At 69.2% G+C, this 56745-nt stretch carries 54 protein-coding genes (1 of these 54 only partly in view); 26 read left to right on the top strand and 28 right to left on the bottom strand.

The genetic code is table 11. The features are described from left to right. The 3 genes from B0I29_RS23060 to B0I29_RS23050 all read left to right on the top strand — a co-directional run. Window positions 1-84 carry the 3' portion of a helix-hairpin-helix domain-containing protein gene (locus tag B0I29_RS23060; protein WP_220091391.1) on the top strand. The gene continues 510 nt to the left of window position 1, outside the view, so the window shows 84 of its 594 coding nt (coding positions 511-594); its start codon lies off the left edge, out of view; the stop codon is at window positions 82-84. Window positions 85-223: 139 nt separating this feature from the next. Next, a complete protein-coding gene (locus B0I29_RS23055) occupies window positions 224-628 on the top strand; it encodes a VOC family protein (protein ID WP_111651135.1) in 405 nt (134 codons plus the stop codon). Further along, the gene (locus B0I29_RS23050; protein WP_111651134.1) at window positions 625-927 is read left to right on the top strand and encodes a winged helix-turn-helix transcriptional regulator; all 303 of its coding nucleotides are present in this window, start codon (window positions 625-627) and stop codon (window positions 925-927) included. Before B0I29_RS23055 ends, B0I29_RS23050 begins: the two co-directional genes overlap by 4 nt. On the opposite strand, the gene B0I29_RS45875 is transcribed toward B0I29_RS23050, so the two are convergent. From B0I29_RS45875 to B0I29_RS23035, 4 genes are read right to left on the bottom strand one after another with little or no spacing between them, the layout of a single operon-like run. Continuing rightward, entirely contained in the window at window positions 922-1068 is a 147-nt protein-coding gene (locus tag B0I29_RS45875; protein WP_181557935.1) for a hypothetical protein, read from the bottom strand. The two genes, B0I29_RS23050 and B0I29_RS45875, sit on opposite strands and share 6 nt — an antisense overlap. Continuing rightward, window positions 1065-2984 (bottom strand): hybrid sensor histidine kinase/response regulator, encoded by a 1920-nt coding sequence (locus B0I29_RS23045; protein WP_245972688.1) that lies wholly within the window; start codon window positions 2982-2984, stop codon window positions 1065-1067. The genes B0I29_RS45875 and B0I29_RS23045 overlap by 4 nt, the downstream gene beginning before the upstream one ends. A gap of 57 nt (window positions 2985-3041) precedes the next feature. Then, window positions 3042-4997, bottom strand: coding sequence for an NAD-dependent DNA ligase LigA (ligA, locus tag B0I29_RS23040; RefSeq protein WP_111651133.1), 1956 nt, complete (start codon window positions 4995-4997; stop codon window positions 3042-3044). A gap of 32 nt (window positions 4998-5029) precedes the next feature. Beyond that, window positions 5030-5464: a MarR family winged helix-turn-helix transcriptional regulator gene (locus B0I29_RS23035; protein WP_111651132.1), complete on the bottom strand. Its 435-nt coding sequence runs from the start codon at window positions 5462-5464 to the stop codon at window positions 5030-5032. Window positions 5465-5558: 94 nt separating this feature from the next. On the opposite strand from B0I29_RS23035, the gene B0I29_RS23030 reads away from it, so the two are divergent. Beyond that, window positions 5559-6749: an MFS transporter gene (locus B0I29_RS23030; RefSeq protein WP_111651131.1), complete on the top strand. Its 1191-nt coding sequence runs from the start codon at window positions 5559-5561 to the stop codon at window positions 6747-6749. Between the two features lie 85 nt (window positions 6750-6834). Here the strand turns inward: B0I29_RS23030 and B0I29_RS23025 are convergent, their stop codons facing one another. Further along, window positions 6835-7407, bottom strand: a complete 573-nt coding sequence (locus B0I29_RS23025) for an NADPH-dependent FMN reductase (RefSeq protein ID WP_111651130.1) — start codon at window positions 7405-7407, stop codon at window positions 6835-6837. A 173-nt stretch (window positions 7408-7580) separates the two neighbouring features. On the opposite strand from B0I29_RS23025, the gene B0I29_RS23020 reads away from it, so the two are divergent. Both B0I29_RS23020 and B0I29_RS23015 read left to right on the top strand, forming a co-directional pair. Then, window positions 7581-8894 carry a radical SAM protein gene (locus B0I29_RS23020; RefSeq protein ID WP_111651129.1) on the top strand — a complete coding sequence of 438 codons (1314 nt, stop codon included), beginning with the start codon at window positions 7581-7583 and terminating at the stop codon, window positions 8892-8894. Window positions 8895-8965: 71 nt separating this feature from the next. Then, complete coding sequence (locus B0I29_RS23015; RefSeq protein WP_111651128.1) at window positions 8966-11230, top strand: putative bifunctional diguanylate cyclase/phosphodiesterase; 2265 nt, start codon at window positions 8966-8968, stop codon at window positions 11228-11230. A gap of 95 nt (window positions 11231-11325) precedes the next feature. On the opposite strand, the gene B0I29_RS45870 is transcribed toward B0I29_RS23015, so the two are convergent. The 4 genes from B0I29_RS45870 to B0I29_RS22985 all read right to left on the bottom strand — a co-directional run bounded on the left by B0I29_RS45870 (window position 11326) and on the right by B0I29_RS22985 (window position 16277). After that, on the bottom strand, window positions 11326-13128 hold the full coding sequence (locus B0I29_RS45870; RefSeq protein ID WP_181557934.1) for a subtype B tannase: 1803 nt from the start codon (window positions 13126-13128) through the stop codon (window positions 11326-11328). Between the two features lie 147 nt (window positions 13129-13275). Continuing rightward, on the bottom strand, window positions 13276-13944 hold the full coding sequence (locus B0I29_RS22995) for a response regulator (protein ID WP_111651124.1): 669 nt from the start codon (window positions 13942-13944) through the stop codon (window positions 13276-13278). Between the two features lie 49 nt (window positions 13945-13993). Beyond that, window positions 13994-15190, bottom strand: a complete 1197-nt coding sequence (locus tag B0I29_RS22990; RefSeq protein WP_181557933.1) for a sensor histidine kinase — start codon at window positions 15188-15190, stop codon at window positions 13994-13996. Window positions 15191-15644: 454 nt separating this feature from the next. Continuing rightward, a complete protein-coding gene (locus tag B0I29_RS22985; RefSeq protein ID WP_111651122.1) occupies window positions 15645-16277 on the bottom strand; it encodes an MBL fold metallo-hydrolase in 633 nt (210 codons plus the stop codon). A gap of 36 nt (window positions 16278-16313) precedes the next feature. On the opposite strand from B0I29_RS22985, the gene B0I29_RS22980 reads away from it, so the two are divergent. Further along, entirely contained in the window at window positions 16314-16745 is a 432-nt protein-coding gene (locus tag B0I29_RS22980; protein WP_111651121.1) for a MarR family winged helix-turn-helix transcriptional regulator, read from the top strand. Window positions 16746-16782: 37 nt separating this feature from the next. Then, window positions 16783-17235, top strand: a complete 453-nt coding sequence (locus B0I29_RS22975; protein ID WP_111651120.1) for a GNAT family N-acetyltransferase — start codon at window positions 16783-16785, stop codon at window positions 17233-17235. Here the strand turns inward: B0I29_RS22975 and B0I29_RS22970 are convergent, their stop codons facing one another. From B0I29_RS22970 to B0I29_RS22960, 3 genes are all read right to left on the bottom strand, one after another. Beyond that, entirely contained in the window at window positions 17236-17661 is a 426-nt protein-coding gene (locus tag B0I29_RS22970; protein ID WP_111651119.1) for a hypothetical protein, read from the bottom strand. It lies immediately after the preceding gene. Window positions 17662-17757: 96 nt separating this feature from the next. Continuing rightward, window positions 17758-19158: a family 43 glycosylhydrolase gene (locus tag B0I29_RS22965; protein ID WP_245972687.1), complete on the bottom strand. Its 1401-nt coding sequence runs from the start codon at window positions 19156-19158 to the stop codon at window positions 17758-17760. Window positions 19159-19315: 157 nt separating this feature from the next. After that, complete coding sequence (locus tag B0I29_RS22960; protein ID WP_220091390.1) at window positions 19316-19891, bottom strand: TetR/AcrR family transcriptional regulator; 576 nt, start codon at window positions 19889-19891, stop codon at window positions 19316-19318. A 63-nt stretch (window positions 19892-19954) separates the two neighbouring features. On the opposite strand from B0I29_RS22960, the gene B0I29_RS22955 reads away from it, so the two are divergent. Continuing rightward, on the top strand, window positions 19955-20725 hold the full coding sequence (locus B0I29_RS22955) for an SDR family NAD(P)-dependent oxidoreductase (RefSeq protein ID WP_111651117.1): 771 nt from the start codon (window positions 19955-19957) through the stop codon (window positions 20723-20725). Between the two features lie 110 nt (window positions 20726-20835). Here B0I29_RS22955 and B0I29_RS22950 read toward each other — a convergent pair whose 3' ends face one another. The 3 genes from B0I29_RS22950 to B0I29_RS46860 are packed head-to-tail and all read right to left on the bottom strand — an operon-like array spanning window position 20836 to window position 23917. Further along, window positions 20836-21870: an isopenicillin N synthase family dioxygenase gene (locus tag B0I29_RS22950; protein ID WP_111651116.1), complete on the bottom strand. Its 1035-nt coding sequence runs from the start codon at window positions 21868-21870 to the stop codon at window positions 20836-20838. A gap of 38 nt (window positions 21871-21908) precedes the next feature. Beyond that, window positions 21909-22592 (bottom strand): response regulator, encoded by a 684-nt coding sequence (locus tag B0I29_RS22945; protein WP_111651115.1) that lies wholly within the window; start codon window positions 22590-22592, stop codon window positions 21909-21911. Continuing rightward, window positions 22589-23917: a sensor histidine kinase gene (locus B0I29_RS46860; protein WP_111651114.1), complete on the bottom strand. Its 1329-nt coding sequence runs from the start codon at window positions 23915-23917 to the stop codon at window positions 22589-22591. The genes B0I29_RS22945 and B0I29_RS46860 overlap by 4 nt, the downstream gene beginning before the upstream one ends. Before the next feature lie 132 nt (window positions 23918-24049). On the opposite strand from B0I29_RS46860, the gene B0I29_RS22935 reads away from it, so the two are divergent. From B0I29_RS22935 to B0I29_RS22915, 5 genes are all read left to right on the top strand, one after another. Further along, on the top strand, window positions 24050-24730 hold the full coding sequence (locus B0I29_RS22935) for an ABC transporter ATP-binding protein (protein ID WP_111651113.1): 681 nt from the start codon (window positions 24050-24052) through the stop codon (window positions 24728-24730). A gap of 150 nt (window positions 24731-24880) precedes the next feature. After that, window positions 24881-27205, top strand: a complete 2325-nt coding sequence (locus B0I29_RS22930; RefSeq protein WP_111651112.1) for an ABC transporter permease — start codon at window positions 24881-24883, stop codon at window positions 27203-27205. A gap of 80 nt (window positions 27206-27285) precedes the next feature. Further along, a complete protein-coding gene (locus B0I29_RS22925) occupies window positions 27286-27714 on the top strand; it encodes a hypothetical protein (RefSeq protein WP_111651111.1) in 429 nt (142 codons plus the stop codon). Further along, window positions 27708-27941, top strand: a complete 234-nt coding sequence (locus B0I29_RS22920; protein WP_111651110.1) for a helix-turn-helix transcriptional regulator — start codon at window positions 27708-27710, stop codon at window positions 27939-27941. The genes B0I29_RS22925 and B0I29_RS22920 overlap by 7 nt, the downstream gene beginning before the upstream one ends. Beyond that, window positions 27938-28915 carry an NAD(P)-dependent alcohol dehydrogenase gene (locus tag B0I29_RS22915; protein WP_111651109.1) on the top strand — a complete coding sequence of 326 codons (978 nt, stop codon included), beginning with the start codon at window positions 27938-27940 and terminating at the stop codon, window positions 28913-28915. The genes B0I29_RS22920 and B0I29_RS22915 overlap by 4 nt, the downstream gene beginning before the upstream one ends. Window positions 28916-29626: 711 nt before the next feature. Here the strand turns inward: B0I29_RS22915 and B0I29_RS22910 are convergent. The 6 genes from B0I29_RS22910 to B0I29_RS22885 all read right to left on the bottom strand — a co-directional run bounded on the left by B0I29_RS22910 (window position 29627) and on the right by B0I29_RS22885 (window position 38058). Next, complete coding sequence (locus B0I29_RS22910; protein ID WP_111651108.1) at window positions 29627-31240, bottom strand: acyl-CoA dehydrogenase family protein; 1614 nt, start codon at window positions 31238-31240, stop codon at window positions 29627-29629. Further along, a complete protein-coding gene (locus B0I29_RS45865) occupies window positions 31237-32655 on the bottom strand; it encodes a patatin-like phospholipase family protein (protein ID WP_111651107.1) in 1419 nt (472 codons plus the stop codon). Before B0I29_RS45865 ends, B0I29_RS22910 begins: the two co-directional genes overlap by 4 nt. Next, window positions 32652-33272, bottom strand: coding sequence for a TetR/AcrR family transcriptional regulator (locus B0I29_RS22900; RefSeq protein ID WP_111651106.1), 621 nt, complete (start codon window positions 33270-33272; stop codon window positions 32652-32654). The genes B0I29_RS45865 and B0I29_RS22900 overlap by 4 nt, the downstream gene beginning before the upstream one ends. A gap of 158 nt (window positions 33273-33430) precedes the next feature. After that, window positions 33431-34855, bottom strand: a complete 1425-nt coding sequence (locus tag B0I29_RS22895) for a sulfatase family protein (RefSeq protein WP_111651105.1) — start codon at window positions 34853-34855, stop codon at window positions 33431-33433. Between the two features lie 27 nt (window positions 34856-34882). Further along, window positions 34883-37129, bottom strand: coding sequence for a putative bifunctional diguanylate cyclase/phosphodiesterase (locus tag B0I29_RS22890; protein WP_146616863.1), 2247 nt, complete (start codon window positions 37127-37129; stop codon window positions 34883-34885). A gap of 23 nt (window positions 37130-37152) precedes the next feature. Beyond that, the gene (locus B0I29_RS22885; RefSeq protein WP_181557932.1) at window positions 37153-38058 is read right to left on the bottom strand and encodes a DMT family transporter; all 906 of its coding nucleotides are present in this window, start codon (window positions 38056-38058) and stop codon (window positions 37153-37155) included. A gap of 81 nt (window positions 38059-38139) precedes the next feature. Between B0I29_RS22885 and B0I29_RS22880 the strand changes: the two genes are divergently transcribed. Further along, complete coding sequence (locus B0I29_RS22880) at window positions 38140-38604, top strand: Lrp/AsnC family transcriptional regulator (protein WP_111651102.1); 465 nt, start codon at window positions 38140-38142, stop codon at window positions 38602-38604. Between the two features lie 10 nt (window positions 38605-38614). Here B0I29_RS22880 and B0I29_RS22875 read toward each other — a convergent pair whose 3' ends face one another. Together B0I29_RS22875 and B0I29_RS22870 are read right to left on the bottom strand one after the other, a co-directional pair. Beyond that, a complete protein-coding gene (locus B0I29_RS22875; RefSeq protein WP_181557931.1) occupies window positions 38615-41176 on the bottom strand; it encodes a caspase, EACC1-associated type in 2562 nt (853 codons plus the stop codon). A 21-nt stretch (window positions 41177-41197) separates the two neighbouring features. Beyond that, entirely contained in the window at window positions 41198-41830 is a 633-nt protein-coding gene (locus tag B0I29_RS22870; protein ID WP_111651100.1) for an ATP-grasp domain-containing protein, read from the bottom strand. A gap of 105 nt (window positions 41831-41935) precedes the next feature. Between B0I29_RS22870 and B0I29_RS22865 the strand changes: the two genes are divergently transcribed. From B0I29_RS22865 to B0I29_RS22845, 5 genes are all read left to right on the top strand, one after another. Beyond that, window positions 41936-42439, top strand: a complete 504-nt coding sequence (locus B0I29_RS22865; protein WP_111651099.1) for a PepSY domain-containing protein — start codon at window positions 41936-41938, stop codon at window positions 42437-42439. A 201-nt stretch (window positions 42440-42640) separates the two neighbouring features. Beyond that, complete coding sequence (locus B0I29_RS22860) at window positions 42641-43882, top strand: serine hydrolase domain-containing protein (RefSeq protein ID WP_111651098.1); 1242 nt, start codon at window positions 42641-42643, stop codon at window positions 43880-43882. Window positions 43883-43950: 68 nt separating this feature from the next. Further along, window positions 43951-44769, top strand: a complete 819-nt coding sequence (locus tag B0I29_RS22855; RefSeq protein ID WP_220091389.1) for a VanZ family protein — start codon at window positions 43951-43953, stop codon at window positions 44767-44769. 9 nt (window positions 44770-44778) lie between these two features. Further along, window positions 44779-45525, top strand: coding sequence for a response regulator transcription factor (locus B0I29_RS22850; RefSeq protein ID WP_111651097.1), 747 nt, complete (start codon window positions 44779-44781; stop codon window positions 45523-45525). Next, window positions 45518-46633, top strand: coding sequence for a sensor histidine kinase (locus tag B0I29_RS22845; protein ID WP_111651096.1), 1116 nt, complete (start codon window positions 45518-45520; stop codon window positions 46631-46633). The genes B0I29_RS22850 and B0I29_RS22845 overlap by 8 nt, the downstream gene beginning before the upstream one ends. Here B0I29_RS22845 and B0I29_RS22840 read toward each other — a convergent pair. Both B0I29_RS22840 and B0I29_RS22835 read right to left on the bottom strand, forming a co-directional pair. Beyond that, on the bottom strand, window positions 46611-47870 hold the full coding sequence (locus tag B0I29_RS22840; RefSeq protein ID WP_111651095.1) for a HAMP domain-containing sensor histidine kinase: 1260 nt from the start codon (window positions 47868-47870) through the stop codon (window positions 46611-46613). The two genes, B0I29_RS22845 and B0I29_RS22840, sit on opposite strands and share 23 nt — an antisense overlap. Window positions 47871-47883: 13 nt before the next feature. Beyond that, on the bottom strand, window positions 47884-48564 hold the full coding sequence (locus B0I29_RS22835; RefSeq protein WP_111651094.1) for a response regulator transcription factor: 681 nt from the start codon (window positions 48562-48564) through the stop codon (window positions 47884-47886). 103 nt (window positions 48565-48667) lie between these two features. On the opposite strand from B0I29_RS22835, the gene B0I29_RS45860 reads away from it, so the two are divergent. Next, on the top strand, window positions 48668-49165 hold the full coding sequence (locus B0I29_RS45860) for a hypothetical protein (RefSeq protein ID WP_181557930.1): 498 nt from the start codon (window positions 48668-48670) through the stop codon (window positions 49163-49165). On the opposite strand, the gene B0I29_RS22825 is transcribed toward B0I29_RS45860, so the two are convergent. Then, complete coding sequence (locus tag B0I29_RS22825) at window positions 49162-50094, bottom strand: DMT family transporter (RefSeq protein ID WP_111651313.1); 933 nt, start codon at window positions 50092-50094, stop codon at window positions 49162-49164. The two genes, B0I29_RS45860 and B0I29_RS22825, sit on opposite strands and share 4 nt — an antisense overlap. Before the next feature lie 81 nt (window positions 50095-50175). Here B0I29_RS22825 and B0I29_RS22820 point away from each other — a divergent pair, with 81 nt between their 5' ends. Beyond that, complete coding sequence (locus B0I29_RS22820) at window positions 50176-51063, top strand: LysR family transcriptional regulator (RefSeq protein ID WP_111651092.1); 888 nt, start codon at window positions 50176-50178, stop codon at window positions 51061-51063. Between the two features lie 61 nt (window positions 51064-51124). Here the strand turns inward: B0I29_RS22820 and B0I29_RS22815 are convergent, their stop codons facing one another. Beyond that, window positions 51125-51628 (bottom strand): LuxR C-terminal-related transcriptional regulator, encoded by a 504-nt coding sequence (locus B0I29_RS22815; protein WP_111651091.1) that lies wholly within the window; start codon window positions 51626-51628, stop codon window positions 51125-51127. 98 nt (window positions 51629-51726) lie between these two features. Between B0I29_RS22815 and B0I29_RS22810 the strand changes: the two genes are divergently transcribed. Together B0I29_RS22810 and B0I29_RS22805 are read left to right on the top strand one after the other, a co-directional pair. Continuing rightward, window positions 51727-53091: a glycoside hydrolase family 6 protein gene (locus B0I29_RS22810; protein WP_111651090.1), complete on the top strand. Its 1365-nt coding sequence runs from the start codon at window positions 51727-51729 to the stop codon at window positions 53089-53091. A 125-nt stretch (window positions 53092-53216) separates the two neighbouring features. Next, window positions 53217-54368, top strand: a complete 1152-nt coding sequence (locus tag B0I29_RS22805) for an ROK family transcriptional regulator (RefSeq protein ID WP_220091388.1) — start codon at window positions 53217-53219, stop codon at window positions 54366-54368. On the opposite strand, the gene B0I29_RS22800 is transcribed toward B0I29_RS22805, so the two are convergent. Next, the gene (locus tag B0I29_RS22800) at window positions 54344-55735 is read right to left on the bottom strand and encodes a protein adenylyltransferase SelO (RefSeq protein WP_281270908.1); all 1392 of its coding nucleotides are present in this window, start codon (window positions 55733-55735) and stop codon (window positions 54344-54346) included. The genes B0I29_RS22805 and B0I29_RS22800 overlap by 25 nt on opposite strands. A gap of 33 nt (window positions 55736-55768) precedes the next feature. On the opposite strand from B0I29_RS22800, the gene B0I29_RS22795 reads away from it, so the two are divergent. Next, window positions 55769-56527 (top strand): arginase family protein, encoded by a 759-nt coding sequence (locus tag B0I29_RS22795; RefSeq protein WP_111651089.1) that lies wholly within the window; start codon window positions 55769-55771, stop codon window positions 56525-56527. A gap of 54 nt (window positions 56528-56581) precedes the next feature. Continuing rightward, the coding region (locus B0I29_RS22790; RefSeq protein ID WP_146616861.1) for a transposase at window positions 56582-56745 on the top strand (164 nt) is incomplete at its 3' end.

The following is a 56745-nucleotide window of genomic DNA, read 5'->3' as shown; positions in this document are numbered from 1 at the left end:
CTGCGCTCGGCCTTGGACGCGGCCGGGCTGGCCTTCCGCGACGGTCCCGGCACATCGCCGCCCGCTACGCCAGAGACACCGTGAACATTTCGTTCGCAAGCCGAACGTCCGTCTTGCCGCGGAGTCGCGCTGCCGGCCGATGAGCCTGCTCGTCACCGCGGGACACGCTTGCGCAGGCCGCATGCCCCTTGACGGGCTACTTGCATTTTGCAAGCATGGCCGTATGAGCCTTTTCATCACCTGCCCGGTTGAGAACGTCGAGCGCGCAACCGCCTTCTACACGGCCCTCGGCTGGGTCCTCAACGCCGAGATGTCCGACCACAACGTGTCGTGCTTCGCGATCGCGCCCGAGCAGTACGTCATGCTCGGCAGCCGCGAGATGTACGCGAGCGTCGGCGGAGTCGAAGAGCTGATCGGCGGACCGCAGACGCCCTCGAAGGTCACCGTCTCGTTCAACCTGGGCAGCCGCGAGGCGGTCGACGAGCTCGTTGACCGCGCCGGCGCCGCCGGCGGGCGGATCGGTGACACCGACGACTACCCCTTCATGTACCAGCGCCAGTTCGACGACCCCGACGGCTACCACTACTCACCGTTCTGGATGAAGGCGGACGCCGATCCGGCCGCGTGAGCGACCTCGCGGCGGCCCTCGACATCGTCGGAGCACGGTGGGCCCTGCTCATCGTGGACCGGCTGCTCGACGGGCCACAACGCTACGGCGATCTGCAGCGCGACCTCGGCGTGCCGACGAACATGCTCGCGACACGCCTGCGCGAGCTCGAAGCGGCCGGCGTGCTGGTCCGCCTGCCCCTTCGGCACAACACCCGGGCCTATGCGCTGACCGATCGTGGGCTCGCCTTGCGCGAAGCGATCGTCGCACTCGGCAACTGGGGCAAGAACGACGCCCAGGAACCGTCTCTCGAATCATGATGTGGTCCAGAGCAGGATCCCCGCGAGGGTGAGTACGGCCTGGTAGTGCACCGCGAGGTCGTCGGTGCGCATGGCCAGGCCGCTGGGGCGGCGGACAGCGGTCCCGCAGCACCGCCCGGTTGCGCGCGGGTGGGTTCTCACGCCTCCGAGCGGACCCCGATCAGCACATCGCCGAGTTTGAGGAGCAGGTCCTGGCCGGTGAACGGCTTCTCGATGAACGCGATGTCGTCGTCCAGGATGTGCGTGGTCCCGAGCAGTCCGTTGCTGTACCCGGACATGTACAGCACCGGCAGATCAGGCCGGCGTTCGTGCAGCAGCTCGACCAGCCGGGGCCCGGATATCTCCGGCATGATGACGTCGGTCAGCAGGACGTCGCATTTCTGCGTGCCGAAGGCGTCGAGGGCTTCCGGGCCGTTGTTCACGGCCACCACCCGATAGCCTCCGCCGGCCAGGATGCGGGTGACGACGCGGGCCAGCGCCGGCTCGTCCTCCACGACCAGGACGGTACGCCCGGCGCCGTCGGCGGGGGTGATCCGGGCGGCCGGGGTGTGCGGGGCGGCGCCCTCGGGCACCAGCGGCAGGTATATCCGGAACGTGGTGCCGATGCCCTGCTCCGAGTACAGGTTGATGCCGCCGCCGGCTTCGGCCACGATGCCGTACACGGTGGCCAGGCCCAGTCCGGTGCCCTTGCCGTGCGGTTTCGTGGTGAAGAACGGTTCGAAGATGCGTTCGGCTACCTCCGGTGGGATGCCTTCGCCGGTGTCGCTGACCAGGATTCGGGCGTACACGCCGGCCGGTAGCGGCGGCTGCATGTCCATCTCGTCGCCGCCGAGCGTGGCCGTGTTGACCTCCAGGACCAGGGTGCCGCCGTCCGGCATCGCGTCCCGGGCGTTGATCGCCAGGTTGAGCAGTACCTGCTGGATCTGACCCGGGTCGGCGTGTACGAAGATCGGCCGGCCGGACGGCACCGCGATCAGCGTGATGTCCTCGCCGATCGTGCGTGCCAGCATCGCCTCCACCTCGGCGACCGCCGGGTTCAGGTCCATGTCCTGCGGCTGTACGGCGTCGCCGCGGGTGAACGTGAGCAACTGCCGGGTCAGGTTGGTGGCGCGTTCCGCTGCCGTCGTCACGTGCGCCAGGTCCGCGCGTACCTCGGGTTTGTCCTCGCACATCTCGGCCGCGAACTCGGTGTAGTTCTGGATGATCGCGAGGATGTTGTTGAAGTCGTGGGCCACGCCGCCGGCCAGTTTGCCGAGGCTCTCCATCCGCTGCGCCTGATGGCTGCGCTCGGCCATGGCACGTTGCTGCTCGGCCGCCTCCATCGCGGCGGTGATGTTGCGGGCCACCACGGAGGCGCCGATCAGTTCACCGGCGGCGTCGCAGATCGGGGCGATGTCGACGGCGATCCGGATCGTGGCGCCGTCCTCGCGTACCCAATCGGTTTCGTCGTGCAGGCCCGTCGCGCCGCTGCGGATGCGGTCGAGCAGCTCGTCCGGCCGGTTCAGCACCGTCACGGGCGCACCCAGTGTCTCGCGTGCGGGCAGGCCGAACAGCTTCTCGGCGCCGCGGTTCCAGGCGGTGACCGTGCCCCGCGGCGAGAGCCCGATGATCGCATCGTCGATGTGGTCGACCACGGTCGCCAGGATGGCCTGCTGGTGGGCGGCCTCGTTCACGGCCGCCTGTTCCCGGGCGCTCGCCTCGTCGAGGCGGTGCTGACCCCACGGGTCGACGTAGATCGCACCGGGGCCGAGCAGCACCGCATAACCGCGTCGCAGCGTCCAGTAATAGATGCCGATCATGGCGGTGACGGCGTCCCAGATCGCGGTGGCCCACAGCCAGGACGCGGAGGAGTGGCCGTGGCCGGCGCCCCGGATCGTCATGAGCGCGTGCAGGCCGTGGCCCACCGCACAGCTGAAGAAGATCATCGCGGTGGCGACGGCGAGTTTGTTGGTGCGCAGCTGACCGGCCCGGTTCACGGGCACCACGATCGCCATCATGATCGCCATGTAGGCGACCATGATGATCAGGTTACCGCCGAGGTAGAGCTGCTCCGGCACACCCTTACTGATCGGGTGCCGGGCAGCGGTACTTACCCTTCTGGGACGCCGTGAAACTCAGGCCAGCATCCGGGCGAACTCCTCCGGGTCGAGGATCGGGATCTCCAGCTGGGCCTTCTTCGCCTTGGTGGTGCCGGTCTCGGCGGTGACCAGCGCTGTCGTCTTGGCCGAGACGCTGCCGCTGGCGGTGCCGCCGAGGGCCTCGATGCGCTCGTTGACCGTGGTGCGTGTGTAACCGGGGACGCTGCCGCTGACCACGTAGACCTGGCCGGCCAGCGGTTTCGCCGAACCGTCGTCGACCACCGCCATCGACAGCCCGTGCGCGGCCAGCCGGTCGATCACGTCGCTCATCGCGACCAGGCCGTCGACGACGTGCTGTGCCTTGATCAGGCCCATCTTGTCGATCTCGGCGATCTCCTCGACGGTCGCGGCGCGCAGCGCGTCCATCGTCTTGAACCGCGATGCCAGCCACCGGCCGACCGAGCGGCCGGTCATCCGGATGCCGAGCGCCGTGATGACCCGGTTGAACGGCTGCTCCCGGGCCCGTGTCAACCCGGTCATGATGCGGCCCGCGGTCGAGGCGCCGACCTGGCGGCTGCCGTCACCGGTGCGCAGCGTGGTGAATTGATCGAGAGTCACGTCGAACAGGGAGGCCAGATCCTTGACCAGACCGGCCTCGGCCAGCGCGATCACGATCTCCTCACCGAGGCCGTCGACGTCGAGACACTCACGGCTCGCGGCATAGGTGATCGCCCCGACGACGGAACAGGAAGCGGTGTGGCAGCGCCACAGCAGGCTCGACTTGTCCCACGGCTCGCCGCACTGCGGGCACACCTCCGGCGGGGTCCACGGGGTGAGGCCGTGCGGCTGCTCGCCGATCGGGGTGGTCACCCGGGGGATGACGTCGCCGGCCCGCCACACCGCCACGGTCTGACCGATGGCGAGACCCTGGTCGAGCACCCACTGGGGGTTGTGCAGGGTCGCCCGGGTCACCGTGGTGCCGGCCACGTAGACCGGGTCGATGACGGCGCGCAGGGTGATCCGCCCGGTGCGCCCGACCCGCACCTCGATGTCGCGCAGCACGGTGGCGGCGGTGTCCGGCGGGTATTTGAAGGCCGCCGCCCAATACGGCGTGCGGCTGGCCAGCCCGAGCCGGCGGCGGGTCACCTCACGGTTTGCCTTGATCACCGCCCCGTCGATCGGGAAGACCAGGTCGGCGCGGTGCGACCCGATCTCGTCGATCGCGGCGGTCACCTCCTCGGCGGTGAACCGCTCGCCGGCCACCGACGGAATCAGGTCGCAGGCGGCGGGGAAGCCGAGCCCGGCGGCGAACGCCATCCGCTCCAGGTGGCTGTCGAAGGTGCCGCTCACGTCGTACGCCGCGAAGGTCATCGGGGTGTCGTAGGTGCGGTCGATGCTGCGGATCGACCCGGCGACCGCGCCGCGCGAGTTGACGAACGCCTTGGCACCGGCGGCGACCCGGTTGGCGCTGGCGGTCTCGAAGTCGGCGACCGTCATGTAGACCTCGCCGCGGACCTCGCCGGTCCAGTCGCCGGTGAGCGCGACCGGCAGGCCGGCGACACCCTTGCGGACCTGGGCGGTGACGTCCTCGCCGGTGCTGCCGTCACCACGAAGTGCGGCAAGCGTCAAACGGCCCTCGACGTACTCCGCGCGGATCGCCAGGCCGTCGAGTTTCACCTCGACGAGGCAGCCGTCGCCGCCGAGGGTGGCGACGAACTCGGTGACCTCGTCGGCTGTGGTGATCTTGTCGAGCGAGAGCATCGGCGTGGGGTGCCGCACGTCGCCACCGGCCGACGAGCCCGCCGCGACCTCGGTGGTGACGCCCTGGTCGTCCCAGTCCGGGTTTGCCTTCAGCGACGCCGCGATGCGGTCGGCGAGCACGTCGTAGTCGGCGTCGGTCATCACGACGTCGCCGCTGTCGTAATAGGCCTGTGCGGCCTTGCGCGCCTCGGCCACCGACTGATCGAACTCTTCACGGGTCACGAACACCATGGCGGCAGCCTAGAACAGAGGTACGACACTTTTCACGCCTGTAGGAAGCTGACCAGCCCATCCAGTTCGGGATGTTTCGTGGCTTCCCGCAACGACTCGGCGAGGGCCTGGTCGTGGGTGGGGCGGGCCTGGTGCAGCAGGGCCTGCCCGGCCGGTGTCAGCTCGGTGTAGATGCCGCGCCGGTCGTCGGCGCAGAGGATGCGGGTGAGCAGGCCCCGGTCTTCCAGGCGGGTCACCAGGCGGGTGGTGGCGCTGCTGGACAGCGCCGCGGCGCGGGCGAGCTGGCGCATCCGCATGTGCCAGCCGTCCTGGCGGCTCAGTGCGTCGAGCACCGTGTACTCCACGACGGAGAGCTTGTGCGCGGCCTGCAGGCGGCGTTCCAGCTCGGCCTCGATCAGCCCGTGCAGGGCGGCGAGGCGGCGCCAGCCCTGCGCGCGTACCTCGATTGCGTCATCGGTGATCCCCACGTGGCCGACGATACACCGCCTTGCGCCGGTATAGCGCGCGTGCAACTATCTCTAAGTCGTTGCACACGCGCTATATCGTCGTGAGAAGGAAACTATGCCCATCGCGCTCTACGCACTCGCCATCGGCGGGTTCGGGATCGGGCTGACCGAATTCGTCATCGCCGGCCTGCTGCCCGAGGTCGCCACGGACTTCGGCGTCTCCGAGTCCGTTGCCGGCTATCTGATCTCCGGTTATGCCCTGTCGGTCGCGGTCGGTGCCATCGCGCTCACCGCCGCGCTCGCCCGGGTCGGACGCAAGAAGGCCCTGCTCGGCCTGATGATTCTGTTCATCGCCGGCAACCTGCTCTCGGCCGTCGCGCCGAGTTACGAGCTGATGCTGCTCGGCCGGGTGCTCGCCGCCCTCTGCCACGGCGCGTTCTTCGGCATCGGCGCGGTTGTCGCCGCCGATCTCGTGCCGGCCAACCGTAAAGCGGCCGCGATCTCCATCATGTTCACCGGGCTGACCGTCGCCAACGTGCTCGGGGTGCCGCTCGGCACATTCCTCGGCCAGGCCGCCGGCTGGCGCGCCACGTTCTGGGCAATCTCGGTCATCGGCGTGATCTCGTTCGTCGGCATCGCGGTCCTGATCCCCAACATCACGAAAAAACCCGAAAAATCTGACTTCGCGATCTTCAAGAGCCGCCAGGTCTGGCTCTCGATGATCATCACGGTGCTCGGATTCGGCGGCATGTTCGGCGCCTTCAGCTACATCGCTTACACGTTGACCCAGGTCAGCGGCTTCAGCGCCTCGACCGTACCCTGGCTCCTCGTTCTTTTCGGTGTTGGTCTTTTCGCCGGGAACATCGCCGGCGGCAAGGCTGCCGACCTCAACCCCGGGCGCACCCTGGCTGTGCTGCTCGCCGGCCTGACCATCGTCCTGGCGATCTTCGCGGCGGTGGCGTCCAGCCAGATCGCGACCGTGGCGGCCCTGATCCTGATGGGCGGATTCGGCTTCGCGACCGTGCCCGGCCTGCAGATGCGCATCATGACGCACGCCGAAGCCTCGCCCACCCTGGCCTCCGGGGCGAACATCGCCGCGTTCAACGTCGGCAACGCGTTCGGCGCCTGGATCGGCGGGCTCACCCTCGCCGCCGGCCTCGGATACACCGCACCCCTCTGGGCCGGCGCCGCCGTCACCCTCGCCGGCCTGATCGTTTTCGGAATAGCCGCGGTCCTGCCGCACGGCGAATTCACCCGCACACCAGTGGGAGCAACCCGAGGAACAGCACCCTCGACGCAGACCTGAGCGGTCCGCTTGCGCTTCATTCCTGGGTACGCGTAAAGCGCTCGTGCTTCGTGCGTACCCAAGAATGAAGCCGGCGGCGAGTCGCTCAGGCCTTGGGCTGGCGCAACGGCAGCAGGGCGTTGCTCCAGGCGACGACCTGGTCGAGCAGCGTGGCGAGCTGGGGGAGCTGGTAATCGCCCGGCTTGAAGACGCTGTAGTTCTCGAACTCGGTGGACAGCGCGAGGGTGACCTGCTGGCGCACGTCGGCCATCATCAGCTCGCCGGCGACCAGGCGCAGGTGCTCGACCGCGCGGGCGCCGCCGACCGAGCCGTAGGAGACGAAGCCGGCCGCCTTGTTGTTCCACTCGGCGAACAGGTAATCGATGGCGTTCTTGAGCACGCCGGAGGTGCTGTGGTTGTACTCCGGGGTGACGAAGACGTAGCCGTCGAAGGACGCGATCTTCTCGGCCCACTGCTTGGTGTGGTCGTTCTGGTAGTTGCCCATCGACGGCGGGACCGGCTCGTCCAGGTGCGGGAGCGGGAAGTCCTTCAGGTCCACGAGTTCGAAGGTCGCGTCGCTGCGCTTGGCGGCGATCTCGTGCACCCAGCGGGCGACGGCCTCGCCGTTGCGGTTGGGACGGGTGCTGCCGATGATGATCCCGATACGAATGTTAGGCATGACATTTCCCTTTTATCGGACTTGGTGCGATCCACAAGGACGTTACTGGCCGCATTCCCGGCGCGCGTACGCTGTCGCGAACGTCTCCATTTGCCGACCGGCGTGTGCACGTCCCGGTGTGATGGCATGGGATGAGGTGCAGGAACGGGTCGAAGCCCCTTACAGGAGGACGCATGCAGTCGCGTACCGATCTCGTCGAAGACTTGATGGCGCGTTTTCCTCACGTCCCGCGCGAGGCGGTGATCAAGGAGGATCTGCTGCGCGGAGGTCTCGCCTTCGACGACTCGGCGCTCACCGACAACGAAAAGGGTGACGTCAAGCCGAAGTCGTACTTCATCTTCTCCTTCGACCACCGGACGCTCCCGGAGCTCGGCGAGGCCGCGCTGCGCCGCCCGCCGGAGGAGATCGTGCTCACCGGTGGCCCGTACGACCTGCGTCGTACCGTGGTGTCGGTGCGGATCAACCCCACGTCGCCGTACCGGGTGAAGCCGGACGCCGACGGCCGCCTCCAGCTCTTCCTCGACGGCAAGCCGATCGCCGACGTGGGCCTGCCGCCGATGCCGGACTACTACCGGCACACGCTGGAGAACGGCAAGCAGGTCATGGAGGTCGCGCCGACCATCCAGTGGGGTTACCTCGTCTATCTGACGGTCTTCCGCGTGTGCCAGTACTTCGGCGCCAAAGAGGAGTGCCAGTACTGCGACATCAACCACAACTGGCGTCAGCACAAGGCGGCCGGCCGGCCGTACACCGGTGTGAAGCCGATCGACGAGGTCCTCGAGGCGCTCGAGATCATCGACAAGCACGACACGCTCAAGACGTCGACCGCTTACACGCTCACCGGTGGCAGCGTCACGTCGCAGGTCGGCGGCAAGACCGAAGCCGACTTCTACGGGCAGTACGCCCAGGCGATCGAGGAGCGTTTCCCCGGCCGCTGGATCGGCAAGGTCGTCGCCCAGGCGCTGCCCAAGGCCGACGTCCAGCGGTTCAAGGACTACGGCATCCAGATCTACCACCCGAACTACGAGGTCTGGGACAAGCGGCTCTTCGAGTTCTATTGCCCCGGCAAGGAGCGGTACGTCGGCCGCGAGGAGTGGCACCGCCGCATCATCGACTCGGCGGAGATCTTCGGGGCGCGCAACGTGATCCCGAACTTCGTGGCCGGCATCGAGATGGCCGAGCCGTTCGGGTTCACCACGGTCAACGAGGCGATCGACTCGACGACCGAGGGCCTGCACTACTTCATGTCCAAGGGCATCACGCCCCGGTTCACCACCTGGTGCCCGGAGCCGACCACGCCGCTGGGCAAGACCAACCCCGACGGCGCGCCGCTGGAATATCACATCCGGCTGCTGGAGTCGTACCGCGCGACGATGGACCACTACGGTCTCTCCAGCCCGCCCGGTTACGGCCCGGCCGGCGCCGGTAACGCGGTCTTCTCGGTGAGTTCGTTCATGGACAGCCTGCCCGCCGAGCCGCAGGACTGATTCCGCCTCAGGTTCCTTCCGGTTGTGGTCGATAAGCACTCCGACTCACCACCGGAAGGAACCGCGGGTTGATGCGACTACTGGCCCGGCCTGCGCGGACGGCGGGATGGCTCGTCGTCGGCGCTTCCGGCTGGACTCTCGCGGCAGCCCTGCTCGGTGTCCTCGGCACCGAAACAGTCGTACCCGTGTGGTCGCTCTGGCCGTGCACGGTCCTGGCCGTGCTCTGCGGGGCCGCGGCCTGCGCGGTCGCTTCCGCTACCAGCGGCGGCGCCGGCTCCGTCTTCTGGCGACAATTCGGGTACGCCGTGACGCTGATCGCCGCGGGTACCGTGAGCCAGGCCGTGGACACGCAGCGCAGCCTGGGCGACGTCATGGCATTCACCCCGATCACCGGGCTGCTCTTCCTCGCGAGTGTCGCTGTCGGCGTGCACGCCCTGGTCCGGGTGCCCGGCGCCCGGCGTACCTGGCAGGGCACCGTCGCGCTGTTCCTCGACATCGCGATCGTCGCCGTCGCCGCCGGCCTGGTGCTGGCCCGGGTCCTGACCGTCATGCCGGTCCCGCTCCCGACCGGTGCTCTGGCCACCGCGGTGCAGGTCATCGTTCTCGGTGGCGCCGGCGCGGCAGTGGTCGCTGTCGTCAAGGTGGGTATGAGCGGCACCGGTGCGGTCCATGGGCCGGCCCTGTGGATTCTCAGCCCGGTCGGCACGCTCGGCCCGATCTCGCTGGTCGTCGCCCCGGCCCTGCAGCAGTGGCCGCATCTGAGCGCCACCGTCGTCGTGCTGCCGCTGTTCGCCGTGCTGCTCACGGTGTCGGCGTTCTCCCAGGTCCGTGCGAATGTGGCCGGTTCCTCCGCGGTCCGTGCTGTCGCCGGTGAGCGGCGGCGGGGGATCAGCGCCATCCCGTTGGTCTCGGTGCTGGCAACCTCGGTGATGCTGATCGTCGCCATCATGGATCTCCGATATCTGCCGGCCGGGTACGCCGCCGGTGCGATCATGCTGATCCTGCTCGTCGTGGTTCGTCAGCACGTCGCGCTCTCCGACAACGTGCTGCTGCTGGACCGGCTCGCCGACCAGGCCCGCCACGACGATCTGACCGGCCTGCCGAATCGGCGGTTCTTCACCGATCTGCTGAACTCGGGCAGGAACGCGGCCGGCGGCACGGTGGCGGTCTGCGATCTGGACAACTTCGCGGCGCTCAACGACCGGCTCGGCGATGCCTCCGGGGACGCGGTGCTGCGTCAGGCGGGGGAGCGGATCGTGCGTACCGCCGGCGAGGGCGCGCTGGTCGCGCGCCTGACCGGCGACGAGTTCGGGATTCTGTTGCCGGCCGGGCACCCGCTCGCCGCCGGCGACCTGCTGGCCGAGGCACTGTTGCGCGCGTTTCAGGAACCGCTCCCGGCCGACGGGCACGACCTGCTCGTCACGGTCACCGTGGGTCTTGCCTCCGGCAGCGGCGACACCGTCGCTGACCTGCTGCGTCGTGCCGAGCTCGCGTTGCAGGCCGCTCAGCGGGTCGGCGCCGATCGGTACCAGCGGCACACCGACGCGCTGGACACCTCCGCGCGGAACAGCGCCCAGATGGCCGCCGCGCTGCGCCGGGGGTTCGACGCCGGGGAGTTCCGGCTCGTCTACCAGCCGATCGTCGAGCTGCCGCACGGCATCATCCGCGGGGTGGAGGCGCTGGTCCGCTGGCACCCGGACGGTGGAAGCCCGGTCTCGCCGGCCGAGTTCATCCCGGTCGCCGAGCAGACCGGTCTGATCATCGACCTGGGTGCGTGGATTCTCGACACCGCCTGCGCGGACGCGGCGGCCTGGCAGGCCCGCTGGGGTGCGGACGCGCCCCGGGTCAGCATCAACGTCTCCGCCCGGCAGCTGCTCGACCCGGACCTGCCGGGCCTGGTCGCCGCCGCGCTGAGCCGGCACGGCCTGGAACCGCGCGGGATCACGTGCGAGATCACCGAGACGGCGGTGTTTGCCGGTGGACCGGCCCTGGACACCGTGCGGGCGCTGCGGGAGATCGGTGTCGGGATCGCCCTCGACGATTTCGGCACCGGGCACTCGTCGCTGACCCTGCTGCGGACCTGCCCGGTCACCACGCTGAAGGTCGACAAGTCGTTCATCGACGAGCTCAACGGCAGCCCGCAGCAGGAGGCGATCGCGGCGTCGCTGCGCGGGATCGCCGACACGCTGGGCCTGCGGGCCGTGGCCGAGGGCGTCGAGACGCAGGACCAGGCGGACCGGCTGCACGCTCTGGGATACCGGTATGCCCAGGGCTTCTACTTCGCCCGGCCCACTCCGGCGGCCGAGATCGACCTGGCGCTGGCGCTGGCGGCCTGAAGCCGGGGTTTGGGACGGGATCCCGACCGGCTGGCTCTGGGTGCTGCCCCGGCGGCACCCGAGGCAGCAGCCAGAGCCAGCCGATGGGGATCGTGTTACTTCGCGGTGTATCCGGTGACCTTGTTGGCCCAGGCGATGAACTTCTCCGGGTCGTTGTTGGCGCCGTGGCCCGCGTCCCAGTACATGCTCGAATCGACGGTGTCGCCGAGCGTGGCGAACCCGGCTGCCAGGTTCGACGAGACGGTCAGCGACGTGTCGGTGTCGCTGGTGCCGAGCCGGAAGAACCAGTTCTTCGCCCGGCCGTCGTTCTTCTCCTTGATGAAGTACATCGGGTTCATCAGGTTGAGCAGCCCGGCGATGTCCGCCTCGACCGTGACGTTCGCCTTCGTCGCGCTGTACTCGGTGAAGTGCCGCGCGTCGACGCTCTCCGTACCGAACTCGATGTTCTCCCCGGCACTGAGGTCGAACGCGTCGAACGCCGGCACCGACTTCTTCCGGCTGGCCAGGTGCGTGAGGTAATCGGCGTAGCTGAACGTCGCCTTCCCGCCGGACCACTTGATGAACGCGTTCGCTTTCAGGTACGCGCTGCGCTCGGAGCTGGACAGCCCGGCCAGATATGTGGTGGCCGCCGGCTGGAGGTAGTAGTCCAGCAGGTAGTTCTGGTACCGCGCGCCGGTCAGCTTCGTCCCGTCGAGACCGGTCAGCCCGAGCGAGTCCTGATAGTCGGCGAACATGCCGGCCAGCTCCTTCGACACGGTCGCGTCCACAGCCTTGCCGTTCGCCGGCAGGCTGCCGTAGAGGAACTCGTACGCCGGGTCGGCGTTCTCCAGGTCGGTGATCGGGCAGTACGCCGCGACCGCGAAGATCGCGTCGCTGGCATCGGCCGCGCCGATCTCGGTGAGGTAGTCGCTGTACAGGTCGCTGTCACCGGACGCGCCGAGCAGCGAGGAGACCGCGCCACCGGCGCTCGTGCCATCCGAGATGATCTTGTCGGTGTCGCCGGGGAAGCTGTCCTTGTTCGACCGCAGGTACCGCACGGCCGCCTTGAGGTCGACGATCACGGCGGGGGCCTTGCCGTAGTACTTGCCGTCGGAGCTCTTGTTGTCCCGGCCGCGAGCACCGACCGACACGACGACCCAGCCGGCCGCGATCGCTTCGCTGGCGTTCTGCCCGGTACTGCCCATGCCGGTGGCGAGCGCGCCGCCGTTACCGGTGTTCCCGCCGGTGCCGCCGCCGGGGAAGCCGCCGCCAGCCGCGCCGCTTGGCAGGGCTGCGCCGTCCGGGATGCCCGCGGCACCGCTCGGTAGGCCCGCCCCGTCTGGGATGCCCGCCCCGTCCGGGAGGCCCGCACCGTCGGGGATGCCGGCGCCGCCGGGGCCTGCGCTCGGCAGGCCCGCGCCTCCGGGGAAGCCGGCCGCGCCGCTGGGCAGCCCGGCGCCGTTCGGCATCCCGCCTCCGGGCATGCCGCCTCCGGGCATGCCGCCTCCGGGCATGCCGCCTCCGGGCATGCCGCCTCCGGTCGGGGAGAACGGGTCGTCGGTGGTCTTCGCCGAGAAGTAGCCGCCGACCGGGATCTCGAAGAGAATCGGTGCGCCCGAAGCGTCGACGTCCTTGCCGTCGATCTTCACCGGCACGGCCACGGACAGGCTCTGATAGTCGATGTCGACCGGTTTCGACACGTACGGAATCTTGGAGTAGAGCCGGTACGTGATCTCCTTGTCGCCCGCTGCCGTGGTGATCGTCGCGGTCTTCTCGGTGAAGCCGTCCTTGTCGAACTCCAGCGAGTACGTCTTCCCCGCCGGCGTCGAGTCCGTCGAATCCGAGTCCGACGTCGTGCACGCGGCCGCCATCGAAACCATGCCCGCCGCCCCGAACGCCAACACTGTCCTGCGCTTCATCCGTTGTGCCTGCCCTTTGTCGGTGAGGGGACAAGCGTGCCGATTCGGACCCCCTGTCGACGTCGTCTCTGAGTAGAAACCGCAGGTACTACTCCAGTGGTATCAAGACCGGCGCCATCAGGCGCACCGGCAGCAGCGCCGGCGGTATCAGGCCTGTTCGCCGGGGCGGACCAGGCCGCTCTGGTAACCGATGACCACGAGCTGCGCGCGGTCGCGAACACCGAGTTTCGTCATCGCCCGGTGCACGTGCGTCTTCGCGGTCAGCGGCGACAGGACGAAGTGCTCGGCGATCTGCTCGTTCGACCGCCCGAGCGCGACCAGCCGCAGAACCTCACGCTCGCGGTCGGTGAGCGCTTCGAGCGAGAGCGGCACCGCCGGGGGAGGGGAGTCCGCGCCACCGAGGAACCGGTCGATCAGCCCCCGCGTGGCCCGGGGCGTCAGCAGCGCCTCACCGGCGTGCACCACCCGGATCGCGCGCAGCAGCTCCTCCGGCTCGACGTCCTTGCTGAGGAACCCGCTGGCCCCGGCCCGCAGCGCCGCGAGAACGTTGTCGTCAGCCTCGAACGTCGTCAAAACGATCACCCGAACCGCAGCGAGCCGGTCATCAGCGGCGATCCGCCGGGTGGCTTCGAGCCCGTCCATCGCCGGCATCCGGATGTCCATCAGCACCACATCGGCGGTGCCCGCGAGCTCGACGGCTTCCCGTCCGTCGCACGCCTCCCCGACGACCTCCATCCCGTCGGCAAGGTCGATGATCAGCCGAAACCCCGCCCGAATCAGCGTCTGATCATCAGCAAGCAGAACCCGGATCGTCACAGCCACTCCCCAACCCGGATCATCACCATCGCCGCCCCACCCGGGCTTGTCACAGTCGGTCACCGTACTCTGGCGGCGCCGGCAGCGTCGCGCGCACCTGGAACCGATCGCCGGCCGTCAGACCGGCCTGGAGCATCCCGCCGGCCGCCCCCGCCCGCTCCCGCATCCCGATCAGCCCGAACCCCGGCCCGCCGATGCTGAGCCCGGCTCCAGCAGGCCCGGTCTCCTGACCGCCTCCGATCGATGCGGCCGGGACCGCGTTGGTGACCTCGATGACCAGGTCCTCGCGCTGCCAGTCGAGCGTCACGCGCACCGGTTCGTCCAGGCGGCCGTGCTTACGCGCGTTGGTCAGCGCCTCCTGCGTGATCCGGTAGGCCGCCAGATCACCACTCGCCGGCAGCACCCGTGACTCCCCGTGCTCGGCGTGCTCGATCCGCACCCCGGCCGCGGTGAAACTGTCCAGCAACTCCGTGAGCTGGCTCAGCCCCGGCTGCGGAAGGCGGGCCGAATCCGCCTCACCCGGCTGCCGCAACAACCCGACGATCGACGTCAGCTCGCGTAGCACGATGCTCGACGCGCGCCGGATGTGGTTCAGCGGCGGCCCGGCCGCTTCCGGCTGCCTGGTCAGCGCGAATGCCGCCGCGCCCGACTGCACGTTGATCACCGCGATGTGGTGCGCGACCACGTCATGCAGCTCACGCGCGATCCGCAGCCTCTCCTCGGCCACCCGCCGGTGCACCTCCTCCTCTCTGTTCTGCTCCGCCCTCCTCGCTCGGTCCTCCACCTCCGCGACGTAGTCACGCCGGCTGCGCACCGCGTCACCCGCCGCCGTCGCCATCCCGGTCAGCGTGAGCCAGACCAGCGCCAGTGGCGTCCACCAGTCGCCGCCCGGGTTGCCGAACGCCGACGCCCCCCAGAGCAGCAGCCCGCACACCGCCGACACCGTCCACGACACGCGTCTCTCGTAACGCGTCGCCATCTGATAAAGCGCCCACCCCACAGCGAAGACCAGCGGCGGAATGGTCCACCCGGCCACCAGGTAGCCCACCGAGATCGCCGCCGACACGACCACCACGACCACCGGCGCACGCCGCCCCAGCGCCACCGCCAGCCCTGCGATCGCCGCCGTGACCAGATCAGCGCTCAGCGGCACATGGTGCTGCTCGCCGGCCCCCGTCAGCGCGCCCAACGCCGACAGCACCGCGACCAGCAGCCCGGCCCCCACATCCGCCAGCCAGCCTCGCATTGCCAACACGCTACGTCCGCGCGGCCGCCGAAACATCGGACCTGGGTCGTAAACCCGCAGGCCCCAACTACAACCCCGGTTGTAGAACTCGGGGCGGCCTCGCCGCAGGCTCCCTTTTTCGTACGATCAACGCCGGCTCCCCTGACGCGCCGGCGCATCACCCTGCCTGCCCACTCCAGGCCGCACCCCGCCGCCGGCCCATGCCCTCCCACCGGCTCACGAACCGCACCGGCTCACGACCGTGCCGCCACCCGACGAGATCCTGGCCGATCAGCGGGCTAGAAGACTCCGGGCGGTCAACGCACGCACAAGCCCGAGCCGAAACCGTGTCGATTCGAGGTTCGCTGCGCGCCCAAATTCGACACGCGGGCGTGGGATCGTCCTCGCGTGTCGATGTGGGGTTCGTGGGGCGCCCGAAATCGACACGCTCCGCCGGGGGTATCCACCCTGATCGCTAGACCGCGGTTGACGAGCCCAGGGGCTGGATCTCCAGGGGCAGACCGGTCAGGCCGTTCTCGCCGAGGAGCATCCGGGCCGAGTTCTGGCCGAGCTCGCTGAGCATCAGCTCGTGCACCTGGATCACCCGCGCCGGGCGGACCGCCCGCACGAAATCCGCCGCCTCGCCGAACTTCGTCCACGGCCCGCTGGTCGGCAGCAGCAGCGTCTCGACCGCGACCTCCGGCACCTCATAGGAGTCCCCGGGGTGGAAGACCCGGCCCTCCACCAGATAGCCGACGTTGTCGATGACCGGGATGTCCGCGTGGATCACCGCGTGCCGCCCGCCGTGCACCGACGCCGTGAACCCGGCCGGCGTGATCCGGTCGCCGGCCGTGACGACAACCGCGCGCCCGCCGAGCTTCGACGCGATGGCGGCCGGTCCGAAGACCGGCAGATCGGGACGTTTCTCCAGCTCAGCGGCGAGGGCGGCCTCGTCGAGGTGGTCGAAGTGCTCGTGGGTGATCAGCACCGCGTCAGCGGCCGCGATCAGTTCGGCGGCGTTCGGGGTGAACGTGCCGGGGTCCACGAGCAGTGTCCGGCCATCGTCGGTGAAGGTTACGCAGGCGTGAGCGTGCTTGGTGAGTTCCATGGTCGAAAAGTACAGCCAGGCTGTATATTTTTCGGCATGACGGAGGCCACATCGGAAGCCGACATCGCTGAGCGTCTTCGTCAGTCGATCGGCCGCTTCGTGCGTACCGTAAGGGCTCGGGCAGCGACCCTCCCGCTGCCGCAGGCAGCAACGCTGGGTGACCTCGGCAGGGAGGGGCCGCAGACGATCGCGCAGCTCGCGGCAGGTCGCGGGGTTAAGCATCAGAGCATGAGCCGCACGGTGAGTGAGTTGGAGGCACGCGCTCTGGTGGCGCGGACGCCGGACGCGCGCGACAAGCGCGCCGTGCTGCTGACCCTGACTGCCGCTGGTGAGACGGCTCTCGAAGCCGACCGTGAGGCCCGCCGTCGCTGGATGGCCGCCGCGATCGAGGCCCGGCTGACCGAGGACGAACGCCGCATTCTGCACGCCGTGCCCGACCTGCTGGACCGCCTCGGCGAAGGGCCTTAGAACGCCGGCGCTGCTGCGGATCACTACTGTCGGGGGTATGCACATCCGGCCGATTCACCAGGGCGACGCGGCCCGGCTCGCTGTTCTGCTCGAACAGCTTGGGTACGCGTCAACCGCCCGCGACGTCCGCCACCGCCTCGATTACTGGCTGGGCGACCGGGCGAGTGCCCTGCTCGGCGCCGACGACGAGGGGACGCTGATCGGTGTGGCAGCCCTGCACATCACGCCGATCCTGGAGGTGACCGGCAAGTTCGGCCGGCTCGCGGCGCTGGTCGTCGACGAGGCGAGCCGGGGGCAGGGTGCGGGCCGGCTGCTGATCGCGGCGGTCGAGGAGCGGGCGCGCGCCGAGGGCTGCCTGTTCGTCGAGGTGACCAGCAGCAGCCATCGGGCGCCGGCGCACAAGTTCTACGAGAGCCTCGGCTTCGAGGACACCCGCGACGAGTCCCTGCGTTTCATCCGCAAGCTGCACCCGGGAAGTAAGAATCCCTGATCAGCGCAGCGACTCGGCCAGTGCCACCGCGTTCTTTTGGTCCGACCGCGGGAACGTGAGCGAGACGCCGTCGGTGCCGGAGAAGGCGAGCCGCAGGATGCTCGCGAAGCCGATCTTCGCCTCGGCGAGGGCAACCTGGGTCCGGGGCAGTTCGGCGAGGACGGTCTTGCCGGGCCCGCCCAGGATGGTCTGCGGCAGGAAGAACACCCGGTAATTGGTGACCACGACGAACTGCTTGCGGTGCGCGGCGAGGGCCGCCGAGCCGGCACCGGCGCCGGCCAGGACGACACCGTGGTGGGCGATGGTGCCGGCCCGGCTGGCGGTGAACGCGCCGACCATGGCCCGCGCCGCGGCGATGGGCTGTTCTCCCGGGTGCAGGAGCGACGCGACTCGTTCGAACGCCCGCGTCTGAAGCTTCTGTTGCATGGTGACTCCCCGTTTTTCCTGGCAAATACGCAAACGTGCCGATGCTAGGTGGGCGGGGAGCCACCGATGATCATTCTTTTGGCCAGAAAAGGCTGTTCACTCCAACACGTAGGTAGCGTCCGACCGGCCCGCCGCATCCGACACGGCCTGCACATACATCAGGTAGTTGCTGTGCCGCAGATAGCGTCCCGGATAGTTCTGCGACTCGAACGAGACGGCCGTGCTGCTGGACAGGCCGGCCCGCCGGAAGAAGCTCGCGTCACCGGCGAAGGTCGCCGTCCCGTCGTTGCGCTCGACGTACACCTCGAAGTCGCGGTGCCGCAGGAAGTATCCGGGGAAGTTGGTCGATTCCAGGGAGACCGTCCCGGAGCCGGTGAGGCCGGTGACGATCCGGAACTGCGAGTCGGCGAGGGCCGTGACGTTGGCGTCGAGCCGTGCTCGGTACTCCCAGTGCCGGACGAATCGGTCGACCACGTTGTAGGACCGCAGCCGCACCGGCGTGGCCCCGTCCGGCACCGGGATCCCGAAGTTCGGGGTGCCGTCGGCGTTCCAGTAGAACTTCTGGATCCGGGTCCGGCGGTTCGGATCATTCAGCGGATCGCCGGAGATGTCGCGGTAGTTCCGGTCGTGGTACACCAGGATGTCGCTCTGACCATCCTCGGACACCGTGAACGAGTTGTGCCCGGGACCATATTGGCCGGTGTTCACGTTGCTGGCGAAGACCGGGTTGGCCGACTTCACCCACGACGCCGGGTTGAGCAGATCACTGCCGGCCGTGGCGGTCAGCAGCCCGAGGCAGTAATTCGCGTCGGTGGCGCTGGCCGAGAACGTCATGAAGATCTTCCCGTTGCGCTGAACCACTGTCGGACCCTCGTTGACCTTGTATCCGCGCGTCTCCCAGGCGAGCGTCGGCACCGCGATCCGCGCGGTCGTCCCGGTGATCGTCCATGGGTTCGACATCCGCGCGATGTAGATGTTGGAGTTCGTGGCGATGCCCGGCTCCTGCTGCGCCCAGATCAGATATCGCACGCCGCTGGCGACGAACGTCGACGCGTCCAGGGCGAACGTGCTCCACGGCGTGGTGATCTGACCCTTTTCGGTCCAGGCGGTGGTGAGCGGGTTCGCCGCACTGGTCTCCAGGACGTACATCCGGATCGCCCACACGTCGTTCGTGGCGCCTGCGGCGAAGTAGACGTACCACTTGCCGTCGATGAAGTGGATCTCTGGCGCCCAGATGTGCGCGCCCATGATCCCGCTGGTGTGCTTGCGCCAGATGACGGTCTCCGCGGCGGTCGACAGACCCTGCAGTGTGGTGGCGCGCCGCAGCACGATCCGGTCGTACTCCGGCACCGTCGCGGTCATGTAGTAGTAGCCGTCGGTGTGCTTGTAGATGTGCGTGTCAGCGCGCTGGCCGGCGATCGGATTCGTGTAATTCACCGCGGGCGCCGCTTGCGCCGGCGCGGCGGGGGAGAGGACGGCGGTGATCAGCGCGAGCATGGCGGCGGCTATAGCCGCCAGAAAACGACGAGGGTACGGGGACATGGGGCGGCCTCCGGATGGGTGTGCGCGTTCCCTTCGGTGGTCACGGCCGGCCCGCTTGAATCGAAGGTTAGCGATAACATTCCGGTAGTCAAGATGTTTCCGCGAAGTAAACTCAGGCGGCGATCCCGCGCCACGCGAAGTCGATCGTGAGCGCTGCCGCTTCCTCCCACGGCACCCCGTCGAGCAGGTCGTCGGTGGCTAGCGTCGCGACCCCGTGAACGTTCGCGAAGACGATCAGCGCGAGCTGCTTCGCGTCGCCGGCCCGCGCCTCGCCCGCCTCCTGTGCCGCCGAGATCATCGCGATCAGCTCCTGCATCGACGTGTGGCTCAGGTCGACGAGCTCCGCACTGGCGTCCGGGTGGTGCTTCGCGTCGTACATCAGGTCGAGGATCCGCGGGTGGGCGACGGCGAACGACACGTAGGCGCGCCCGGCCGCCCGGAGCCGGTCGGCGAACGACCCGGCCTCGGCGGTGGAGATCGCCGCGTTGAGGCGGGTGAACCCGGCCCGGGCGAGCGCGTCGAGCAGTGTCTGCCGATCCTTGAAGTGCCGCGCGGAAGCCCCGTGACTGACCCCGATGTCCCGGGAGAGCCCGCGCAGCGAAAGCCCGTCGAGCCCGTCGCGGTCGACCACCTCCCAGGCGCGTTCCAGCAGCTCGGCGCGGAGGTTTCCGTGGTGGTAAGGGCTCACCCGGTGAATCCTAAACCAATGTAGGCGTTGACAACAATGCTGTCGCTGCCTACATTCGGGTTTATGAGGTCTTATCGAGGAACCCACGTCCTGATCACCGGCGCCAGCTCGGGCCTCGGCGCCGAGTTCGCCACCCAGTTCGCCGCCCGGGGCGCCGACGTCGTCCTGGTCGCCCGGCGCGAGGACCGGCTGGTCGAGCTGGCCGGCCGGCTCGAGCGTGAGCACGGCATCTCCGCTGTTCCGATCGCGCTCGACCTGGGCGCTCCGGACGCCCCGGCCAAGCTGCGCGCCCAGCTCGACGAGCGCGGCATCCGCGTCCAGTCGCTGGTCAACAACGCCGGCTTCGGGGCGAAAGGCGCGTTCGCTGAGGCCGACCCGGCCCGCATCCAGGAGATGATCACGCTCAACGTGAGCACGCTCGTGGGCCTGACCCGCGAGTTCCTGCCCGACCTGACCGGGGTGCTGGTCAACATCGCGAGCACCGCCGCTTATCAGCCCTGCCCGCAGATGGCGGTCTACGGCGCGACCAAGGCGTTTGTGCTCAGCTTCTCCGAGGCGCTGTCCTACGAGACGCGCGGCAGCGGCCTGCACGTCCTCACCGTCAGCCCCGGCCCGACCAGCACCGAGTTCTTCGACGTGGTCGGCACGACCGACGCAGCCTTCGGCCGCTTCGAGACGGCCGAGCAGGTGGTCAGCCGGACCATGCGCGAGCTCGACCGTTCCCGCCCGCGCCCCAGCTTCGTCTCCGGCACGATGAACGCCTTCACCGCCCGCATGTCAACGCTCGCCCCGCGCCGGCTCGCTTTGGCGATCAGCGGCCGCGTCCTGAAGTGACCGCAGCGTGCCAGCGGTCGCGTCCTGAAGTGGCCGCAGCGAGCCAGCGGCCGCGTCCTGAAGTGATAGCAGCGAGCCATCGGCCATATTCGGCGGTGGCCGGCGGCGTCCTAGCGGTCGTGTTCGGCAGTGGCCGCGGCCAGCACTCGGGACGCCTCGCGCACCGCGGCGACGTTCTTGACCCCGGCCCGTGACCCGCTCAGCTTTGCGACGATGTGCTCCTTCACGGTCACCGGGTCGTAGAGCGGCTCCCCGAACCCCGGCAGCGGCGCGACGACCGCGTCCGCGTTGCCGTCGTGGAAGAACGCGGCCGACCGGCGCCGCTCGATCGTCCCGTCGACAACCGGCGGCTTGACCCGATGCAGCGTCGACATCCACTGGTCGTTGGTGAGCCGGGCCGAGATGTCACCCAGGTTGATCAGCAGCGCACCCTCGGCCGGCTGCACGTCGTGCCAGACCTTGTCGGCGCCGAGCACCTGCAACCCCGCGACCCGATCAGCCCAGAGAACGGTGACGATGCCGAAATCGGTGTGCTCACCCATGCCGGTCAGATCGGCCCCGAGCTCGATCCGGCCGGGCGGCAACGCGTAGTTGTTCATCCGCAGCACATCGATCGAGTGGCTCGTGAGCTGCTCGAAGAAACTCGGATCCACCCCGAGAGCGGCAGAGAAAACCCTGGTCAGGGTACGCGCAACCCGCCGCGCCTCGCGAAAATAAGGCTCGACACAATCCTGGAAAGAAGCCGACGGCCAGGTGTTTGCCGCATAGTCCTGCTCCGACAACGCGACCGCCGGATAGTCGGCGGCCGAAGCACCCACGTTGAACGCCTCGAAGAAGTCGTTCATCCGGCTCACGGGATCGACCCCGAGGCTGTAACTGAGCGACTCGCTTTTCGGCGGGCTGTACCCCCGGTTCTCCGCGGGCGGCCGCACGAACTCCTTCTTGGCCTCCAGCTCCTGGCCGAAGAACTCGTCGATCGCCGACGCCAGCCCGTCGGTGATCACGGCCGGCACCCCGTGCCCGACGACCTGCATGAACCCCACGGTCCGGCAGGCGTGATCAAGAGCTTCGACGGTGGCGGCCCGTGCCTCAGCGGAGCCGTCCTCGACCCAGGCACTGATGTCGACGGTGGGAACAACGAACATGCCCGCAGTCTGGTCTCGTTTTGTTTCTGGTGCATGACCTATCCAGGACGGCGGGCGCTCGGCGTGACGAGACCTGTTTCGTACGCCACCACGACGGCCTGGACCCGGTCGCGCAGCTGGAGTTTCGTCAGGATGCGGGTGATGTGGGTCTTCACGGTGGCCTCGCTCAGCCTGAGCCCGGCCGCCAGCTCCGGGTTGCTCAGCCCGCCCGCGAGCAGCGTCAGCACCTCCAGTTCCCGGGGTGTCAGGGTGGCGAGGTCGCGGTGCAGGGCGACCCGCTCCGGATCGGCCTGGGCGAACCGCTCGATCAGCCGGCGGGTGATCGTCGGGGCGAGCAGCGCGTCACCGTCGCGGACCAGCCGGACCGCGTGGATGAGGTGGTCCGGCGTCACGTCCTTGAGCAGGAATCCGCTGGCACCGGCGGTGAGCGCGGCGTAAACGTACTGATCGAGGTCGAACGTGGTCAGGATGACGACCCGGACCGGATCGCCGGCGCTGGTGACCGGGGTGTCGGCGAGGATGCGGCGGGTCGCTTCGAGACCGTCGAGCTCCGGCATGCGGATGTCCATGAGCACGACGTCGGGGCGCAGGCGCCGGGTCGCGGCGATGGCCTCGTGCCCGTTCGCCGCGTGGCCGGCCACCTCGATGCCCTCCGACGCCAGAATCATCGAGAACCCGGTCCGCACCAGCGCCTGGTCGTCGGCGATCACTACCCGGGTCATGCGGCTCGCTCCTTGCCGGGGTCGGCGGAACTCGGGTCGGCGGGTCTCGCAGCGGCGGGGCTCGCGGCGGCGGGCCTGGCCTCGACGTGGCTCGAGTCGGCGGGGCTTGTCGCATCGGCCGGGGTCAGCGGGATCGTCGCGTGGACGCGGAACCCGCCGCCGACGCGTCTGCCGCTGGACAGGCTTCCTCCGTACACACGTAGTCGCTCGGAAAGACCCAGCAGCCCGCTGCCGCCGCCGGCAGAAGCGGGACCACCGATCTCGGCGCGCAGCGCCGGCTCGTCGTTGAGGACCTCGACCGCCAGCTGGCCGCCGGTCAGGCGGACGGTGACCGAGGTCCGCGCGCCCGGGGCGTAACGCAGAGCGTTCGTCAGCGCCTCCTGCACCACCCGGTAAACAGTGAGGTCCAGACCACGCGGCAGATCAACATCGGTCACCGTGAGGGTGACCGGCTGGCCTGCCTGGCGGACGCTCTCGACCAGCGACTCCAGCTGATCGAGGCCCGGCTGCGGGTGCAGCAGATCGTCGTCGGGGCCGGGCGCGAGCACGCCCAGCAGGTGCCGCAGCTCGGCCATCGTCTCCCGGCCGCTCGCCTCGACGGCGGCGAGCGCACCCCGCGCGGCCTGCGGATCCTGAGCCAGGACCTTGCCGGCCGCGCCCGCCTGGATGGTCATCACGCTGACGTGATGGCTGACGATGTCGTGCAGCTCGCGCGCGATCCGGGCCTGCTCGTGCGCGACGGCCAGCTGGGTCGCGGCCTGCTGCTCGCGTTGCAGGGCCTCGGCGCGCTGCTCGGACGCCTGGGCGCGGCTGCGCGCGGCCCGGACCGCCACACCGAGCAGGCCGATCGGCATGACCAGCACGAACACGCCGGCCCAATCCGGCAGGCTCGGCCAGGTGTCACCGTCGGCAGCGGCGGTCACCACGCACGCGGCGAGCAGCACGCCCATCGACAGCGCCGCCGACCGCCCGTGGATGGCGACCGCATAGACGCCGACCAGCAGGGCGATCAGGTTGGCCAGATTGCCGTCGATGTCGATGGTGGACAGCGCGAGGAACTGGAACGCGAAGCAGAAGAGCGGCCATCGTCGCCGGCCCAGCAGCGGCAGCGTGATCAACAGATTGGCCGCCAGGATCTTGCCGGTCGGCTGCTCCGGCTGGAACGTCTGGCCGGGGAACATCACCTCGGGCGGCAGCGGCAACGCGGGCGCGTCACCGCCCTCACTGCTCATCCACACGGCGGCGAACGTCAGCAGCACGACGAGCACGAGGTCGAACCAGACCACGTGCTCACCGGAACGCCACAGCGCGAGGATTCGGGACACGTCGACATTCTGCCGCCTGCTTCGCCGCAGGGCATCGGCCCAGGTGACTACATCCCAGGTATGACGCCTCCCCTGAAAGCCCGCCACGCGCCCGATCCGCGACCCCCATGGCCGGGCCTAGCGTCCCGGTCCATGACAGATCTGGTACGCCTTGACGCAGTCACCAAACAGTACGAAAGTGCCGGTCCGCCGGCCCTCGACCATGTCGACCTGGTCGTCGCCGAGGGTGAGGCGGTCGCCGTGATGGGCCCGTCCGGCAGCGGCAAGTCCACGCTGCTCAACCTGGTCGCGGGCCTGGACCGGCCGACCAGCGGCTCGGTGTCGGTCGGCGGCACCGTGCTGAACAAACTCTCCGAGACCGCCCTGGCGAAGCACCGCCGCACCGGCATCGGCATCATCTTCCAGTTCTTCCATCTGCTCGACGAGCTGACCGCCCGGGAGAACGTGGTGCTGCCCGCCCAGCTGGCCGGCACCGGACGCAAAGCGGCCCTGGCCCGCGCCGACGAACTCCTCGACAGTCTCGGTCTGGCGAGCCGGGCCGGCGCGTTCCCGGCGAAGCTCTCCGGCGGCGAACGCCAGCGCGTCGCCGTCGCCCGCGCTCTGATCAACCGACCCCGGCTGCTGCTCGCCGACGAACCGACCGGCGCCGTCGACGCGGCCGCCGGGCAGCAGGTCATGGAGCTGCTGCGCGACATCAACCGCAGCGGGCAGACCATCCTGCTGGTCACCCACGACCCGGAGCTGGCCCGGCGCTGCGCCACCCGGATCGTCGAGGTCCGCGACGGGCACCTGCGCGAGCGGGTGGCGGCATGAGCGAGCTTGCGAGCGAATCAGTCAGCTCAGTATTGAACTCATGTCGACGCCGGAGCGAAGCGGAGATGGCGGCATGAGCGAGCTTGCGAGCGAATCAGTCAGCTCAGTATTGAACTCGTGCCGACGCCGGAGCGAAGCGGAGGTGGCGGCATGAGCGCGGTGCTGCGCGCCGCCGGGTCGGGTGCCCGGCGGCGCAGGGTGCAGAGCCTGGTGATCGGCGCGGTGGTGCTGCTCTCGGCAGCGACCGGAGTTCTCGCGCTCGGGTTGATCATCGCGTCGAGCGCGCCGTTCGACAAGGCCTTCGCCCGGCAGAACGGCGCGCACGCGGCCGTCACCTACGCCTCGGCGCAGGTGCCCGCGAACCCGTCCGGCGTCACCGCCGAGGCCGGCCCGTTCGCCACGGTCGACGCCGAGTTGAAGGGTGGCCACACGATTCGCCCGCCCGGTCCGATCGTCGGCCGGGACACCGTCGGCGACGGCGTGGACCGCCTGGAGGTCAGCGACGGCGTGTGGCTGACCGGGCCCGGCCAGATCGTGCTGAGCCCGAAAACTGCTGGGCACGGCCAGTTTCGCACCAAGATCGGCGACACGATGACGGTGGGAGTGGACGGTTCTCCGACGCTGACCGTCGTCGGGATCGCCTCGTCGGCGACCTCGACCGCCACGGCATGGGTGTGGCCCACCGAGTCGTTCCTGGACAAGCCCGCGGGCTGGCAGATGCTGTACCGGCTGGCCGACCCGTCCGCCGACCTCGCCACCGTGACGGCTGGGCAGACGGTCGTCGGCTCGACCAGCTGGCTGGCCGTCAAAGCGCAGGCCGAAGGCGTGATCAAGGTGTTCGTGCCGTTCATTCTCGCGTTCGCGGTACTCGGCCTCGTCCTGTCCGTGATGATCGTCGTCAACGTCGTGTCCGGTGCTGTCGTCGCCGGGTTCCGGACCATCGGCGTACAGAAATCGCTGGGTTTCACGCCGGGTCAGATCACCGCGATCTATGCCGGTCAGGTGTTGATCGTCGGCATTCCGGCCGGTGTTCTGGGCGTGGTCATCGGGCACTTCGCCGCGATGCCGCTGCTGAGCCAGACCAACGACGCCTACCAGGTGAGCAGGGCTCCGTCGGTGCCGTTGTGGGCCGACGCGGCCGTGCTTCTGGGCGTGACTCTGCTGGTCGCGGCCGCGGCGGCCGGGCCGGCGCTGCGGGCCGGCCGCTTCTCGGCTGTCCAAGCGATCACCGTCGGCCGGGCGCCGCGCGGCGAACGAGGCGTCCGGATCCGCCGGATGCTCGCCGCTCTGCCCTTGCCGCGTGCGATCGGATTCGGTCTCGGTACGCCGTTCGCCCGCCCCGCCCGCAGCCTCGTGACCGTGGTGGCGGTGTTGCTCGGGGTGACGACCGTGGTGTTCGCGACCGGTCTGGCGGCGTCGCTGTCCCGGATTTCCGCGGCCGGGGACCGGATCGAGGCGGTGCCGGTACGGGTGAGTATCCGCGGACCAGGGCCGATGGGACAACAAGGAGATCCGCAACAAGGGCCTCCGCGGTCCGGGGCGCAGCCCGCCGGGGCTCCTCCGGGCTCCGAGCCGGTCGACACCGATGCCATCCGGAAGATCATCGAGGCGCAGCCAGGGACCGCGCACGTCGTGGGGGAGACCGAGGAGAGCCTCACGATGGCCGGTTACACCGAGCCGCTGACCGTCCGTGCGTACCAGGGTGATGCGTCCTGGGTCGGATACCCGCTGATCCACGGTCGGTGGTACTCCGGCGTCAACGAGGCCGTGGCCGGCTCCCGGATGCTCAAACTGACCGGTACCAGGGTCGGCGACACCATCACCCTGGGTACGGGTCGGACGGTGACGATCGTCGGCGAGGTGTTCAGCAACGGCTCCGACGGCACGATCATGATGGACATGGCCGGCTTCGACGGCTTCACCCCGCGCACGTTCGAGGTGGGGCTGACGGAGGGCACGTCCGAGCACGCGTACACCTCCGCGTTGCGTGACGCGCTCCCGGACGGCCAGGCGGCCGCGGAGGTCAGCGCGGACACGCAGGAGAACGAGGTGGTCGCCGTGATGATCGCGCTGATCGCCACGCTGACCGTGCTGCTCACGACGGTCGCCGGCCTGGGCGTCTTCAACACGGTCATGCTGAACACGCGCGAACGCGTCCATGAGATCGGCGTACTGAAGTCGGTGGGTATGACGCCCGGCCAGGTCCGGCTGCTGGTCCTCAGCTCGGTGGCGCTGATCGGCGCGCTGGGCGGTGCGCTCGCGGTGCCACTGGGGTACGCCCTGCACGGCTGGGCACTTCCGGTCATGGCCGAGTCCGCAAACCTGGTCCTGCCGGCGTCGATCCTCGATGTCTATCAGCCGTGGACGATGGTCCTGCTGGGCGCGGCGGGCGTACTGCTGGCGGCGCTGGGCGCGCTGGTCCCGGGCGGATGGGCCGCCCGAACCCGAGCGTCCTCAGCCCTGCGCGCCGAGTAGCCACTTTCCATGTAAAGAATCTTTGACACGACTGCTACGCTGGCCGTGTCAAAGATTCTTTACATGGGCGGGGTGTCAGCGTGGCGCACGAAGAGAAGCGGGCCTGGATACGGCTCGTTGTCGCCGTGCTCGGGTACGGCGTCTACCTGGCCGTCGTCCTCAGCGGATCCGGCGGGCGGCCGGTGCACGAGGTCGCGTACGCATCGGCGCTCTTGATCTCGGTTGGCGCGGCGATAGCCGCCGCAGTGGCCGCGGAGACCGCCTGGGCCGCGCTCGCGCCGGGAGCGTCGCGGGCGTCCGACGAGCGGGACCGGGAGATCGGGCGGCTCGGCGACCACGTCGGACAGGCGTTCGTGGTGATCGGCGCGGTCGCCGCGATGCTGATGGCGATGGCCGAGATCGATCACTTCTGGATCGCCAACGTCATCTATCTCGGGTTTGTCCTGTCGGCGATCCTGGGCGGCATCGCCAAGGTCGTCGTCTACCGCACCGGCGTGCCGCAGTGGTGAAGCCGACCAGTGTCACCAACCGGATCCGTGCGCTGCGATCGGCGCACGGCGAGATGACCCAGGCCGAGCTGGCCGATCGCGTCGGCGTGACCCGGCAGACGCTGATCGCCATCGAACAGAGTCGTTATTCGCCGTCGCTGGAGGTCGCCTTCAAGATCGCCCGAGTGTTCGGCGCGCCGCTCGACGACGTCTTCCAGTACCCCGTCTCCCCGGAGGAGCAGCCGTGAAAGCCATCGCCTCAGACCGATACGGATCAGCTGACCTTCTCTCCCTGCGCGACGTCGCGACGCCGTCGATCGGTGACGACGACGTCCTCGTCGAGGTGCGCGCCGCCGCCGTCGACCCCGGCGTCTGGATCTTCATGACCGGCCGGCCGCTCGCCGCGCGCCTCGCGTCCGGAGTCCGCAGCCCCCGCAACCCGGTCCTCGGCCGCGCCCTCGCCGGCGTGGTCGCGGCGGTCGGCGCCCGCGTCACCCGGCTACGGCCCGGCGACCACGTCTACGGCACCGGCGAAAGCGGCACTTTCGCCGAATTCGCCCGCGCCCGCGAACGCCGCCTCGCCCGCATGCCCGCGAACCTGACCTTCGAACAGGCCGCCGCCGTCCCCATCTCCGCGGTCACGGCCTTGCAGGCCATCAAGGACGCGAGGGTACGCGCGAACCACCGCGTGCTGGTCATCGGCGCGGGCGGTGGCGTCGGCACGTTCGCGGTGCAGCTGGCCAAACACAAGGAAGCGCTGGTCACCGGCGTGTGCGGCCCGTCGAAGGTGCAGCTCGTGCGCAGCCTCGGCGCGGTGGACGTCGTCGACTACACGCAACGCGAGATCGACGGGACCGGCGTGCAGTACGACGCGATCATCGACACCGCCGGCAACCGGCCGCTGTCGTTGCTGCGCCGGGCGAGCACACCGGACGGGACGATCGCCCTGGTCGGCGGCGGCCACGCGAAGGGTCCGGTGCTGGGCGGTTTCGGACGTCAGATGGCAGCCCCGCTGATCTCGCCGTTCGGGCGGGCCCGGCTCGTGGGCGTGACAGCCGGTGAGCGTCACACCGATCTGGACGAGCTGACAACGCTGCTGGAGTCGGGCGTGATCACCCCGGTGGTCGGCCGCACCTATCCGCTGGCGGAGACGGCCGACGCGATCCGCTACATCGAGGAGGGCCACCCCACCGGCAAGGTGGTCATCACCGTCCGCAGCTGACGGCGCCCGCCCGCGCATGTCGACTTCGGGCGCCCGTGTCGACTTCGGACGCGGAGGGCCGGCAAGGAAACCACCCGGCGTCAGAGCGACCTCACTGCCGACAGTCGCAGGAGTCGCCGCGAGTTCCCGAGGTCCGGCTGTCACTCACGGCCGCCACACGCGACAGCCGGCAGCCGTGAGTGGCAGCCCGGTCCAAGCCGGCTGCACGCCACAGCCGCCGCCGAGGTCAGCCGGCAGTCATACCCGACCGCGTGCGCGCCGTGGGCGGTCGGCTGGCGCTCGTGGTCGCGTTTGAGCCCGTGTAACGACCGTAAGCGCTGGCTGACCGTGTCCGGCTAGCGCTTACGGTCGTGTTTTCGGCTCGCGCACGACCGTAAGCACTAGCCGGACAGGGTTGGCCGGGTGACACCTGCCTGGTGGCTGTCGCGGGCGAGCCGTAGCTCAGATAGGTCATCGGACCCGAATAACAGGTCTGGACTACGGCTCGTCGGCCTGAGCCGTCGTCCAGGACTGTTCTGGGATCCTGATGACATGTCTGAGCTACGGCTCGCCACGACAACTCCAAGATCCGCGGCTTGCGGCCCGCGCTCTCCACCCGGCATTCAACGGGCCTACCGCGCCCCAAGTCGACACGCACCCCGGGAGCCGCCACCCTGTGTCGATTTCGGGTGCGGATTGAACCCGAAATCGACACGCTCTCCCCGTTGTGGCTCAGGCGCGCGCCACGATCCCCGCCAGATCAAGGCCGGCGTCCAGAGAGCCGTATTCAAAACTCCGGTCCGCCCCCAGCCTCGCCGCCACGAAACCGTCCGACACCGCCGCGGGCGCCTCCCGGATCAGCACCGCCGACTGCAATCCCAGTGCCAGCGCCTCCACCACCCGCCGCGCCTGGCCGGCCGCCGCCGCCGGATCGGCCGCGACCTGCCCGATCAGCTTCCGGGTGGCCGCCACATGAGCGTCATAAACCGGATATACCCCCAGCGCCGACGCCAGCTCCTGATCAACCGCCGCCACCGACTCCGGCTCCCGGGCCATCGCTCGCAGGACATCCAGGGCGATCACATTCCCCGACCCTTCCCACACCGCCATCACCGGCTGCTCCCGATAACGGCGAGCCAGCGGGAAACTCTCCGTGTAGCCATTCCCGCCGAGGCATTCCAGCGCCTCATAAGCGTGGTTCGGCCCGCGCTTGCACACCCAATATTTCGCCACCGCCGTCGCCAGCCGGGAGAACGCCGCCGCGGAAGGATCGTCATAGGCGGCGGCCAGCCGTAACGCCATCCACGTCGCCGCCTCCGCCTCCAGTTGCAGATCGGCGATCACCGCGGTCATCGCCGGCTGGTCGATCAGCACCGCGCCGAAAGCACTCCGATGCCGCACGTGCCATGCGGCCTCGGACACCGCCTGCCGCATTCCGGCGGCACTTCCCAGCACGCAATCCAGCCGGGTCTGGGCGACCATTTCGATGATCGTCCGTACGCCGCGCCCCTGCTCACCGAGCAGCCAGCCGACCGTCCCGTCGAGTTCGATCTCGGAGGACGCGTTCGACTTGTTGCCGAGTTTGTCCTTGAGCCGCTGAATCCGGAAGACATTCGGTGAGCCGTCCGGCAGCACCCGGGGAACCAGGAAACACGAGAGCCCGCCGGGTGCCTGGGCGAGGACCAGGAAAGCATCCGACTGCGGTGCCGAACAGAACCACTTGTGCCCGGTCAGAATCCACGAACCGTCAGAGGAGGCGACAGCACGGGTGCTGTTCGCGCGTACGTCGGACCCGCCTTGTTTCTCCGTCATGGCCATGCCAAAAATCGCGGAGGTCTTGGTCGCAGGGTCTTGAAGTTGCGGGTCGTAGACCCGCGAATAGACCTTCGGCAACCATTCCGAAGCCAATGACGGCGTGAATTTCAGCGACGGCACGACGGCGTGGGTCATGCTCACCGGGCATGCGTGGCCCGGTTCGATCTGCGCGAAGAGCATGAATGTGGCGGCGCGGGCCACATGCGCGCCGGGGCGAGGCGACGACCAGCAGCTCGTGTGCGCGCCATGGGAGATCGCCGCGCCCATGATCCGGTGGTAAGCCGGGTGGAAATCGACCGCATCGACCCGATTTCCCCAGCGGTCGTGGCTGGCGAAAACCGGCGGATTGGTGTTGGCGAGTTCGGCGTCGCGCTGGAAATCGGCCTGCCCGACCAGCGCGCCCACCTCGCTGAGCTGCGCGGTCGCCCACTGCGCGTCGTAGCGTTTGACGGCCTCGGTCATCGCCGGGTTGATCAGGTACTCGTTGAGCCCGGCCCGCGCCGGAGCCTGGTTGATCACCTCGTGGGTCACGACTTCCCCCCGGCCAGGAACGCGAGTTGCTCCCGGGCCGCTTCCGCGGCCGCAACGCGAGCGGCGCGCAAGGCGGTCTGGTCGCGCTCCAAGCGAGACGGCAACGGATCATGGGTACGCGGGGCGAGCGCGATAGTGCTGACCCCATGACACCAGCCGGCCCGGACCTGCTGCAACGTCTCCCGATAGCGATGCGGGCGACCCTGGTAGGCAGCGGCGAGCTCCGGGTTGAGCCGGCGCAGATAACGCTCCGCGACGACATCGCCGGCGCCGTAAGCGGGCTGCGTCCCCGGCGGCCGGGTGGCGAGCACGATCGCGTGGGTGGCGCCGAGCGTGGCGGCGGTGAGCACCGGTACGGCGTCCACGATCCCGCCGTCGAGCCAGCGCCGGCCGCGCAGCACCACCGGTTCACCGGCGAGCATCGGCAACAGTCCGGACGCGTGGATGCTGCCGATCAGGTCGGCCCGGTCGGTGAAACCGGTCAGCGCCTCGGCGAGCCCGGTGTCGACGTCGGTGGCGACCATGGCGAGCCGGCCGGCCCAGTCGGTGTCGGCAGCGGAACCCACGTCGAAGAGCTCGTCGACGTGGCTGACCAGACGCAATCCGTCGATCACCGGGCGGCCGCGGACGATCCGCCGCACGTCGATGAACTCGGGGGAGGCGAAGACCTCGGCGTAGGAATCGGCCATCGCCTCGGCTTTGCCGACCGCGAGGGTGGCGGCGTTGACGGCGCCGGCGGAGGTGCCGACGATCAGGTCGATCGCGGGGAGGACGCCTTCCTGCTCGATGACGGCGGCCATCGTGGCGGAGACGATGCCGCGCATGCCGCCACCTTCGATGACGAGGGCCACGGTGGCGCCGTCGTCGGTGTCGCCGGTGCGGAGGCGGTCGCGCAGGATCTGCTGAACAGTGGGGACACCGGTCCGGCCGTACCGTGGCCGGGTCGCTCCCGGCGGCCGGGACATTTCCGATTTTTCGGAAATGTCCGCCGCAGAAACCCCAGACGCCTCCGGGGCCACTATTGTCCCCTGCGCCACCGCCACCAGCACCGACGACCCGTCAGCGGCGACAGCGTGCAGCTCACACCGGCAAGCCGCCCGCCGCCCGGTAGCGTTCATCACCATCCCGTGCGCCCGCAACGTCACCCCACGAGCCTGGGCCAGATAGTCGATGCTCAAACCGGACGTCACCACGTTCGGCCCGAGCGCCGCCCCGCCGGCGAACGCGAGTGCCGTGTCGGCCGCGTACGCAAGAATCCCGCCGTGCACCGCCCCGTGATGATTTGTGATCTCCGGACGGATGTCGAGTTCGACCACCGCGCTGCCCTCACCGAACGAGACAAGGCGGGTCCCGAGCATCCGGGTGACCGACTGATCTGCGAGAACACGCTGCGCGACCGCGAGTGAAGGCCTCATCGTGTGGCTCCCAGCGCTCGGAAACAGAAAACCCGGATGCCGTCCATGACGTCGGCCTGCACCGCCGGCGAGGGTGGTGGGCTCTCCGGCCGGATCCACCCGACCAGCGCCTCGGAGACCGCGCCCATCACCGCGGACGCGGCGAGTCCGGCGTCCTGCGGCAGGAACTCGCCCCGGCGCAGCCCGTCCCCGATGATCTGTTCGCCGATCTCGGTGTAGGACCGCCGGTAGACCAGCCGCTCCTCCTCGACAACCGGGCTGACCGGCTCGAACAGCAGCGCCCACGCCATCCGCCGCCCCTGCAGCGCCCGCCCGCTGAAGATCCGGATCAGCTCGGCGAGCCGCTCGGTGGCCTGCTGCCCGGTGTCCGCGACGGCCGTGCGCACCATCTCGATCTCATGCTCGGCGGCGCTGCGGAACACTTCCGCGAGGAGGCGGTCGCGGCTGTCGAAGTACGAGTAGACGGACCCCACGCTCGCCTGACACCGAGCCGCGATGGCGGCGACGGTGGCCGCCTTGAACCCGTCGGCGGCCACCAGGGCGCGAGCCCCACGAAGCAGCCCGTCACGCTTCTCGGTCGCGTTCTTCCTGGTCAAAGCGGTCTGCCGATACGGCATCCGGATACCCCCAAGCTATGAATCCGGATTCAATCAATCGCAAGGATTGAATCACGGTTCATTCCATGCCAGCAACCGACTTGGGATTCCGGCCACAACCGCAACGATCAACGCGGAGATCGACCCCGGTCACCGTCTCCTGCCCACTGTGGACCCCGTCAGCCGCCTGCTGACCGGCACGAACTGCCCGCGCATGTGGCCAGCGCCCGCAATCGCTCGCTCAACTCGGTCACCCGCTCCGGGTCCAGCCCGCCGGCCAGGTTCAGCATCTGCGCCGGATCCGACCGCCGGTCGTAGTACTCCCGCGTCCCGTCCACGTACTCGACCCAGGTGAACTCAGCCGTCCGCAGCGCGTCATACGACGGCGGCGTGTTCTCTGACTGTTTCTGATAATCCGGATCGGCGGGATCGGTAGCCGGGTCGCTGTGCTCGATCAGCGACCCGGTCCGCCACTGCTGCGGCACCAGCCCACCGAGCAGCGCCCGGACACTGCGCCCGTCGACCATCCCCGGAACCCGCGCCCCGGCCAGATCGCCGAACGTCGGCCGCAGGTCGACGTTCTCCACCAGCGCATCACTGACCTGACCGACTTTGACACCCGCCCCGGCCACCACCAGCGGCACGTTCACATCAACGTCGAACGCGGTCTGCTTCCCGGGATTGAGCCGGTATTCGCCCATGTGATAGCCATTGTCCGAGCTGAAAACCACGACGGTGTCATCAGCAACGCCCGCTTTATCCAGCGTCACCCGCAGGTCGCCGAGCATCCGGTCGATCGCCTGCACGGACTGCACCCGTTGCCGGAAGCCACGATCCATGTGCGCGATCTGCGCGCCGGTCAGCGCCGAGTGCGGCGCGAGCCAGCCAGGCGCGTTTTTCGGGACCTTTCCGTACGCGGAACCGCGCGGCGCCGTCAGCCCCGGGAACGATTCCGCGTCCCGTGGCGCCGCCGGATACGGCAGATGCGGGGTGTACGTCGAGATCTCCACGGCGAACGGTTTCCCGGCCTGAGCCGACGACCGGATGAAACTCCGCGCCTTCACCGAGAGAACGTCGGTCAGATAGTCCTGAGGCCGCGAGCCGTACCGGACCAGCGAACCGTTCTCGTTCAGCATGTACTCGAAGTTGTCGTAAGCGTTCCCGCCCGCGACCCACAGATCCCAGCCCGGCGGCACATACCCGCTCTCCGGCAGATATTCGTTGAGATATTTGCCGAGGAACGCGGTCCGGTACCCCGCCGACTGCAGGTCCGTGGCGAACGTCGACTTCTCCTCACCACGGCTGCGGAACAACAGGAAACCGCCGTCCGACCCGTGGTTCTTCACGATCCCGGTGTTGTGCGGGTACCGCCCGGTCAGGATCGACGCCCGCGACGGGCAGCAGAGCGAGTCGGTGACCGTGTAGTTGGTGAACGTGGTCCCGTCCCGTTCCAGCCGCTGCACGTTCGGCATGTACGGGATGAGGTTCTTCGACAGGTCGTCGACCAGCACGAACACGATGTTCGGCCGGTCAGCGACCGCCGCGGGAGCAGGCGGGGCGAGGGCGGACGCCAGCAGCGCGAGCACCGGGAGCAGTGGGGTCATGATGCCGCCCAGGATACGAATTCACGCTCATACCCGCGCCGCTGCCCACTGCTCCACGATCAGCTCGGGCGCCACCGGCTTCGAGTAGAGGTATCCCTGCCCGTACTGATAGCCCAGCTTCTTGATCAGGTCGCGCTGTTCGACGGTCTCGATGCCCTCGGCGACCGACGCGAAGTCGAGCGCGCTCGCCATCTGGCTGACCGCGGTGGCGACCGCCGACTGCCGGCCGACCGTGGTGATCGACTCGACGAACGAGCGGTCCAGCTTCAGCGAGGTCACCGGGCAGGTCAGCAGCAGGCCGAGCGACGACGCGGCGGTGCCGAAGTCGTCGAGGGCCAGCTTCACGCCGAGCGCCCGCAGGCCCACCATCGCCTCGTGCGACTCCTCGTCGTCGAGGACGGCGGTCTCGGTGACCTCGATCGTCAGGTTGCCGGCGGGCAGCCCGGTGGTGGCGAGCACGGCCGCCACGTCGGCGACGAAGCCGGGAGTGCGCAGCTGGCGGCCGGCCACGTTGACGCCGACCGACATGTTCTGCGCCTCCGGGTGTTCGCGCCGCCACGCCGCACCCTGCCGGCAGGCCTCGCCGAGCGCCCAGAGACCGATGGTGACGATCTGCCCGGTACGTTCCGCCAGGGGGATGAACTCGACCGGTGACACCAGCCCGCGGGTCGGGTGGTTCCAGCGGATCAGCGATTCCACGCCGGTGAGCCGTTCGTCGGCGAGCCGCACGATCGGCTGGTAGACCAGCATGAACTCGTTGTTCTCGATGGCCTGCGACATCTCCCGGATCAGGACGGCCTCGGCGCTGACCCGCGCGCCCATGTCGTCGGTGTAGTGCACCCACATGCTCTTGCCGCGCCGCTTCGCCTCGTACATCGCGATGTCGGCCATGCTGAGCAGCGCGGACGCCTCGTCGCCGGGCAGCGCCGGCGCGATGCCGATGCTGGCCCGGGTGACGACGGTGTGCTGCCGGACATCGAGCGGCACGGCGAGCTGCCGCAGGATCTCGTCGGCGATCAGGGCGGCGTCGTCCGGGCCGGCGCCGGGCAGCAGGATCGCGAATTCGTCGCCGCCCTGCCGGGAGATTAGGTCACCGGGGCGTACCGCGGCACGCAACCGGTCGGCGACCTCGATCAGCAGGGTGTCGCCGGCGGCGTGCCCCATCGTGTCGTTGATCTCCTTGAAGTCATCGAGGTCGATGTGCAGCATCGACGACTGCCGGGTCAGCAGGCGCGGGATCTCCTCGGTGAAGTGGGTCCGGTTCGCCAGCAGGGTGAGGCCGTCGACCGCGTTGGCCTGGTCGAGCCGCTCGATCAGCTGCATGTTGTCGTGGAACGCGACCAGCTGGCGTCCGGCGACCAGGCAGGTGATCACCACGACGCCGGCGGTCGCTCCGACGAGCTGGGAGGTCGCCGTGTCCGGCAACATCATGAAGAACACCACGAACGTCACAGCGATCATTCCGTACGGAAGAAGGCTGTAAGGTCGTCGCTTTGGCTCGTCCTGGACGGCGCCGATGCGGAGAAGCACGACCTGGATCCACGGGCCGACGGCGATGCAGACCGACGGCAGCAGGCGGATCACGAAGACGTACGCATGCTCGGTGCTCTGGAAATCGCCGGGCAGGAACGTGCTGACGCCCTGGATCATCGCGGCGCTGACCATCGGCCAGGCCGCGATGCGTGCCATCGGCGGGTTCCTGATGAGCGCGACCTTGGTCGCGGAGAACGTGGCGACCAGGACCAGTGCCGCGGTGACGCTGGCGTTGGTCCGGTCGACGTGCACGCTGGAGATCGGGTTGAACGCGAAGCACCAGGCCACGACGCCGCCGCCGACGAGCACGGTGGTGGCGTCGAGCCAGAAGACGAACCGCTCGCGGCGGGTGCGCAGGCCCTGCGGGAAGATCAGGCAGGCGATGACGTTGCTGGTCATGCCGACCGCGAAGAACACGGTCTGCACCATGCCACCGCTCATCGACGGGATGCCGGGCGCGAGAACGGTGTGCAGGAACTGGTACGAATCGCCCAGGGTGAACGACGCCCCGGCGAAGCCGATCATCGACCAGAAGCGGCGGTACCGCGTGTGCGCGAGTCCCCGCAGACGCCAGCCACCGAGGGCGAGCGCGGCGTCCAGCGGGACCTGGGTCGCCCAGTAGATCTGGGTCTGCAGGCTGGAGTCGCCGGCGAACACGAAGAAGAGCCCACATCCGACCAGGGTTATCCCGATCAGGGTGAGCAGGACAGGGTCCCGCCTGAGACTCTCGAAGGGGCGCACGAAGGATAGTTCGGTCGGCCCTCCTACTTTCCGAGCGTTTGCTGCACGGCAAGGGTGGTGCAGGGTGGTTGCTTCTTGCCCGGCTCACGTTTTTTGCCCAACTCTGAAATCAGCGCGGCGGCGACGATGAGCAAGCCACCGGTGAGGCCGGCTCCGGTCAGGCGCTCGCCGGCCATCCGCCCGAAAACCGCCGCCCACACCGGCTCACCGGCGTAGATGATCGTGGCCCGGGTCGCCGAGACCGACCGCTGCGCCCAGTTGATCGTCACCTGGATGACGGCCGTGGCGACACCGAGCGCGGCAGCGGTGCCCCACAGCGTCCAGGACGACGCCGGCAGCGGCTCGCCGGCCATCGGCCGGACCGCGAAGGCGACCAGGCTGCAGACGAGCAGCTGCACGACGGTCACCCGGCGCACGTCCACGCCACCGGCGAACCGGCTGATGAACACGATCTCGGCCGCCACCGCGACACTGCTGATCACCGTGACGATCTCGCCGAAGCCGGGCCGCAGCCCGGTGATCGAGGACCCGGTGAGCAGCAACAGGCCGCCGAACGCGAGCACGATGCCACTCCAGCCGGCGGCGGTCGGCGCCGTGCGGGTGATCAGCCACTGCAGCAACGGGACGATCGGGACGTAGAGCGCGGTGAGGAACGCCGACGTCGACGTGGGGATCGTCTGGAGGCCGACGGTCTGCAGGCCGTACCCGGCGGCCAGCAGAATCCCGATCAGCGTGCCCACGGCGAGCTCGCGGCGGGTGATGCCGCGCAGCGCGGGCAGCGAGATCGCGGCGACCGCGAGAGCGGCGAGACCGAATCGGATACCGACGAACGACCACGGACCGGCCGCCGTGAGCCCGTGCTGGGCGACGAGGAAGGTGCCACCCCAGACGGCGGTGACGGCAACGAGAGCAGTTTCGCGACGAACCATGCCGCTCAGAGTGAGGACCTGGTCTGATGACGGGCAAATTCGTGCGCCAACGGGAGGGTTGAGCGCAACTATCATCACGGAATGGCCGATCTGGATGACAAAGATTGCGTGATCTTGGATTTGTTGCAACAGCAAGGAGATCTGCCGAACACCGATCTGGCCCGGCAGGTGGGCCTGTCACCCGCGGCGACGTTGCGCCGGGTGCAGCGGTTGCGCGCCGACGGCGTCATCACCGGGGTACGCGCGCTCGTCGACCCGGAGAAGACCGGCCACCGCATCGAGGCGTTCGTGCTGGTCGCGCTCGCCGAGCACGCCGAGGTCGCGGACACCCGTTTCGCCGAGGCGCTGGCCGGCATCCCCGCGGTTCTGCGCGCTGATGCGGTCACCGGTCCGGACGACATCCTGCTGCATGTGGTGGCTGCTGATACCCGGGAACTTCAGGCGGTTCTGCGTACCCTTCCCCGGATCGGCGCACGCAGGGTGACCACCCTGCTGCGCCTGGAGGGCCTCAAGCCCCCGGCCCCGATCCCGGTGAAGCCGTCCTGACGCGGTCGGATCACGGCACCTGGTGGTTCGGATCGTCCCAGAGCAGCACGAGCCCGTCGGCGGTGTGGTCCGGGTCGCCCGGCTCGGTCAGGAAAGCCCGCAGTTGGAGATCGCGAATCCGTTCCGGCAAGTCGGCGATTCTGCCATTGGAGATCAGCTGGCTCACCATGTCCCGGATTCTGTAGTGCATGCCGTTGCGACTCCAAATGATCACCGGGACCCCTGAGCGCAGTCCGGCGCCAAGTTGCTCGTCACCGCCGGCGCCTGGCGTTTTGTCGAGAATCAGAGCCGTGACGGTGGACTTCTTCTGCAGAATGTTCTCAAGCCGGGCCGGATCGATGCCGTCCTGAACGAAGTAGGCCTCCGCCGTTTCAGGTGTATCGGCAAGGGTGCGCCACCGCCTACGCCAGACGCGATGCCAACTCATGTTCCTCATCCGGTCCAGGCTGCGCACCAGAACGGGATAGTCCGCCCCGCCCTGCCGCGCCCATCGCTCGACCGGTGCGTTGAGCAGCTGGAACGGTAGAACGAACTCAACCGTGAGAGGGCCGTCCCGATCAGCGAATCTGGCCTCTGCGAAATCGATGATCTCTCGAGTGACCCGGTGCAGGTCATCGAACATGACCCGCCGATCCTCGCCGCGCATCAGCCCGGATTTGCCCCACTCGTTCCAGCTCGACACGATGTGGCTTCTGTCGTTGAGCACAGAGGGCTCGATCTGGATGACGATTCTTCCATGGCCTTCGGCGGCGGGAGGTGGCACGTCACCGGCCCGGGTCCTTTCCTGAACCGCGATCCGGACCTCGTCGAGCAGGTCGGTGAGCCGTGAATTCGAATCGGCGGGATCGATCGCCTGGAGAATGCGTTCGGCGTCTTCCGGGTCCATCCGGCGCAGCAGGGTCGCGACGCTCTTCCAGGACATTCGCCGGATCCGCCGGGCCGCGTACTCCGGTGCCATGCCGGCGAGCCGCTCGACCGCCTCGTCCGGCTGCATCCGCTCCAGCGCGAAAGCGGCCTCCTCGACGCTCATCAGGTCGAGTGTCGCCAGGTCCGGCGCATCGTTCCGGGGATGGATCGTGACCGTGACGACGCCGGCTCGCTGGCTGACCGCCGGTTCGGGAGCGCCGACCGCCCGGCAGTCGTTGATCGCTCGCGGAATGCCCGAGCCCTCGCCCTCGACGAGCCGCATCCAGGTCAGCAGGCTCGCCAGCCGGAAATTCCGGCGATGGGAGTCGCCCTCCAACTGCTCCAGCGCCAGACTTTCCCCAGCGGTGATGGTCTGAGCCGTCCAGCTGCCGGGGCTGCTCACCTCGACGCGATCGTCGAAGACCCGTACGTGCACGCAGGTCTCGCCGTGCTCGTAATCGCGGTGCACCACCGCGTTCGCGATGATCTCGCGTACGGCGATCATCGGATAGCGATAGACCGGCCGGGCGATCGGCGAGTCCTGGGTGGGTGCCTCGCCGCGCCGGGACAGCGCACCGACGAACTCGACCGCGCGGACGATCTGCTCGGGGATCGAACCGTGCAGGTCCTCCTTGTCGACGGCGACGCCCTTGGTCGCCCCGTGGAAACGGGTGCACTGCACGATCGCGGCCGGCAGCACCGCCGACGGGCTCTCGCCGAACAGCAGCGCGCCGGCCCGGGTGAGCCGCCCCGATCGCAGCAGGTTCGCGCGCTGCAGAAACTCGGCCGCGGTCAGCGCCCGGGGCATGGCGCGCACGATGTCGTCCCTCAGGTTCGCCCGGAACTCGTTGATCCGCTCGGTGCTCCAGGACGTCGCCGCCGTCGGTACGTCCAGGAACGGCAGGTCGTCCGGCAGCTCGTCGAGGCGTACCGTCGTCGGAGAAGGCGCCGGTTCGCGCCCGGCCGCGACGCGCCGGGCGATCCGGACCAGCCCTGAGCCGTCGAACCTGCGCTGCGGAGCGGTCCCACCAGGCCGGGCGCCGTCCAGGTGTTTGTAGAGATCGTCCAGGTCGACGAACCCGTCCCGGTTCTCGTCGACGGCCCCCGAGACCAGGCCGTCGATCAGCGCCCGGGTGAACGGGCTCGGCTGCCCGGCTCGCTCGGCATCTCTGGCCAGCCCGCTCGCCGGCGTCGCGGTGATCACGAACCGGCCCGAACCTCCCAGCTCCGCGGCGATCAACGCCGCCTTCGAACTTTTGAATGCGCCGCTGTGGCAGCAGTCGAAGATCAGGATCTTCTGCCGTGCGGGCGATTCCCCCACGTAGGAGCCCAGTTCCTGCCCCGAGATCGCGGTCGAGAGCAGCAGTTTCGTGTCGGTGTCCCGGCTGCACATGAAGAAGGTGTCGTTGCGGGTCAGCCCGTGCCCGCTGAAATAGAACAGCAGGACGTCATCCTCACCCGCTTCACTGAAGAACCGGTTGACGGCCCGCGCCGACTCGAACCGGGGATGCTCCGACAAGAGTTCGACCTCGTCGAACAACCCGACCGCCGGGTCGCGCAACACGTCACGCAGGGCAAGGCCATCGGTACGCGGCCCGTGCAGCTCGTGAAACGCGGCCGTGTCCGCTTCATACAGTGAGTTGCACACCAGCAGCGCCCTGTACACGCCGCCCACTGTACTGCCGTGTCAAGCACCTGAATCAATGGCTTGGGCGAAGGCGGCCGCGCGCTCCGGGTGCAGCGTGAAGAACTTGACCGGCGCCACCGCCTCGACCTCCAGCAACAGCAGGCCAGGATCGGTCTCCGGGTCGATCAGGTTTGCGGCGTGTGCCACCGCCTCTTCGAGGCGTTCGGCGGTGAATTCGCGCGTGTCCAGCGCGCCACCCGAAGAGAGCGGTTTGATCACCACAGTGCGCCTGCTTGCGCTCCTTCTTGGGTACGCGCGGAGAATCTGCTCGCGGGCATCCGGTCCGAGAATGATCGTCGGGACGGTGACCACCCCCGCCTCGGCGAGCGTCGTCAGGTACCGCTTGCTGCTGCCGATCCGGAGGACGTCCGGCGGGTTGAGCATCCGGGATCCGTCGGCCTCCCGCTCGGCGAGCCACTGGTCGAACTCGGCCAGTTTCCGCCACATGCTCCACGGCGACTGCAGCACCAGGACGTCGTAATCCGCCCAGTCGGTGCTGTTCTCCTCGTTTTCCCAGGCCGGCGTGTCGACGGTGACGCCGAGCCGTTCGAGCTCTGCGGCCAGCAACGCCGAGTCGGCGTCGTGCCAGTTGTCCTGAGGCATGCGTTCCGAGGTGACCAGAGCGACGCGCATCCCCTGACGCTAAAGCCTTATCCGCGTCTTAGCGATCACACAGCGCGCCGATATCCGAGTTCCGGCGATGGTGAACGCGTCACAACGAACCGGGAGGCAATACCGATGATCACGAAGACGCAGGCCGCAGTGGTGTTCGCCGCGGGAACGATCGCAGCCCTGGGCATCACCGGCACCGCCATGGCAATGGACACCCCGAGCCCGTCCGTAAGCACGACGACGGTAGGCCCGTCCACGTCGGGTTCAGCATCGACGTCCGGGAGCGGCTCGCCGGCCGTCCCTGGTTCCTCGGCGGGCACGGGTTCGTCGGCCGGGGCCGGCTCGTCGGCGGGCAGTGGCTCGGAGATCACTGAAGCGCGGGCGCGGGAGATCGCCCTGGCCGCGGTGAGCGGCGGCAAGATCGAGGAAATCGAGCGCGACAAGGAGAACGGCCGCGAGGTCTGGGACGTGGAGGTCCAGGCCGGCACCGCCGAACACGACCTCGACATCGACGCGACCACCGGCGAGATCCTCCGCAACGACGCCGAGCAGGACGAGGCCGACGACGCGAGCGACACCGACGACGCGGACGACGCAGACGACCGCGATGATGACGGTGACGACGACTGACCTATGAGAGTCGGCTCAAGATCGCCCGCCGAGTCGCTGGGCTCGCTCAGCGGCTCGGCTCCCGGCACCGGGAACCAGCTCATCACGAGCCGTGTATCGCGGGCGTATCGGGAAAGGCTTACGCCGTCGCAACGGCTGTCCGTCTTCAGTGGAGGCACGAACCGCGAGGCAGGGTTCGCCAACTGGGGAAAGGACTGGACGATGGACGACGCATCCGCAAGGGGGCTCGACCGGCGGCGATTGATCGGATGGGGCGGGGTCGCGGCAGCCGGTGCGGTGGCGCCGCTGGTCAGCCCCGGCATCGGCCAGGCGGGTCCAGCGTCGCCCGGGCCTTCCGCGCGTGAGCGCATTCCGCCGGACGCCCGTCCCGGCGGGGCTTACGACCGTAACGTGGCGCGCCTTGCCGCCGAGGACAAATTCGCCGGCGTGGTGCTGCTGTCGCACCGGGGCCGGACGATCCTGTCGCGAAGTTACGGCATGGCCGACGAGGAAAGGCGGACCCGGCACCACGAAGGGACCGCGTTCAGCCTCAGTTCGGCGGGCAAACCGTTCCACGCCGTGGCCGTCCTGCAGCTCGCGCAACAGGGCAGAGTGCGGCTCGCGGACCCGATCGGTGAATACCTCACCGGCTTCCCCGCGGACATCGCCGACCGGGTGACCGTTCACCACGTGCTGTCCGGCACCTCCGGGCTGAACACCCCGGAGCTGGACGTGCGACGGATCTTCCGGAGCCGGCAGGAGGTGCGAGACCACTGCGCGCGGTGGGCCCGGCAGGCGAGACTCGTGGGCATCCCCGGCACGCCGACGACCGCGCACGCCGGCGCTGAGACCGCCATCCCCGCGCTGATCGTGGAGGCGGTGACCGGCATGACGTATTGGGACTACGTCGAGGAGAACATCTTCCGGCGCTCCGGCATGACCGGGTCCGCGTTCTACACCCGGCCACGGTGGCTGACCGACCGGGACATCGCGCACCCGTACATGACCGTCGCCGGCGGCCGCCGGGTGGACGCCGTCCGCAACCTGGAGCTGGGGAGCTCACTGCCGTACATGCCGGGCTGGAACCCGGGCCGCGCCTTCATCGACGCACCGGGCGACGGCGGATTCGCCACGGCTCCGGACCTGGTCCGATTCGCGCGCGGGCTGGGTGACGGCACGCTGCTGGACCGGCCCTGGGCCGACGTGCTCACCGCCGCCAAGACCCCGGTCGGGCAGGCGTCCTTCGGGGCGTACGGAATCCCGATCGAAATCGTCGGCGGCCAGTGGGTGTACCAGCGGGCCGGCGGCAATCCCGGTGTCGGCGCGAACTGGAGCATCTACCCGGACACCGGCTGGGTCGGTGTCATCCTCAGCAACCGCGACGACATCCCGCTGATCGCGATGATGGGGCAGGAGTCGCAGGCCATCACCGGCGTCGCACCCGGCAACGGCAACGGCGGATAGTGCGTATATCGCGGGCGTATCGAAAATCGCATACGCCACGGCAACCGTCCCATCGCTTGGATGAGGACATGCGCAGGTTCCTACTTCTCGTCTTGGCGATATGTGCCCTGGCCGGCGCGGTCTACACCGTGCGTCGACCGCTCATGATGTCCGTCCCCGCCTGCCTGTCCGGGCGGTGGCACGGGTGCTACGACACTGAGAACGGCGTCGTGCTCATGACGCTGATCGGGTTGCCGCTGGCCGCCCTGGCCGTGTGGGCGCTGGCGAGTTTCCGATCCGGCTGGCGGGAGTCGCTGGCCGAGGTCGGTCTGGTCTACGGCACCGTGCCGCTGGTCTGGCTGACCCTGATGCCGGGCCCGGGCGCCGGCATCGTCACCGGCCGGGTCAGCCTGGTTCCGCTGCGGGACCTGGCCACGATGGGGCCGATCGGCATCGGCGGCAACCTGCTGATCCTCGCGGCGCTGGGCTTCTTCGCCCCGATGCGGTTCGCGGCCCTGGCGACGATGCCGCGGATCCTGGCACTCGGCGCGGGCTGCTCGATCCTGGTCGAGACCGCGCAGTACGTCTTCCAGCTCGACCGGGTCTCGTCCATCGACGACGTCCTGATCAACACGACCGGCGCGGTGCTGGCCGGCCTGGCGTCACGCCACTGGTGGGCACAGCCAACCCAGCCCGCCCCGACCCAGCCCGGCACAGCTCAGCCCGGCTCGGGGCGTCCGGGCATAGCTCGGCCTGGCTCGGAGCGGCCCGGCACAGCGTGGCCCGGCATAGTTCAGCCTGGCTCGGGGCGGCCCGGCACAGGACAGCCTGGCTCGGAGCGGCCTGGTCCGGAGCGGCCTGGTCCGGAGCAGGCCGGCCCGGTGCTGGCGCCAGCCCGCCGACCATAGGCTTCAGGCATGCGTGTGCTGATCGTGGAGGACGAGCCGTACCTGGCCGAAGCCGTCCGGGACGGCCTGCGGCTGGAGGCGATCGCGGCCGACATCGCCGGGGACGGCGACTCCGCGCTGGAACTGCTCAGCGTCAACTCGTACGATCTCGCGATCCTCGACCGTGACATCCCCGGACCTTCCGGCGACGAGGTGGCCCGGCGCATCGTCGCCTCGGGCAGTGGCATCCCGATCCTGATGCTGACCGCCGCTGACCGGATCGACGACAAGGCGTCCGGGTTCGAGCTGGGCGCCGACGACTACCTCACGAAACCGTTCGAGCTGCGGGAACTCGTGTTGCGCCTGCGCGCGCTGGACCGCAGGCGGGGGTACGCCCGCCCGCCGGTCCGGGAGATCGCCGGGCTGCGCCTCGACCCGTTCCGGCGCGAGGTCTTCCGGGACGGGCGCTATGTCGCGCTCACCCGCAAGCAGTTCGCCGTCCTGGAGGTGCTCGTCGGCGCGGAGGGCGGCATCGTCAGCGCCGAGGACCTGCTGGAACGGGCCTGGGACGAGAACGCCGACCCGCTCACCAACGCGGTCCGCATCACCGTGTCCGCGCTGCGCAAACGCCTCGGCGAACCATGGGTCATCGGCACAGTGCCAGGCGTCGGCTACCGCATCGAAACAGCCGACCCCGGCCAGGCCGACCGCGCACAGGCCGACCGCGGCCAGGCCGACCTCGGACGACGCGACCCCGGGCAACACACCCATGACTAGGGAACCCGGGCTCAGTGCCCGCCTCAAACTCACCCTCAGCTACGCCGGGTTCGTCATGCTCGCCGGCGGCCTGCTCCTCGCCACCGTGTGGGTGTTCCTGCTGCGGTACGTGCCCGAGGTCATCGACAACGCCCGGATGACCGAGCCCGGCGGCTCCGGGCTGCCCGTGATGTTCGTGCCGAACCGGTCCGACCTGCTCCGTGCCTTCGCGCCGCGAGCGGCCGTGGTGCTCACCCTGCTGCTGGTGTTCGGGCTGGTGGGCGGCTGGTTCCTGGCCGGCCGGATGCTCGCGCCGCTGACCCGGATCACCTACGCCACCCGGGTGGCGGCGGGCGGGTCGCTGTCGCACCGGATTCGGCTGGAGGGCCGGGAGGACGAGTTCCGGGAACTCTCCGACGCGTTCGACTCGATGCTCGCGAAGCTGGAGTCGCAGGTTGCCGAGCAGCAGCGATTCGCCGCGAACGCCTCTCACGAGTTGCGTACCCCGCTGGCGATCTCGCAGGCCCTGCTCGACGTCGCCCGCAAGGATCCGACCCGGATCCGCAAAGACCTGATCGAGCGCCTGCACACCGTCAACACCCGGGCGATCGACCTGACCGAGGCCCTGTTGCTGCTCAGCCGTGGTGATCGTGGCACCGACATCCGCGAGCACGTCGACCTCTCGCTGCTCGCCGAGGAGGCCGCCGAAACGCTGTTACCTCTCGCCGAAAAGCGCCAGATCACCCTTGAGGTCACCGGCGGCGCGGCCCCGGTCATCGGTTCCGCCGAGCTGCTGCTGCGGATGGTGACCAACCTCGTCCAGAACGCCATCGTTCACAACCTGCCCACCGGCGGCGTCGTCACGGTCCACACCGGGACACGCCCCGCCGGCGTCAGCGTGCTGCAGGTCGCGAACACCGGCCGCCCACTGCCACCCGAGCTGCTGCCTACGCTCACCGAACCCTTCCAACGAGGAACAGAGAGGGTACGCACGGACGAGCACGCCGGTGCCGGACTGGGCCTGGCGATCGTGCACAGCGTCGTCCGCGCTCACGACGGAATGCTCGAACTCGTCCCGGGTCCCGATGGCGGGCTCGAGGTCACGGTCATGCTTCCCGTGGCGCAGTAGGACCGGGGAGTGACAGGTGTACCGATGCCCCGCCCGTTGTGCCGGCGCCGATCTCGAACGTGGCCGCCGCCCGGCGGGCGATGTCCAGGCCCAGCCCGGTCGAGCCGCCCGCCGACACCCCGCGCTGCGCCTCCGACGACGGGAAGCCGGGCCCTTCGTCGGCGACTTCGAGGACGGCCCCGCCGCCCGGCCGGGGCGACAGCGTGACGGAGAACGACGTCCCGTCCGGCGTGTGCGCGAAGACGTTGCCGAGCAGTGCGTCCAATGCCGCACCCAGGTCGTCGGCGGCCACCGCGACCGGCAACGGCGACGATGGCAGCGATTGGCGCAGTTCACGGCCGGTGTCCTCGGCCAGTACCGCCCAGAACGCGACCCGGTCACGGACCACCGCGGACGCATCACAGGCGGCTGCCGACGGCGGCTGATCACGGCGGCGGGCCTGCTGGATCACGGCGGTGACCGCTCGCGCCACCTCGTCGGCCGCCGCCGCCACGCGTGCCGACTCGTCCGGGTCACGCAGCGATTCGGCCTCCAGGCGCAGGGCCGTCAGCGGCGTACGAACGCGGTGCGAAAGATCGGCGATCTGCTCGCGTTCCGCGGCAAGAAGCTCTTGAATGTGACCGGCGAGATGGTTCAGCGCGCCCGCCACTTCGCGCAGCTCGCGCGGACCCGAAGGGGCCGCCCGCGCGGTGAGCTCGTCGTTCGCGAGGCGGTGCGAGACCTCGGAGAGTTCGGTGATCGGCTTGGTGATCGACCGGGCCAGACGGTCGGCGACCAGCAGCCCGAGCAGCACCAGCGTGAGCCCGAGCCCGGCCAGGGTGAGCCACGCGCGGGTCACGCCCGACGTCAGCTCGGCGTCGGTGACCAGCGTGCGGACCACCGTCGTGCCGCCGGCGCCGACCACCGGAACCACGATCTCGCGACCTTCGTCGGTGGTCACGCTCAGCGCGCGCCCCCGGGCCGCGGCGAGGCGGACCGCGGGGGTGGGCGCGGCCGCGGCGCCGATTGCGCTCCCGTCCGGGAGAAAAACGGTCAGGGGTACGGCCTGAGCGGTCACCGACAATCGAAGACCGTTGACGTCTCCGACGAGCGGGACGACCGTCTGCACGGCATCGCTGGCCCGGCTCAGGGCCTTGTCCTCGGCGAACTCGCGGACCAGCACGGCGAGCGGCACCAGGAACGCCAGCAGGACCAGCATCGTGGTGCCGGCGACCAGCAGCCAGAGGCGCTTTCTCATGGGTTGCTCAGTCTCATGCCGGACTGGTCAGTTTCACGCCGACGCCGCGGACCGTGTGCAGGTACTTCGGCTCCAGCGCGGTCTCGCCCAGCTTGCGGCGCAGCCAGGACAGGTGCACGTCGACGGTCTTGTCGGCGCCGCCGTACGGCACCTGCCACACCTCGCTGAGCAGGTCCCGTTTCGTCACCACCTGGCCGGGGCGCTGCGCGAGGTGGTGCAGCAGGTCGAACTCGCGGGGGCTCAGCTCCACCGCCTCGCCGTCGAGGGTGACCGTCCGCGCGCCGACGTCGATGCTGAGGCCGCCGACGGTCAGGACCGGGTTGTCGGCCGGGCTCTCGCCGCGCCGCAGGACCGCCCGGATCCGGGCGTCGAGCTGGGCCGCGGTGAACGGCTTCACCACGTAATCGTCGGCGCCCGCGTCGAGCAGCCGGACCATTTCGGTCTCCTCGTCGCGGGCCGTCGCGATGATCACCGGGATGCGGCTGACCGCTCGCAGCATCCGTAGCAGCTCCCGGCCGTCCAGGTCGGGCAGGCCCAGGTCGAGGATGATCAGATCCGGTCGTTCGGCGAGGGCGGTCTGCAGGCCGTCCATCGCGGCCGGTGAGGCGGCCACCGCGTGTCCCCGCTCGCGCAGCGCACGCAGCAGGGTGCCCCGGATCGCCGGGTCGTCCTCGATGAGCAGCAGTCTGGCCACTGCAGAACCGTATCCGCGTTTCTCGCACTTCAGGTAAGGCCTTAACCATCTCTTATCCGTGTCGCGGGCTGGCCTTAGCGGGGCTGGGCGCATAGTTCTTCAGGTGGCGCATCGACTGTTGATAGTGGGCGGATGGCTCGTGGCGGTGGTGCTGGCCGTGGTGGTCGGCGTGGTCGGGATCAACCTGGTCGGTAGCGGCCTGACCGACCGGCAGGCCGCGCCGATGAGCGAGGACGACGTGGTCCGGGACCTGCGAGCCCTGTCCTCGAGTTCGGCCGCGCCGACTCCATCCGCTTCTGCGCCGGCTGCTTCTGTGCCAGCTGCTTCGGGGCCGGCTGCTTCTGGGCCGGCGCCTTCGTCGTCGCCCGCGCTGTCTGCGTCGGCGCCGCCGAACGGCCGTTCTTTCACGACGCAGGGCGGGCTTGTCACCGCTGACTGCGCGCGGATTCTGTCGATGGCGCCGGCGCAGGGCTGGTCGGTGGCCGAACAGGACGACGACGAGGGCGAGTTCCGCTCGGTCGACGACCCGTCGGTGGGGCTTGAGGTCGACGTCGAATGCGTGAACGGCCAGCCCGAGATCACGGTCGCCCCTGCCGATTAGGGTGCGCCGACAGTGGCTCGGGCTGACGGGCGCTTGCTGGGGCGTACCCAAGAAGGGTGTTGACCGGGTCTGAAAGTGGACACGGCCACTCCTGTCAGGCAGAGGGCGCCGCCGACCAGGGCGAGGGGGAGCGGTACCTCGTCGAGGAGCAGCCAGGACAGCAGGATCACCAGGGGTGGGATCGCGTAGGTCGAGGCGGCGAGCCGGCCCGCGCTGCTGCGGGAGAGTGCGTAACCCCAGGTCAGGAACGCTATCGCGGTCGGGAAAAGACCGAGGTACGCGACGCCGATCGTCGATGTGGCCGGTGCTGCGGCGACAGCGCGGAACAGATCCGGGGCGAACGGGAGGCAGAAGACGGTTCCGGCCAGGCAGCCGAGCCACGTCATGGTGAGCGGGTCGATTCTGATCAGCAGGCGTTTCTGCGTGACGGCACCGCCGGCGTAGAGAAGCGCGGCGGCCAGGCCGAGCAGGACTCCGGTGAGGTTGCGCCGGCCGGAACTCGTCGTGGCGATCAGCAGCACGCCGGCGAACGCGATCGCGAGGCCGATCATCAGGCGGGCCGGGAAACCCTCGCTGAGGAGCAGGCCGGCCAGGACGCCGATGAGCACCGGCGCGAGGTTGACCAGCAGGGCCGTGGTGCCGGCGTCGAGGTGACGTTCGGCGCTGTTCAGGGCCAGGTTGTAGAGGCCGAACCAGGCGACGCCCCAGGCGAGAACCGGAAGCAGGGTCCTGCGGTCGGGCATCGTGGGTTTGCCGTGGCGCAGGAGAACGAAAACGGTCAGCGCGGCGCTGCCGAACAGCTGGCGGCCGAGTGCGAGCGCACCGGGGGAGTAGTCGTGGCCGACGGCGCGGACGCCGACGAACGCGGACGCCCAGAGGACGACGGTGACGCTCGCGGCCGCGACGGGCAGCATTTTCGCGGAGGGCATGGACTCATCCTTGGCGGCCCGAGTCTTCAGCACCAGTTCGCGTTTCTTCCGGATCGTTCAGTCGGGCTTTATAGTCCGGGAATGCTGGACCTTCATCGCCTGCGCATCTTCCGGTCGGTCGTCGCGAGTGGCTCGGTCCATGCCGCGGCGACGAACCTGGGTTACACGCCGTCCGCGGTCAGCCAGCACGTGGCCGCGCTGCAACGCGAGACCGGCCTGGCCCTGCTGGAACGCGCCGGTCGGGGTGTCCGGCCCACGTCCGCGGGGCTGGCGCTGGCCGCCGAGGCCGACGAACTGCTCGCCCGGCTCGGTGCGGCCGAGGACCTGGTCGCCGGTCTGCGGTCGGGGCGGGCCGGGACGCTGTCGATCGCGTACTTCGCGTCGGCCGGCGTGATGTGGCTGCCGGCCGTGGTCTCCCGGCTGTCGAGTGAGTTCCCGGGGCTGCGGCTCGATCTGCGGCTGAACGACGAGGCGCCGGATCATCCGGACGAGCGGGCCGACGTGCACCTGGTCGTGGCGCGGGGTCCGCTGACGGTCGGTCCCGGGTCCGTCTCCCACCACCTGCGCGACGATCCGTACGTGGCCGTCGTACCGCGCGGGCATCCGGTGGCCGATCTCGCCCAGGTGACGCTGGTTGAGCTGGAGCGGGAGCGGTGGATCGACAACGACTCCGCCCGAGGCTGGTGCCGGCGGATCCTGCTCGACGCGTGCGCGGCCGTGGGGTTCCGGCCGGTGTTCCATGTGGAGGCCCATGACTACCGGGCGGCGCTCGCGTTCGTCGCGGCCGGTGTCGGGATCACGGTGCTGCCCGCGCTGACGGCCGAGCAGCCACCCGACGGTGTGGTGGTCGTCCCGGTGGCGCGGCCCGCCCCGGTCCGCTCGATCCACGCGATCGTCCGGGAGTCGGCGGCCGGCACGAAGGCGGGGCAGATGGCGGTTGAGCTGCTGCGGGCCAGTTCCAAGTCCTGATGGGTGGGCTTCACCCCGTCGCCTCCCCGGCGGGATGAAGCCCTTGATGGTCGACTCGGGGTCAGGCGGCAGCCTCGGTGGGGCTGCCGGCGGTGGAATCGGCTGATTCAGCCAGGCGGGCTATCTGTTGCAGGGTGGCGGCCGGGTCGGCAGCCGGGTCGGTGGCCAGGTCGGCCACCTCGCGGAGCAGGTTCTGGTAGTCGGGATGATTGGGGATCTTCTCGGCGATGCGGAGCAGCGCGGTCAGATCGTTGATGGTGGTGCGCAATCGGTCGGGATTGATGCCTCCGATCACGACCGGTTGCAGGTGTGGCTCGTCGGTGGTGCGCAGGATGCCCAGGCGGAACGCGATGGCTACCGCGTGCGCCTGATCCCGTGCGCCAAGTTGCTGGTAGAGGGTCTTCAGGCGGGATTTGACGGTGTTCGGCGAGATGAACAATCGCGCCGCCGCTTCCCGGGCGGTCTCGCCGGTCGCCAGGGACTCGACGATCTCTTGCAGATGCGGCGCCAACACTGGCCTGATCGCAACGGGCCCAGCGTGGCTTCGATGCGTTTGCAGTGACATAGGCGCAATGTAGATCTTCAAAAACGTAATCGACGGTTGCCTATCGTGCCAGGTCGGGATACGTTTGGGAGCGCTCCCAATTCCCCAGGAGAGTCCCCATGACCCGTGTACCCCTCGCAGTTGCCGCAGGACTACTGATTGCTACGGCCGCTGTCGGATTCGCCAGAAATGCGGCGGCCGGCACGATCAGTGGCACGCTCTATCGTGAGGCGGACACCGCCGCCGCACGATGGGTGGCGGCGAATCCGTCCGACTCCAGGATGCCGGTGATCCGCGATCGGATCGCCAGCCAACCGTCCTCGCACTGGTTGGCGTCGTTCAACCAGTCCACCGTCAAAGCCGAAATATCGGCGTATGTGGGTGGTGCCAACTCTGCCGGGCAGATCCCGGTGCTGACCGTTTACGGCATCACGAACCGGGACTGCGGCGGCGCCAGCTCGGGCGGCGCACCGGATCTGGCCCAGTACCAGACGTGGATCTCCAACGTGGCGTCAGTGCTCGGCGACCGTACCGTAGTGATCGTTTTGGAACCTGATTCGATCGCCTTGCAGACCTGTCTGAGCAGCTCGGACCTGGCCGCGCGCAACCAGGCCCTGCGCACCGCGGTGCAGACGCTGAAGTCCGGCAACCCGAACGCCAAGGTTTATCTCGACGCCGGGCACTCGGCGTGGAACAGCGCGGCCGATCAGGCATCGCGCCTGGTCGCGGCCGGGATCGGGAGCGCGGACGGGTTCTACTCGAACGTCTCCAACTTCAACTCGACCAGCGCCGAGGCGGCGTACGGAAGGTCGATCATCTCGGCGCTGTCCGGACAGGGAGTGACGGGCAAGCGGCAGGTGATCGACACGAGCCGTAACGGTGGGGCCAGTGGCGACTGGTGCGGTGACGACAACACCGATCGGCGGATCGGGCAGTATCCGACGGTTGACACCGGTGACGCCAACATCGACGGATATTTGTGGGTGAAGCCGCCGGGTGAGGCCGACGGCTGCCAGTACGCGGCGGGGTCGTTCCAGCCGGGGCTGGCATACAGCCTGGCGAGCAGTGCGCAGAACCCGCCGTCGCCGAGCCCGTCGACGCCGTCGTCGCCGTCATCCTCGCCGTCCACGTCTCCGTCGGCTTCGCCGTCGAGCTCGCCGTCGTCCTCGCCCAGCTCGCCGCCGGTTGGGGGTGCCTGTGCCGCCGCGCTGCGGATCACGGGTTCCTGGCAGGGCGGGTTCCAGGGTGAGGTGACGGTGACCGCCGGGGCGAACGCCATCAACGGGTGGACCGTCACCTGGACACTCGCTTCGGGACAGTCGATCAGTCAGGCCTGGAACGGGACCCTCACCACGTCCGGTTCGGCGGCCACCGTTCGCAACGTGTCGTGGAACGGCGCGCTGACCGCGGGCAAGACCGCGCAGTTCGGCTTCCTCGCGAACGGTACGGCGTCGACACCGGCGCTGACCTGCACGGCTTCGTGATCTGAGCGTGTGCCGGCCGGGTCGTCCTCCGGTCGGCACACGCTGGCGTGCGGTTACGCGTACCCAAGAAAGAGCCCTCGGCGGGCTTCTTCCGTTCATCGGAGGAAGTCGATTAGGGTGGCTTTGTGGTCAGCGAGCGGATCAACGGTCTTGCCACGGTGCTGGGCGCGGTGCGGGCGGATTCCGGCGTCACACAGCCGATGCTCGTCGAGCGTGTCGGACTGGGCCGGTCGGTGGTCGCGCAGCGGGTCGCCGAGCTGGAGAGCGCCGGGTTGATCGAGGGCGCCGGGCTCGGGCCCTCGTCCGGTGGGCGGGCGCCGCGGCGGTTGCGGGTGCGGGCCGGGCGGGGTGTGGTTCTCGGCGTGGATGTCGGTGCCGTGGAGTTGAATGTCGGCATCGCGGATCTGGCCGGGAAGGTGCTGGCGAGCCGCCGGGAGAGCGTTGACGTCGCGGCCGGTCCGGATGTGGTGCTGAGCCGGGCTGAGGCGCTGGCGGACGAGCTCCGCAGAGACAGAGCCGCGATCTGGGCGGTCGGGGTGGGCGTTCCCGGGCCCGTTGAATTTCGGTCAGGGCTGCCTGTCGTGCCGCCGATCATGCCGGGCTGGGATCGCTATCCGATCCGGCAGCGGCTACGCACTCGCTTCGGCGCGCCGGTCTGGGTCGACAACGACGTGAACCTGATGGCCCTCGGTGAGCTGCACGCCGGCCCGGATCCGGGTGGGCACATGCTCTACGTGCGAGTCGGCGCCGGCATCGGCGCGGCGATCGTGATGGACGGGCGGCTCTACCGGGGTGCGAACGGCTCGGCGGGCGATATCGGACACGTCGCCATCCCGGAAGGCGGCACGATCATCTGTCGCTGCGGCAACATCGGCTGTCTGGAGGCGGTGGCCGGTGGGGCCGCGATCTCCGGTGCGGTCCGGGCTGCCGACGCCGGTGATCGCGACGCCCGCGAGTTCCTGCACCGCGCGTCGACCCTGCTCGGCGGCACCCTTGCCACGCTGATCAGTTTCTACAACCCGGACCGTCTGGTGCTCGGCGGTTCGCTGGCTCGCGCGCGTGAGCACGTGCTGGACGCGATCCGCGAGGTGATCCACAAGCGGGCGTTGCCGCTCGCCACCCGGGACCTGCGGATCGAGGTGTCGGTGCTGCCGGAGCAGGTCGCCGGGGTCAGTGGGGCGGTTCACCTGGCGCTCGACGAGGTGTTCGCCCCGGCCAACCTGGAGATCTGGCTGGCCGCGGGCTCACCGGATCAGGTGCCGCAGAACGTCTGGTAGCAGTTGCGGAAGGATTCCGGGGCGGGCTCGGCATAGCGTTCGAGGCCGGGGCGCTCGGTGAACGGCTGATCGATAGCGGTCAGCAGGTCTTCCAGCTTTGACGGATCGGCGAGGGCTTCTTCGACGAGGTGGTTGCGGGGGATGTAGATCGGGTTGACCTGGTTCGCTTTGTCTTTGTCGGGGTTTTTCGATCGCCAACGTGCCAGCCAGCCCTCGTCGGTGACCGACTTCTCCAGGTCACGGAACGACGACGTGTAATCGGCTCGCCGATCCCGGAGGTGGACGAGCAGGTCCTCGCTGAGGGACTTGACCTCTTTGTCGGAAATATCATCACTTAGGCCTAGTTTCGCCCGCATCCCCGCGATCCACGCCGCGTCGTAGGCCGGCCCGAACAACCCCAGCGACTCCGTCGCGAGCTCGATCGCCTTCTCCTGATCGTCATCGAAGAGCGGCAACATCGACTCGGCCAGCCGCGCCAAATTCCACTGCGCGACGGGCGGCTGATTTCCGTACGCATAACGCCCGCCCGAATCGATCGAGCTGTAGACCGTCGCCGGATCGAACACATCCAGAAAAGCGCACGGACCGTAATCGATGGTCTCCCCGGAAATCGTCATGTTGTCGGTGTTCATCACCCCGTGGATGAACCCGGCCAGCATCCATTTCACGACCAGCTCCGCCTGGCTGACAACCACCAATTCAAAGAGCCTTTGGTACGGTCGGACGGCCTCTCTGGCAACCGGATGATGCCGGTCGATCGCGTGATCGGCGAGCCGTTTCAACAGGGCGGAATCGCCGGTTGCTCGTGCGTACTGAAAACTGCCGACCCGCAGGTGGCTCGCCGCGACCCGAGCCAGAACGGCGCCGGGAAGGTTTTCTTCCCGGCGCACTTTCTGCCCGGTCGCGACGACGGCGAGCGACCGCGTCGTGGGGATCCCGAGTGCGTGCATGGCGCGGCTCACGATGTATTCACGCAGCATCGGCCCGACCGCCGCGAAACCGTCCCCGCCCCGGGAGAAAGGTGTGCGCCCCGACCCTTTGAGGTGCAGGTCTTTCAGCTCACCATCGGGCGTGGTGAACTCACCGACCAGCAGCGCCCGCCCGTCACCGAGCCGCGGCGAATAGCCACCGAACTGATGGCCCGCATAGGCCTGCGCCACCGGAGTGGTCCCGGCAGGCGCATCGGTTCCGATCAGCATGCGTACGCCTTCAGCACTGCGCAGCCACGCCGGATCGAAACCCAGCTCGACGGCGAGAGCGTCGTCCAGAACCAGCATCGAGGGATCCGCGAAGGCGGCGCCTTTCCAGGCGACCGCCATCTCCGGCAGCTCACTGGCGAACCGGTTGCCAAACGCTGGGATGTCCACCGATCAACCTTACGCGGCGTGGTTGGGTGAGGCGTGACGACGATTCTGGTGCCGTACCACCACGACGAACGCCTCTCCTCCGACGACATCGTGGTGGCGGCGGACGTGACGGTCGCGCCGGTGTTGTCCGATGGGGACCTGTGGCAGCGCATCACCGACGTGTGCGCGGCGACCGCGGCCGCGGTGACGCCGGTGGTGGCGGCCGGCGGCGTGCCGGTGGTCTTCTCCGGTGACTGCCTCGTCGCCGGCGGCACGGTAGCGGGCGTGCAGCGGGCGGGCGTGGATCCCGCTGTCGTCTGGTTCGATGCTCACGGTGACGTGCACACGCTGGAGACCAGCGGTTCGGGCTATCTGGGCGGCATGTCGGTGCGGGTGCTGACCGGCGCACACCGGTCTTTGTATGCGGACCGATTCGGGCTGACGCCGCTGGCCGAGGAGCGGGTGCTGCTGGCGGATGCCCGCGACCTGGACCCCGCCGAAGCGTCGTATTTGGCGACCAGCGCGACCCGCCGCATTCCGGTGGGGGAGGTCTCGGAGAACACGGTGCCACCAGGCCCGCTGGTCATCCACCTGGACCTCGACGTGATCGACGCGGCCGAGCTACCGGGCCTCCGCTTCCCGGTGAAGCACGGCCCGTCAGCGAGCGAGGTTGTGGCGACCTGCGAGCGCCTCATCGCGACGGGGAGGGTGGTCGCTGTCGACGTGGCAGCTCCGTGGTGGCCGACGAGTGATGACGGGCAGCGCAGCGCGCGAGCGCTCCTGCTCTCGCGGCTGGCGACTCTGCCGGGCTAGGTTCTGTCCCGCGGATCATGCGTGGCGATCATGGATGACCGTCGTTGAACGGGTGTGGCGCGTGGTGATCTGAGCAGCGAGGAATGGGCTGTGCTGGAGCCGTTGTTGCCGGCGCAGCCCGTGCGTGGCGGGCAGTGGCGTGATCATCGGCAGGTCATCAACGCAATCTGCTGGGTCAAGCGGACCGGCTCGCCATGGCGTGACCTGCCCGAACGTTA

The sequence above is a fragment of the Actinoplanes lutulentus genome (assembly GCF_003259845.1).
Lineage (GTDB): Bacteria > Actinomycetota > Actinomycetes > Mycobacteriales > Micromonosporaceae > Actinoplanes > Actinoplanes lutulentus.
This window is presented reverse-complemented; position numbering and strand designations above follow the sequence as displayed.

Bases quoted from the DNA above. Each gene is read 5' to 3' on its own strand.
- B0I29_RS23055 (WP_111651135.1), top strand. From the start codon at position 224: ATGAGCCTTTTCATCACCTGCCCGGTTGAGAACGTCGAGCGCGCAACC.
- ligA (WP_111651133.1), bottom strand. From the start codon at position 4,997: ATGGTGTTCGTGACCCGTGAAGAGTTCGATCAGTCGGTGGCCGAGGCG.
- B0I29_RS23030 (WP_111651131.1), top strand. From the start codon at position 5,559: ATGCCCATCGCGCTCTACGCACTCGCCATCGGCGGGTTCGGGATCGGG.
- B0I29_RS23025 (WP_111651130.1), bottom strand. From the start codon at position 7,407: ATGCCTAACATTCGTATCGGGATCATCATCGGCAGCACCCGTCCCAAC.
- B0I29_RS23020 (WP_111651129.1), top strand. From the start codon at position 7,581: ATGCAGTCGCGTACCGATCTCGTCGAAGACTTGATGGCGCGTTTTCCT.
- B0I29_RS23015 (WP_111651128.1), top strand. From the start codon at position 8,966: ATGCGACTACTGGCCCGGCCTGCGCGGACGGCGGGATGGCTCGTCGTC.
- B0I29_RS45870 (WP_181557934.1), bottom strand. From the start codon at position 13,128: ATGAAGCGCAGGACAGTGTTGGCGTTCGGGGCGGCGGGCATGGTTTCG.
- B0I29_RS22990 (WP_181557933.1), bottom strand. From the start codon at position 15,190: ATGCGAGGCTGGCTGGCGGATGTGGGGGCCGGGCTGCTGGTCGCGGTG.
- B0I29_RS22985 (WP_111651122.1), bottom strand. From the start codon at position 16,277: ATGGAACTCACCAAGCACGCTCACGCCTGCGTAACCTTCACCGACGAT.
- B0I29_RS22980 (WP_111651121.1), top strand. From the start codon at position 16,314: ATGACGGAGGCCACATCGGAAGCCGACATCGCTGAGCGTCTTCGTCAG.
- B0I29_RS22975 (WP_111651120.1), top strand. From the start codon at position 16,783: ATGCACATCCGGCCGATTCACCAGGGCGACGCGGCCCGGCTCGCTGTT.
- B0I29_RS22970 (WP_111651119.1), bottom strand. From the start codon at position 17,661: ATGCAACAGAAGCTTCAGACGCGGGCGTTCGAACGAGTCGCGTCGCTC.
- B0I29_RS22965 (WP_245972687.1), bottom strand. From the start codon at position 19,158: ATGCTCGCGCTGATCACCGCCGTCCTCTCCCCCGCCGCGCCGGCGCAA.
- B0I29_RS22955 (WP_111651117.1), top strand. From the start codon at position 19,955: ATGAGGTCTTATCGAGGAACCCACGTCCTGATCACCGGCGCCAGCTCG.
- B0I29_RS22950 (WP_111651116.1), bottom strand. From the start codon at position 21,870: ATGTTCGTTGTTCCCACCGTCGACATCAGTGCCTGGGTCGAGGACGGC.
- B0I29_RS22945 (WP_111651115.1), bottom strand. From the start codon at position 22,592: ATGACCCGGGTAGTGATCGCCGACGACCAGGCGCTGGTGCGGACCGGG.
- B0I29_RS22935 (WP_111651113.1), top strand. From the start codon at position 24,050: ATGACAGATCTGGTACGCCTTGACGCAGTCACCAAACAGTACGAAAGT.
- B0I29_RS22930 (WP_111651112.1), top strand. From the start codon at position 24,881: ATGAGCGCGGTGCTGCGCGCCGCCGGGTCGGGTGCCCGGCGGCGCAGG.
- B0I29_RS45865 (WP_111651107.1), bottom strand. From the start codon at position 32,655: ATGAGGCCTTCACTCGCGGTCGCGCAGCGTGTTCTCGCAGATCAGTCG.
- B0I29_RS22900 (WP_111651106.1), bottom strand. From the start codon at position 33,272: ATGCCGTATCGGCAGACCGCTTTGACCAGGAAGAACGCGACCGAGAAG.
- B0I29_RS22895 (WP_111651105.1), bottom strand. From the start codon at position 34,855: ATGACCCCACTGCTCCCGGTGCTCGCGCTGCTGGCGTCCGCCCTCGCC.
- B0I29_RS22885 (WP_181557932.1), bottom strand. From the start codon at position 38,058: ATGGTTCGTCGCGAAACTGCTCTCGTTGCCGTCACCGCCGTCTGGGGT.
- B0I29_RS22880 (WP_111651102.1), top strand. From the start codon at position 38,140: ATGGCCGATCTGGATGACAAAGATTGCGTGATCTTGGATTTGTTGCAA.
- B0I29_RS22870 (WP_111651100.1), bottom strand. From the start codon at position 41,830: ATGCGCGTCGCTCTGGTCACCTCGGAACGCATGCCTCAGGACAACTGG.
- B0I29_RS22865 (WP_111651099.1), top strand. From the start codon at position 41,936: ATGATCACGAAGACGCAGGCCGCAGTGGTGTTCGCCGCGGGAACGATC.
- B0I29_RS22860 (WP_111651098.1), top strand. From the start codon at position 42,641: ATGGACGACGCATCCGCAAGGGGGCTCGACCGGCGGCGATTGATCGGA.
- B0I29_RS22855 (WP_220091389.1), top strand. From the start codon at position 43,951: ATGCGCAGGTTCCTACTTCTCGTCTTGGCGATATGTGCCCTGGCCGGC.
- B0I29_RS22850 (WP_111651097.1), top strand. From the start codon at position 44,779: ATGCGTGTGCTGATCGTGGAGGACGAGCCGTACCTGGCCGAAGCCGTC.
- B0I29_RS22845 (WP_111651096.1), top strand. From the start codon at position 45,518: ATGACTAGGGAACCCGGGCTCAGTGCCCGCCTCAAACTCACCCTCAGC.
- B0I29_RS22840 (WP_111651095.1), bottom strand. From the start codon at position 47,870: ATGAGAAAGCGCCTCTGGCTGCTGGTCGCCGGCACCACGATGCTGGTC.
- B0I29_RS22825 (WP_111651313.1), bottom strand. From the start codon at position 50,094: ATGCCCTCCGCGAAAATGCTGCCCGTCGCGGCCGCGAGCGTCACCGTC.
- B0I29_RS22820 (WP_111651092.1), top strand. From the start codon at position 50,176: ATGCTGGACCTTCATCGCCTGCGCATCTTCCGGTCGGTCGTCGCGAGT.
- B0I29_RS22815 (WP_111651091.1), bottom strand. From the start codon at position 51,628: ATGTCACTGCAAACGCATCGAAGCCACGCTGGGCCCGTTGCGATCAGG.
- B0I29_RS22810 (WP_111651090.1), top strand. From the start codon at position 51,727: ATGACCCGTGTACCCCTCGCAGTTGCCGCAGGACTACTGATTGCTACG.